This window comes from Lichenifustis flavocetrariae (assembly GCF_026130545.1).
Taxonomy (GTDB): Bacteria; Pseudomonadota; Alphaproteobacteria; order Rhizobiales; family Beijerinckiaceae; genus Lichenihabitans; species Lichenihabitans flavocetrariae.
Genome location: NZ_JAMOIM010000019.1, coordinates 1 through 56,320, shown reverse-complemented (window position 1 = coordinate 56,320; position 56,320 = coordinate 1). Strand labels below are relative to the sequence as shown.

Genomic DNA, 56,320 nt, shown 5'->3' with positions numbered 1-56,320 from the left:
CGGCGTCATCGGCACGAAAGCCGAAATGCTCCGTCCAGTCGCCTCCTCTCAGCGAGGGCACGCGCGTGGTCAGGTCGGTGAACTCCGGCCGCAGCGGCATCTGGCCCAGTCCCGCGACGGCGACGCGGACGATCGAGCGGTTCTGCCCCGGCGCCGCCCGCTTGACGAAGACCGACAGCATCTCGACGACGCCCAGGGCCCTGCCCTCGCGGGACAGGTGATGACGGCTGGCGAACTGCGTGCGGGAGACACGGGCGATGTCGGATGCGATCAGGAGGTCGTCGTGCTCCCGCAGCGCGTCAAAGCGCGCGTCGCGGATCGCGACGCCACAGAAGGCGGCATAAACGGTGTCGCCCGCCCGGTCGCGGAACACCGGCCGCTCCAGGCCCGAAGCCTGGGCGATCAGCTGCCAGTGGCGGTGGCCTAGCTCCTTAAGCAGCCACGTCTCCGACAGCCCGCAGGCCGTCAGGTGCGGCATGCCCAGTCCGATCATGGATTGGCGTGAGGAGGCGAATACCCCGGCTCCCTGGAGCTGGCCAAGCGTGAGCGGGACGGCGACAGTCATGGCGAGACCTCAGATTTCGAAGGCGGCGAGGCTGACGCCGCTTCGCGCATCGGCCCATGTCGCCCGACGCCCTGCGATATGCTCGGCGATGTGCTCCGCGTCGCGCCCGACGTTCAAGAAGCGTCCCGAGCCCCAGGTGTAAAGCCAGGGCATGCCGACGACGTAGAACCCCTCAATGGGCGTGACGCCTCGCGTGTGCCGGGGATAACCGTCCTGGTCACACAGTGGCATGTCGACCAGCGACCAATCCGAACGGAACCCGGTGGCCCAGATCACGGTGGATACGCCGGCGACCTCGATATCAAGCGTGTGGGTCGTCGCGCCTGGCTGCCAGACCGGCCGGTAGGGCTCGCCCGCCGGTGCATCGATGCCGCTGTCGGCGATATGCCTGTCGATCAGCGCGCAGATGCCGTTGTAGACCGTGTCGGCATTGTCGAGATTCTTGACGAGATCGTCACCGAACCGGAGCGTCGTGCCGTCAACGTCCATGAGACGGCCATGCAATTGCATGCCATCCTTGGCGAAGCGACGGAGATCGATGTCGCGGCCGCCATCGCGGCCGGTGAGATAATGGTTCGCCTGCTTGCGGACTGCCTCGCCCTTGGGATGTTTGTCGACCGGCATGTCATATTGTCCCAGGTCGGACAGCCACTCCACGGCATCCCGGCCGCGATAGAAGCGCGGGCAGCGCGGGGCGCTGCCGACCACCAGATGCACTTGACGCCCGGCAAGATGCAGGTCCTCGGCGATCTGGCACCCGGACTGGCCGGAGCCCACCACCACGATCGCCCCGGCCGGGAGCGCAGCGGCGTTCCTGTAGGCGGAAGAATGGAGCTGGGTAATGATGGGCGGCAGGCGTTCGGCGACGCGGAGAACTTGCGGCTTATGATAGGCGCTGATCGCCATCACGACGGCGTCCGCCGTCACCGTGCCGGCCTCTGTCTCGACCACGAAGCCGCCCGCCCCTTCGCGGCCGACCCGCAAGACGCCGACGCCCTCACGCACGGGTGCATCGATGTGCGCGGCGAAGTCTTCGACATAGGCGACGATCTCGTCGCGCGGCATGAAGCCCTTCGGATCGGGTCCGGCATAGTGGAAGTTCGGCAGCTGGCACTGCCAGTTGGGCGTTACGAGACAGAAGGCGTCCCACCGCTGGCTCCGCCAAGCGTGCGCGATCCGGTTCTTCTCGAAGATCACGTGGCCGACACCCTGTTCGCGCAGATGAGCGCTGACCGAGAGGCCAGCTTGCCCGCCGCCGACCACGACCACGTTGTAGTGAGATTTGAGGGTGCGAGCCGTCATGGAACGATGTCCGTCTATTCAAGGAAGGAGAGGACCGTGACCCGCGCGTCGGGCGCGTCCGAAAATCCATTGCCGGCCGCTTCGATCCGCTGAAGTTGGCCGAGGGCGAGCGAGCAAGGCATGCCGTAGCGCGCCTGCACCCTGTCGCTCGCGATCGTGAGGGCCTGCCGGCTGCGCGACAGGAAATCGGCAAGCGGATAGCTCTCGCCAGGGACGAAAAAGTCCTTGATCACGAGCGAAGGCGAATAGCAGGATTCTTCCGCGCCATCCGGCCACCGCACGCAGAACCGCATCTCAGGCATGGTCGAGCGCTCCCACCGTCTGATAGATCGAAAGATGCGCCCGGGCGGCTTGGTGCCAGTCGTGTCGGGCGGAAACGACATGACCCTGCGCGATGACACGGGCTCTGACTGCCGGCTGAAGGACGACCAGCATCGCGTTGGCGATGGACGCGGTGCTGTCAGGCCTGCACCACACGACATCGTCGGCGTCGAGGTAGTCGGTGAAGGGCCGGATCGCCGACGTGACAACCGGGAGGCCGCAAGCCATGGCTTCGAGGACGACGAGGCCGAACCCCTCCTTGACCGAGGGAAAGACCAGCGCGTCGCTGATCCGGTAGAGCGCTGGCATGTCGGCATCGGCCAGGGGACCGATGCAACGCACAGCATCGGCGGGAAGGCCGCTTGCGGCGAGAGCCTCGGCAAAGCGGAATCTGTAGGCCTCATGGTCGAGCAGCGAGCTGCCGCCCGCGATGACGAGTTGCGCCTCCGGGCGCAGAGCGAAGACCTGGGCGAAAGCTTCCAGGATCCGCACGGTGTTCTTGCGCTCCTCGATTCCTCCGACCGACAGGAACACCGGGCCGTCCTGAAGGCGGAGCCTGCGGCGCAACGTGAGATCCTCTGGATGGAGGTGGGGCGAATAGCGCAGTCGGTCGACGCCATTGCCGATCACCGTGGCGGCGAGGCCGAAGTCGTCCCGAAGCACCTCGCTCCATTGGGGACTGACCACGACATGCGTATCTGCTTCGACGATCGAGCGTCGCTGAAGGTCGGCAACCCGCGGATCGGCAAAGCTCTCGATGTGGTGGACCGTGCGGGTGAAGCCCTCGATGAGCCCACGCTGCTTCAGGGTCGCGAGTGCGTTGCCCGAGATACCGTCCTGGGCGTGGAAGACGTCGAAGCGGCGATGCGCCGGGTCGGCGAAATGGCGGAGGTAGTCGTCGATGCGGGCCTCGACCAGCGCGTGGGTGTCGGGCACGTTCAAAAGGGACGCCGGGATCGGCAGGGTCTGGCACGCCGTCGCGCGGAAGAAGCCCCGACCTGATGCATCCGGCGCGTGGACGACCGCCTCATGGCCGAGTTCCGCGAGCGCGTCGCCGATGGCCAGCGCATGGACCACGCCTCCACGCGGATTGGTGGAATGGGTGAGAAGAGCGATGCGGAGGGGGCGACCGGTCACGCGGCACCTCCGACGGACGCCGTGATCAATGGCGCCTCGGCGAAATTCCAGATGGTTGCGCTGGCTTCGCCTTGGAACACGGTCACGGCGCGTCCCGCCGTAATGCGGCCGACAGCCGCCGCCGCGATACCTCGCGCCGCGAACATGGCCGTCACGGCGGCGACGTTGGGGGGATCGATCGCCAGGATGTGGCCGAAGCTCGGGAAGCTAAGCAGCCAGCGATCGAGATCGACACCCTCCGGCTTGGGGCAGGCGGCGACGTCGATGTCGATGCCGACCCCCGAGCACTCGGCGAGCATCGCCGCCGTGCCGACGAGCCCGCCCTGGCTGATGTCCTTGGCGGCCCGCGCGAGGCCCGCCTCCGCGATCTGCGGCAGAAGGTCGAGATCGCCGCGCAGGCGCGCGGCCGGGGCGTCGGTCGCGGCCTCCCAGTTGGAGAAGGGTTCGCGATAGCGGCCGCGCAGGTCGATGGCCGCGACCAGCGTCTGCTCCGGCCGCGCGTCGAAGCTCGTCAGCAGGCATTTGGCACGGCCCAGTACGGCGACCGAGAGCTGGCCCCGGTCGGTCCGCAGATTGGTGTGACCGCCGACGATCGGCACGCCGAAGGCCGCCGAGGCGTCGCGCAATCCGCGCATCACCGGCTCCGCCTCCGCCTCGCCCCTGGCCCAGATAGCGTCGACCACTGCGATGGGACGGCCCCCCATGGCGGCGATGTCCGACAGGTTGACCATGATGCCGCACCAGCCGGCGAACCAGGGATCACCCGCAACGAACTCGTTCATGAACCCCTCGATGGCGAGGAGGAGATAGCCGTCGCCGTCGGCGATGGCGGCGCAGTCGTCACCGACCGGCACCGCCGACGCGCCCGACAGCCCGAGGGAGCGCGCGACCAGGCCGATGTCGGCCTTGGCCGAGATGCCCCGGCTCCCGCGCAACGTTGCGGCCAGGGCGGCGAAAGCGCGGTCGTCCAGCATCAGGCGGCCCGCAGCGCCAACGCCAGGAAGCCTGATTCCGGGGTCGCAAAGGGCGGATAGAAGGCGAGATCCGCCTGCATCTTCTTGTGCGGGCGCCCGTGCAGCTCGATGTCGTCGATGATCGCCCAGTGCAGCCGCTGGAACATCAGCGCGTTCTGGCTCTGAACATGGGCCAGGAAGGTTCTGCACCCCCGCGCGTGGGCAGAGGAGACGGCGAGGCGGATCAACGAAGCGCCCAAAGCGCCAACGCGTCGGTGGTCTGCGGCGACCGCGAGGCGCGAGCCCCACCAGGTGCCCGGCTCCGCCTCGTGGATGCGCACTGTGCCGACGACGGCGTCGGGCGCGACGGTGTAGGACGACAGGGCCACGATGGGGATCGCCACCGCGTCGAGCGCGTCGCGATCGTCTTCGCCAAAAAGGCCCTGCTCGGCGCAGAAGACCTGGCGGCGCAAGGCCGCCGCGCCGCGCCGTTCCCAGGCCTCGGTGGCGAATTTCACGCTGAAGGCGCTCGAGACGAAGGGTCGGACGGGATCGAACATCATGCCGTCAGCCTCCGCTCGTAGGTGGAGAGCGCCGAACAGGCGCCACACTTGCCGCAGCCCGCTTTGACGTCGGTCGCTTTCAGGCCGCTCTCGACCAGCATCGCGGCGAGCGGCTTGAGGATGGCGTGCATGAAGCCGGCATCCGGGCCCGGATGACTTTCGAGCGGGGTGCCGGAGATCGGTATAAAGGGGACGACGAAGGGATAGACCCCAAGCGCGACGAGCTTTTCGCTGATCGCCAGGATGGCCTCGACGGTGTCGCCGAGCCCCGCGAGGATGTAGGTCGACACCTGGCCGCGCCCGAAGACCGGCACGGCGGCCGCGAAGGCGGTGAGGTAGCGTTCGATCGAGACCTGCGCCTTGCCGGGCATGATGCGGGCGCGCACCTCGGGCGTCACGGCTTCGAGATGCATGCCGAGCGCATCGGCGCCGGCATCGCGCATGCGCTCGAACCAGATGTCGTCGTCCGGCGGTTCGCATTGCACCTGGATCGGCAGGGCCACGGCCGCCTTCACGGCGGCAGCGCTCTCGGCGAGGATCGCGGCGCCGCGATCGCTGCCGGGCGGGGTGCCGGTCGTCATCACCATGTGCTTGACACCGTCAAGCTCCACCGCCGCCTTGGCGACCTCGGCGAGCTGGGCCGGCGTCTTGCGCTCGGTGGTGCGGCCGGCCGCCAGCGACTGGCCGATGGCGCAGAACTGGCACGTCTTGGTGCGGCTCTGGTAGCGGATGCAGCTCTGCAGCACCGTGGTGGCCAGCACGTCGCGGCCATGCAGGACGGCGATCTTCGAATAGGGAATGCCGTCGGCGGTCGACAGGTCGTAGAAACGCGGCCGGGCCGGCAGGCCGAAATCCGCCACGGTGACGCCGTCGCGCGTGATGCGGCCGCGCCCGTCCGGCCCGGGTCTTTCGGCCAGATAGGGGCTCTCGAAGGCCGGGGCGGTATGCACCGGCACCATCACGGTCATGCCGTCAATAGTGAGCGCCTTGTGGTCCGAGGGGCCGGCTCCACCGCGGCGGCTGTCGGCCCCCGCCTTGGGATCAACCAGCCGCACTCCGAAGGACTGCAATTCGTTGATCAGGCGCTCCGTCGGCAACTCGGTCGGTGTCATCGCGTTCATCGGCTGGGTTCCCGGAGAGGGAGGTGGACGGGTCGGCGGTCACGTGCATCGGGGTGGCAGACCGCTGATCGAGCAGCAGGCTCATCAGTTCGGGCCGGGCGTAGTGGCCGACCGAGTCCATCATCCGCTTTCGCTTGACGATAAGGCCCATGTCGAGATCGGCGACGAGCAGGCCCTCGCCCTGCGTGAGGGGTGGCACCACATGGGCGCCCTCGGGCGAGACGATCGCGGTCATGCATCCGCCGCGCAGACCCTTGCGCAGCTTCTCCTCGGGAGAGATGCGGGCGATCTGCTCCTCGGTGAGCCAGCCCGTTGCATTGACGACGAAACAGCCGCTTTCCAGCGCGTGGTGGCGGATCGTCACTTCGATCTGGTCGGCGAAGATAGGGCCGACCAGGGAGCCGGGGAACTGGGCGACGTGGATCTCCTCGTGCTGCGCCATCAGGGCGTAACGGGCGAGCGGATTGTAGTGCTCCCAGCAGGCCAGCGCCCCGACACGGCCGGCGGCCGTCTCGACCACCTTGAGGCCGGCGCCATCGCCCTGCCCCCAGATCATCCGCTCATGAAAGGTCGGAGTGAGCTTGCGGCGCTTGAGCTTCAGGGCGCCGTCCGCATCGAAGACGAGCTGGGCATTGTAGAGGGAGCCGTGGTCGCGCTCATTGACCCCGAGCGCCACCACCATGTGGTGCCGGCGAGCCGCGGCCGCCACGGCCTCGGTCACCGGCCCTGGCACCACCACGGCGTTCTCGTAGAGGCGGATATGCTCCGCCCCGGTGAGAACCGGCGGGTGGACGAAGGAGAAATAGGGGTACCAGGGCACGAAGGTTTCGGGGAAGACAACGAGTTCCACGCCTTTGCTGGCGGCCTCGGCAATCGCCGCGAGGACGCGGTCGAGCGTGCCTGCCCAACCGTCGAGGTCCGGGGCGATCTGCGCGGCAGCGACACGCAGTTTCCGCGCTTCAGCCATGTCTGGTCTCCTTCAGGCAGAGGCGAAGCGGGTCAGACGGTCCAGGTGTGGACCATGAAGGCGCCGTCTCGGTTGTGAATCAGGATCAGGTCGAGCACGTCGGTCGGCGCGATCGGTGTGATACCCGGGATCAGCGAGTGCTCGCCGTGACCGTAGAGAGCCTGGAGCGCGAAACGGCAGGCATAGACTTTGCCCCCCTCGGCCATGAATTTCGTAAGCTGGTTGTTCATGTTGAGGTGACCGGGGAATGCTTCGTCGCCGATCTTCGGGAAACCGCGCTGGATTCCAAGGGTGACGCCGGGTCCATACAGCAGCACCGAGGTCTCGAAGCCCTTGCGCAGCAGGCGGGTGGCTTGCAACAGGTTGACGAAGCCGATCGAGCCTTCGAAAGCGACCGTGTGGAAGGTGACAAGCGCCTTCTCGCCGGGCTTGGCTTTGACGTCCTCGAAGACCTTCTCCTCGTAGTCGACGAAATAATCACCCTTCTCGGTGGCTGGCTTGTTTACGGCAGGCATGGGCTGATCCTCTGCTTGTGATCTGTGGATGAGCGCCGGCCGCGCCATCTCGTTGATCCATACAAAATCTCCGTCTTTGTGCATTCAATCACAAGCTCAAAATACAGTCAAAATGAGCAGGTGATTCTCAACAGAGTTTGAGAGGGAAAAGCTCTTCTCCTAGGCGGAATGCCGATATCTCCACCAGCATCAATGCTCAACAAGCAGGCTGCGTGACGGTCCGCAAACATGCCCTCAAGCCTTATCACTGGATCTTTCCTCTAGACAAATATACATTCAATCCGATCAATTTTCTGCGGAGTGGAGACTTGTGACCGACGGAGCGCTGCCGCAAGAGAGCGGCATGGCCGACTGGATCCCCAACCTCGAGGAGAGCGACAAGCCGCGCTACCTGGCGATCGCCGATGCGATCGCTTCGGACATCGCGGCGGGCCGCCTGTCGTTGGCTGACCGTCTTCCGCCCCAGCGCAAACTCGCGGCGCGGCTCGGGATCGACTTCACCACTGTGGCGCGCGGCTATGGCGAGGCGCAGAAACGCGGCCTCGTGGTCTCCAAGGTCGGCCAGGGCACGTCGATCACCGGGCTGGCCTCACCGGCCGCCGTCCAGCGATCGGCCGTGCGGCCAATCCTGGTCGACCTGTCGATGAACCTGCCACCGGAACAGGACGATCCGGCGCTGCTCAAGCGGATGCAAGAAGGCATCGCGGCCGTCTCGCAAAACGTGATGGGGCTCCTGCGGTACCAGGGATTCGGCGGTGCGCCGGCCGACAAGGACGCGGCATCGAGCTGGCTCGGACGGCGGGCACTGGTGCCGACGCAGGATCGCATCTTCGTGACTCCCGGCGCCCATCCCGCCCTGCTCGGCATCTTCGGAATTCTGGCGCAACGAGGTGAGACGATCCTCTGCGAGGCCATCACCTATCCCGGCGCCCGCGCCATCGCGGCCCAGCTGGGCCTGTCACTCGTCGGGCTGCGGATGGACCGGGATGGCATTGACCCCGACGCCTTCGCGGACGCCTGCCGGACGTTGAAGCCGAAGGCGCTCTACCTCAACCCGACGCTGCAAAACCCTACGACGCTGACGATCCCGAAAGACCGGCGTGACGCCATCGCGGCCACCGCGCGGCACTTCCACGTGCCGATCATCGAGGATGACGCCTACGGCTTCATCCCCACAAAGAGCCCGCCTCCTTTCGCCGCGATTGCCCCGGACTTGACATGGCACGTCGCGGGCCTTGCCAAATGCATTGGGGCGGGACTGCGCGCCGCCTATGTCCTGGCTCCCGACACGCGGTCAGGCTGGCCCTTCGCGGCCGCCCTCCGCGCCGCCAATGTCATGGCCTCGCCCTTCACCGCCGCCATCGTGACACGCTGGATCGAAGACGGCACGGCTGACGCGATCCTGCGCTTCATCCGCACGGAAGCCGCCGCGCGGCAAGCGCTGGCGACCTCGATCCTGCCGCCGGGCTCCTTCCAGGCCGACCCGATCAGCTTCAACCTGTGGGTCCACCTGCCCCCACCCTGGACGCGCTCCGCTTTCATCGGTCACATGCGGGAGACCGGCATCGGGATCGTTGCCAGCGACGTCTTCACCGTCACTGGCTCTCCGCCCGAAGCCGTGCGGGTCTGCCTCGGCGGCCCAATCAGCCGCGGCGGCGTCCGCCGCGCGCTGGAGTTCATGGCGCATAGTTTCGAGGACGGTCCGGCATTAGCCTGATCACTGACCGGCAACAGGCGACATCATCCCCAAATCAGGGGACGCCATCATCTCGGAAACAGGGAGCGACTTCGTCGGAATCGACAGTGCACGCCACTGCTAGACCGGTTCAAGCAGAACCTTTTCCACCGACACGCCGCGATCTAGCTGGCGGCGTTTGAAGGCTTACGTCATGAATTATTGATTTTATCACGACAAACCCCGGATCAATAATAGCCAAGGTTGGTCATTTCGATTGATTGGCATGCGAGAAAGCGGACGTTAGCGACGGCAGCAACGGGTCAGATCCTGAAACAGAAGCCACGCGAACCGCTCTCGCGACTTCCGCCAGAGTTCGCGCCATTGCCGGATGAAGTCCGAAAAGGTGGTCACCTCGTCGCAGCACTTGCCCAAACCTTCTCGGCCCGGATTACGTCACAGCCGGCCGCCTTGCGGGTAGCTTCCTACGATCGATGGTCCTCCGCACACCAAGGGTGTCCCTGAGGAGCTCAGTGCCATGCCGTGGTGCCGAGACTGAGTGAGCAACAATCAGAAAAGTGTAACAACGGACTTCAGGAACCTCATCGAACCTGCTGATACGTCTCGTGCCATCAAATTTTGCACGTGACGGGGTTCAGCATGGAGGTGCCGACGAGCGGCGTGCGTCCCGAAAGGGGAGAGGATCCAGCCTTCTCGCCCGTCGTCGAGCACGATGGCGGACCCCGATCGAGCCGTTATGTCGTGATCGACGAAACGCCTCAGACGTGCATGGCCTTGCTGGCCGGGACGGTCTTCTCGGCGGCGTTGAGGAAGCGGATGAACTCCTGATGGCGATGGCGCTGCATGCATCGGCCGACCACCTTGCCGTCCAACACGTCAAGGGCCGCGAACAGGGTGGTCGTGCCATGGCGCTTGTCATCGTGCGTCATGGTCCCGGCGCGGCCAGGCTTCATGGGCAGGCCAGGCTGGGTACGGTCCAGGGCTTGGATCTGCGCTTCTCATCGAGGGAGAGGACCACGGCATGGGCGGGCGGATCGACATGGAGCCCGACAATGTCGCGGACCTTGGCCGCGAAGGCCGGATCGTTCGAGAGCTTGAAGGTCCGGATGCGGTGCGGCTGCAGCCTGTGGGACGGCCAGACCCGATGCACGTAGGACAGGCTGACGCCCACGGCCTTCGCCATGGCCCGTCCGGTCCGCTGCATGGACGGCGTTCGTGCCGTACCCGTCTGCCGTTGCCAGCACGCTCGCGGCGCGCCAGACATGCTTCTGTGGGCTGTTGCGGTCCGCGACCACAGCCTCAAGTCGGGCGCGGTGTGCGGCAGTCACATCAACGATAATTCCTGGGCCCATCGCCCAGACGCGCACGCCACGACAAAGAACGGAATCCCAGACGGGACTCGTGCGTCGACGTCAATCCACTAGCGATGTTCTTGTGGATGCGGGGATCACCTCCGAGGCGAAGGACGGAGTTTCAGCCTGAAGGTTCTCCAGTCAGACGCGTGAATTGACCTGATGATCGCAACGTTGGTCTTCCGAACAAGATGAACGGATGCCAGGTTGCCGACGTTGCGCGGAACATTCGACCAGGCCTCAAGGTGCCCTTCTCATCATTGGCGCCCGCGGAAAACACCATGCTCGATCGCGGCCATCTCAAACCCGGCATGCGGGTTGGAACAAAACCCATTACAACCTACGCCCTGGCTCGGCAGATCAAGGAGTTGATCGCCGAGCTTTGACTCGTAGGGTGATTGGCCAAAGCAGGCTCGACCCTACTCCGCCCGAACTTCCATGCACCCCAGCTCAGCACCCTCAACGGCACTGCGCCTGTGTGTGCAAAGCGCTCTTACTTATCGAGCGTAAACGGCGCGTTCATCTTGTCGACATTGGCTTTCGTAATCAGGATGCAGTCGAAGAGCTGCTTCTCGCTCGACGCTCCCGTCTTGCCGGTCTTCAGGAAGGAATCGGCTTCCTGTACGGCCTTCGCGGCAAAGGTGGCGACAGGTTGGAGCACCGTATATTGCAGCTCGCCCGCCTTGATCGCCGCGACGGCGTCCGGCGAACCATCGAAGCCGCCGACCTTGATGCTCGACAATTTGCCCGCCTCCTTCAGCGCCGCGATGGCCCCGAGGGCCATCTCGTCATTGCCGCTGATCACGCCGATGATGTCGGGATGGGCCTGCATCAGGTTCTGCATCTTGTCGTGGCCCTGGGTACGATCCCAATTGGCGACCTGCGAGCCAACCTTGTGGAGATCGTCATACTGGCTGAGCACGGTATCGTAGCCGTTGGACCGCGTGGCGGCATTGTTGTCGGACGGTGCGCCCAGGAGTTCAACATAATTGCCCTTCTGACCGACGTCCTTCACCCACTGCTGACCTCCGGCGGCGGCACCCTGAGCGTTGTTGGAGACGAGTTGGGCCTTGGCCAAGCCTTCCTGGTTGATTTCGGCATTGACGAGGAAGACCGGAATGTTGGCCGCCATGGCCTTCTTCACCGCGCCGATCGAACCGCTCGCATTCGCGGGATCGAGAATGATCGCCACCGATTTGTTGGTGATCGCGGTGTCGATCAGCGTGCTCTCGGTGTTCGTGTCGCCCTTCGAGGCGCCAACACTGGACGTATAACCCAGCTTCTCAGCCTCGCCCGCGGCGACTTTGCCTTCCGTCAGCCAGTAAGGGTTCGACGGGTCGTTGACGATGATCGAGACGAGACCGGCGGCCGAAGCCGACATCGCGGTGCCGGCTAAGAGTGGCGCTGCAAGCGTCAGCGCAGCGATCAAGCCTTTTGCCATTCCAGACATGTTTCTCTCCTTGGTATGACTGTTCGTGCCGGTGAACCGGCCGTTTTCCTCGGCGGGCTCAGCCGCCAAGGCCCCTACCCCGCTTTTTGCGGAGAAGTCGCTGATCCGCCGCTGGAGGCCGGAGCCTTCGGCTGGCGGCGATATTGGATGGCGTTGAGCAGCACCGCGAGCACGATGACCGCGCCTGTGAACACCGTCTGCCAGTAGGACGAGATGCCGATGATCACGAGGCCGTCGGACAGGAAGCCGATCACGAAGGCCCCGAGCATCGTGCCGCGGATGTTGCCACGCCCGCCCGTGAGGGCCGCCCCGCCGATCACCACGGCCGCGATGGCGGTCAACTCATAGCTGGTGCCCGCCGTCGGTCCCGCTGACGTCAGTTGCGACGAGAGGATGAGGCCGGCGATCGCGGCGCAGATCCCGGACAGCATGTAGACCGATAGCTGGACGGTCTTGACCGGAACGCCCGACAATTCCGCCGCCCGTTCGTTGCCTCCGGAGGCATAGAGCCACCGACCGAATGGCGTCCGACTCAGCACGAGGCTGCCGATGATCGCGATGACGATCATCACCAGAACGCCGATCGGCACGCCGAAGAGACGATTGAACCCGAGCCAGTCGAACCCCGTGTTGCCAAGCTCCGGTCGACCTCCGAGATTGTTGTAGGTGAGCCCGTTGGTGATCAGCAGGGCCACGCCGCGCACCATGTACATGACGCCGAGCGTCGCCACGAAGGCCGGCACCTTGAAGCGTGCGATCAGGACACCGTTGATCAGGCCGATCAAGGCGCCGAGCGCACAGGACAGCAGGGCCACGACCCAGACGGCGGGATAGAGCACGACACCGAACAGGCTCAGTTTGACGCCCTGCATCAGGAAGCCCGCGATCACACCGGACAGCCCCAGGGTCGAGCCGACGGACAGGTCGATGCCTCCGTTGAGGATCACCAGGAGCATGCCGACCGCGAGGATCCCGAAGAGGGCCACATGCGACGCCATCGTCAGGAAATTATTGACCGTGAAATAATATGGCGACAGGGCCGAGAAGACGACGATGATGGCAATCAACGCAAAATAGGCGCGGCCTTCGAGCAGGAGGCGCCCCACGTCGAACCCGTTGGCGAACAGGCCGGCTCGGGAGGACTTCACGGATGGGGCGGCGTCGGTCATCGGGAGGGTTCCGCTTGTCTCGGGATCAGGCGATCACGGCTTCGCCAGAAGCGGCCATGATCTGCTCTTTGGTCACACCGGACCCGAATTGCGCCGAGATCCGGCCGCGATGCATCACCACGATCCGGTGGGCGATGCTCAGACATTCGGCGACCTCGGAGGTTGAGAAGACGACCGCGAGCCCCTTGGCGGCCCGCTCGGCCAGCAACCGGAACACTTCGGCCTTGGCCCCGATATCGATTCCGCGGCTGGGCTCGTCGAGGAGGATGACCGTGGGTTCGGTCGTCAGCATCTTGCCGATGACGACCTTCTGCTGGTTGCCGCCCGACAGCGATCCAATCGCGGCGCCACCGCCCGCGGTCTTGATGTGAACACTGCGGATCGACCGGTCGATCATCAATCGTTCTCGACCACGTGACAGAAACATGCGCCTGGCGAAGGAGCCAATGCTGGCGAGCGACAGGTTTTCGCCCACCGACATCGTCTGCACGAGGCCGTCGCGCTGGCGATCCTCGGGCACGAGCGCCAAGCCCCGCTTGATGCGGTCCGCGATACTCAGACGAGAGATCTCCTCGCCCTTGAGGAAGACACGTCCTCCCGTCTTCGGCACACGTCCGGCGATGCATTCCAGGAGCTCGGTCCGGCCGGCCCCCATCAGTCCGTAGATGCAGACGATCTCGCCTTCACGCACATCGAGCGAGAGGTGGTCGACGACGGATGCGCCGGAGCCCGAGACGTCGGCGACACTGACGTCCTCGATCGACAGGGCCACCTCGCCGAACTCATGACCGGTCGGCGGAGTGCCCAGATTGTAATTCTCGCCCACCATGTTGCGGACAATCCATTCGAGGTCGATATCCTTGCGGTCGGCCTTCGCGGTCATGGCCCCATCGCGCAGCACCACGGCGTAGTCGGTGATCTGCAGCGCCTCTTCGAGATGATGTGAGATGTAGACGATCGAGACACCCCGGCCGGTCAGATCCCGGATGACCTTGAACAGGACCTCGACCTCAGTCGCACTCAGGGCCGAGGTGGGCTCATCCATGATCAGTATGCGCGCATCGACCGACAGCGCCCGCGCGATTTCGACGATCTGCTGTTGCCCCAGGCGAAGGTCCTCCACGAGGGTCATCGGGTCGATGTCCTCTTCGAGTTCGGTCATCAGCGCGCGCGCCTGACTGGCCTCTTCGGCGAAATCGATACCACTCGCGGTCCGCAATTCCCGTCCCATGAAGATGTTGTCGCGCACGCTCAGATTTGGCGCGAGGCTCAGCTCCTGATGGATGATGGAGATGCCGCAGTCCCGTGCGTCCGAGGCGGAAGAGAACGTCACCGGATCGCCGTCCAGCTCGATGACGCCGGAGGTGGGTTGCACCACTCCCGACAGGATCTTCATGAGCGTCGATTTACCTGCGCCGTTTTCACCGAACAACGTGGTGACCTTGCCCCGATGGACATCGAAGTTCACACCCTTGAGGGCATGGATGTTGCCATAGGCCTTGGCGATATTGCGCGCCGATAGAACGGCGTCCCCGGGCACAGCCCCCCTCGTGTCTGTCGTGCTCATTGGACGCTCAGCCGAACGGGCGTGACGAGCCAGGTGTCCGGGCTGGTCAACAGGAAGGCTCCGACGACGGAGATGGTCTTGCCCGTCAGATGGCCGGCATCGACCTTGGACAGCACCTGCTTCTTCATCTCCTTGTTCAGCGCGGAGCCGGCATTCTGATATTCGATCTGGTTGGTGAATTGCCCAAAGCTGATCGTGCCGGTGGCATCGCGCAGGTCTGTGCCATTGATCGCCGGTCCGGTCTGAACGTGGATCAACACAGTGTTTGGGACGCCTTCGACGGCGACATCGTAGATGCCGGAATCCTGCTTGCCGGCCACGCCCGTGAACTTGACGGCGATTTCGGATCCGCTGCCCACCGCAATCCCATATTGCTTGACCGCTGCCGCCGAGTCCTTCGTAAGCGCGGCCGCCAGGGTCGCGGCTTCCACGGCCCGCCCCTCGATGGCGGCCTGGACCTTCGGAAATTCGCTTTTGCCGTAGTCTGCTGCGGAGAAAGCGCCCTTCGGTGCGTCCGCGCCGGATCCGATCCGCACCACCTTCGTGTCGACCGCCATCGCGCCGATCAGCAGGATGGCTGCGGCCGACCATAGAACGACTCGAACAGCGGATTTCGGCCGCGATCTAATCCCGATGCTGGCGTGCGAACTCATGCCGGGAGCCCTTCTGCCTGGATGATGCGAAGGCCTGGGAAAACGCAATGTCGGATCGGCCAAACCATGTCAGGCGGCCTCCATCGAGCGTTCGAAGTCCTGCTTCTCGTCGGCGCTCATATGAAGCCCGTGTTTCGTGCGACGGGTCAGGATGTCGGCCGGCGTGAGCGCCCACTCGGTTTCGCGCAGGAAGTCAACTTCCCGCTGGTAGAGCAGGCTTCCATGGTGATGCCCGAGCGCGTCCAAGCCTGTCGCTGAACCCAGGAGATGCCGGGCCCGCGTGCCGTAGAGGTGGGCGTAGTGCTCGGACAGGTCGGCGGACAGCCATGGATAGTCCGCCCGAAGCGCTGCCAGGAAGGCCGCGAAGTCGGCATTCGGCAGATCTCCCCCCGGCAAGGTGGCCTCGGCGGTCCAGGCCTTGTCCATGGTGGGGAATGTCTTGGTCAGTCTGTCGAGCGCATGTTCGGCGAGCTTGCGGAACGTGGTGATCTTGCCGCCGAAGACGCTGAGCAACGGCGGCTGGCCCTCCGGCGCGTCGACCTCGAACACATAGTCGCGTGTGACAGCCGAGGCATTGGCGTCGGCGTTGTTGTCATAGAGCGGCCGGACGCCCGAGAAGGAAGAGACGATATCCTTCTGCTCCAACGGCTTGGCCGCATAGCGATTGACCACCCTGAGGAGATACTCGATCTCGCTCTGGTCGATCGTCGCCTCCTCGGGCCGGCCCGTGAAGGGAATGTCGGTGGTGCCGATGAGGCATAAGTTCCCTTCGTAGGGATTGACGAAGATCACGCGCTTGTCGTCGTTCTGAAACAGATAGGCTTGCGGGCCGTCCCAGAATTTTGGCACCACGATGTGGCTCCCTTTGACGAGGCGGACGCGGTACGAGCTGTTGCGGCCTGCGACGCGCCCGATGACGTCCTCGACCCATGGTCCGGCCGAGTTGATCAGCGCGCGCGCCTTGACAGAGCGGGAAGAGCCGTCGGCCCCCTTCATGGTGACGGTCCACAGCCCATCGTCGCCGCGCCGCGCCGAGGTCGCGGCCGTGCGGGTCAGCACGATCGCGCCCCGCTGTTTCGCATCGAGCGCGTTCAGCACCACGAGCCGCGCGTCGTCGACCCAGCAGTCCGAATATTCGAAGGCGGTGACGAACTCCTTCTTGATCGCACGACCCTCGGGCGCGCGGCGCAGGTCGAGCTTGCGCGACCCCGGAAGCATTTTGCGGCCCCCGAGGTGGTCGTAGAGAAACAGGCCCGTGCGCACCATCCAGGCCGGCCGCTGTTCGGGTGAGTGCGGTAGGACGAAACGCATCGGCCAAATGATATGGGGCGCAGAGCGCAACAACACTTCGCGCTCGATCAAGGCCTCGCGCACAAGGCGGAACTCGTAATATTCGAGGTAACGAAGGCCGCCATGAACAAGCTTCCCTGACCGCGAGCTCGTGCCCTCGGCAAGGTCGCCCTTCTCACACAGCAGGACTTTGAGGCCCCGACCCGACGCATCGCGCGCGACGCCAGCGCCGTTGATGCCGCCGCCGATGACCGCAAGGTCGACAATCCCATGATCCGTCATCGCCTGTCGTCCTTCATGCTGGGTTCAAGGCGCGGCGGGTCCGCCGGCACATGATCACCGTTGGCGGTCCGCATGGCCTGCCAGGTCGGTGCGGACGCTTTGCGGGCTGCGACATAGGTGGGAAACAGCCGGTCGTAGCGGCGCTGCAGATCGGGGTCGGGCTCGATCGCGCTGGCGAGCGTCGGAGTCACCCACCGCTCGATGCAGCCTTCCATGTCGGGACAGACCCCAATCGCGACGGCGGCCACCATGGCGGCGCCGGCGGCGCCGGCCTCTTCCCGCGTCGAGGTGCGGATGCGAGTCCCCAGCGCGGCCCCCAGGACGGTGCGAAGGGCCTTCGACCGGGCGGCACCACCTGTGACACGCACCTCAGGTGGCATCGGCCCCATGGCGGCGTAACAATCGCGGGCCGCAAAGGCCAGACCTTCGTAGACGGCTCGCATCAGATCATTGAACCCATGGCGCACCGAGAGGCCGTGGAACTGCGCCCGGGCGGCGGCATCCACGAAAGGGCCGCGCTCGCCCGCCTCGGAGATGTAGGGGTGAAACAGCACGACGCAGGGCTCGGCCGCCAAAACGTGGTCATCGAGATTGAGGAAGATATCGGAGCGGCTCTTCTCGACGCCATGCTGCTTCAGCACGCCGCGCGCAAGATCCACCAGCCAATCGATGTTCAGCGTCGAGGCCATGTTGGACTGGAGCTGCGCGAAGGTGCCTGGCACCGGGAAAGCCAGCGTGTAGCCGGTGCTGTCCCGATTGAGGCGCACGTCACCGGCGGAGCGCGCGATGCGCATGTGCATGCCGGTAGAGCCCACGATGGTGCAACCGGTGTCACTGTGGGGGTCGTAGAGACCGGCGCCAAGCGCGGTGGCAACGATGTCGATTGGCCCGAGGATCACCGGAAGGCCCTCGCCTAAGCCAATTTCATCCGCCGCGGCCCGGCTCAGCCTTCCCGACTGCGCCTTGGTGTCGATGATCGGCGGCAGCAGACCAGACCGACGCGAGAGACCGAACCCGTCGAGCAAGGCAGGCGCATAGTCCATGGTGCGGAAGTCGCCAAAGGAGTGGACCCCCTCGGAGGCTTCGGTCGCCCGTATCCCCGTAAGCTTGAAATAGAGCCAATCCTTCAAGTGGAGAGCCGTCGTGGCCCGGGCCATGACATCGGGTCGATAGCGATCGAGCCACATGAGTTGCGGGCCCATCTGGCACGCCGCGAGGCCCGAACCGGTACTCTCGAAGTGACGACGGCCGGTCGGGGAGGCCCGCAGCTCCGCCGTGAGGTCGGCGGCGCGGGCATCGAGCCAGATGAGCGCCGGCCCGGCAGGTTCGCCGTCAGCATCGATCAGCCAGGTGCCGTCGCCCTGCGCCGTGACCGCAATGGCGGCGACGCGTTCGGCCAAATTCGGGACCGTTCCGGCGAGGCCGCGCAGGGTCGCCGCGGCATCGGCCCAAGTGGCCGCCATATCTTGCTCAGCCCCGACACCGTCCACGGTTCGATAGACATTGGGGCGCGCGAAGGCGCCGACTTGCGTGCCGTCCAGCGTGAACGCGATCGATTTGATCACCGACGTCCCCGCGTCGATGCCGATGAGCAGGTCGCGGGACATCAGCCGACGAGCCCTTCAAGGAGGGTTGCCCCATCGGGGTGCTGTGGCGCAAAGACGCCGAAATGAGAGCGGTGCCTCTCGTCCATCTAGTTTCCTCCGAACTCTCCTGCGCGACGTCTTCCGCGTCCTGCGCCGGTCGATGCCTATTCGCCGGATCTGGGTCCCATAAGGGCATCCGCCGTCCGCTCATCGGTCAGCAAGCCATTCACCAACCCGCTCAAGAGCGCGGCACGGATTGCCTCGGGCTTTTCACGGCCTCCCGCGACGGCGACGAGTTGCCCGCCCCGAAGGTCTTCATAGGACAGAGATGCGAGACGTCCCGACAATTCAGTCTCGACCCGCTGCCCGCGTCGATCGAAGAAATGGCCCAGGATTTCGCCCCGGCCGCCCGCGCGAGCCACGTCGTCGAATTCCTGCGCTTCGATCATGCCCGACGTCGCCAGCGAAGCTGCGCTCCCATCGACGGTGCCGATGCCGACGAAGCGAAGCGTGGCGCTGCGGGCAAGATCGAACACCTCGTCGATGCCCCGCTGTGCCATGAGCACGGCACGGTCCTCGGCGGAATTGAGGCAGAACGGGACGGGCAGCACGTAGGCCTCGGCGCCCGTCCTCTCAGCAATGCGGTTGATGACATCGAACGGATTGGCCGCGAAGCGACGTGTGAAGCCACCGAGGAGCGACACGAAGCGCACCTTCTTGACGTCGATCTGCGGCAGGTGGGCGACGCAGGCCGCAAGCGTGCGCCCGTGCCCCAGCCCGATGACGGGATGATCCCCCTTCTCGCAGACGAGCCTGAGATAGCGGGCGCCCAGAACCCCGAGGGCGCGCAGCGGGAGCGCGGCTTCTTCGATGTTCGGGGCGACTTCACAGAAGCTCAGCCCAAAGGCTTGACACAACTTCTGCTCCAGCTTGACGCAGCGCGCGATGTCGCCATCGACGAAAACCCGGACCATTCCTTCGCGGCCCGCCCGCGCGATCAGGCGATGCGCCTTGACGTTCGGCACACTGAGCCGCGTGGCGACCTCGGCCTGCGTCAGACCACCGACATGATGAAGCCAGGCCGCACGAGCGACGAGGCAGGACTCATCTTCGGTGACGGCCTTACGCTCGACTTCCTGGGACATCACACCGCGCTCTGAAATTTCATTCTTCCTATGTAAAAAGTTTCACGGCTGCGTGACGGCGTCAAGCGTATTTCTGAAAAGACCAGCAGAATGCTAGTAAGCCCACGTGATCGCTTGCGAATGCGGGACTGCGGGAAGCTGGCCTCTCACGGGCCACGCTGGTTTGCCGGCCACGGGAAGGGTTCTTCCGCTCCACATTTTGAAGCCTCGGTTGTTATAAATTTCAGCGGTTGCAAAAAAATTGCAAGCCTGCTTCCCTTTGTTTCAACGGTTGACGCGCTAGCGAATGGAAGTCGAGGAGGAAGGAACAGCATGGGCTTCACCCTGTCATTGAGCACGAATCCCTTCGTCAACCGCTTTGCTGAGCCCGAGGATCTCGTCGATGTGCTGGCCAACGAGGTCGACATCGGCCGGATCCAGTTGACGCACGAATTCATCGACCCGGCGTGGCCGCTCCCCCTCGTCAGGCGCATGACGGACCGGATGGCCAAGAGCTGCGCGGTTTCGGGCGTGAAGGTGACGTCGATGATGACGGGTCCTTACGGTCGGCTGAACCATTTCGGCCATCCCGACCCGGAGGCGCGCCGCCATTCCGTCGCCTGGTTCAAGACCCTCGCCGACATCTCCGCCGACCTCGGCTGCCCGGCGATCGGGACGCAATTTGCCATCCTCACGTTCCGGGACTTCGATGATCCCGAACGTCGCGCATCGATCATGGCCGAGGCTTTGGCATGCTGGCGCGAGGTGGCGGAACACGCCCTAGGCCGAGGGCTGACCTATCTGTTCTGGGAACCCATGTCGGTGGGACGCGAGCTCGGCCATACCCAGGCCGCCACGCGGCAGCTTCAGGCCGAGATCGATGCGGCGTCGCTGCCGCTGCCTCTCCTGCCGATGGTCGATATCGACCACGGCGACGTGTCGTCGTCCAACCCCGTCGACACGGATCCCTACGCGTGGGCGAGCAATTTTGCGGCGCGTTCCCCAATCATCCACATCAAGCAGAGCTCGATGAACAAGGGAGGCCATTGGCCATTCACGGCCGAACGCAACCAAGACGGACGTATCCAGCCGTTACAGATGCTCACGGCGATCCGGGAGGGCGGAGGCCACGACAACGAACTTTGCCTCGAGCTCGCCTTCCGCGAGCGCGAGCCGAGCGATCGCGCCGTCGTGACACAGATGCGGAAGTCGGTGGCTTTCTGGGCGTCGCATGTCGACGCCAGCAGATCGCAGCCGGATGTCTGATCCGCGTAAATCACTGATGCCACGGATCAACGGACACCTTTGAGGCGGCTTTTTGGGAGATGTTTTTAAACAATAGAGTGGCGAGAGAGACGGGGCTCGAACCCGCGACCTCCGGCGTGACAGGCCGGCGCTCTAACCAACTGAGCTACTCCCCCGCAGTCAGGAGCCTGCGGGGCAGGACGACTGGAGTGACTGCGGGATATGTCACGCGCTTGATCAAGTCAAGCGCGTGACAGGCGATCTGTGGAAAACCTTCGCGCCTAAAGTCGGGGTGCCCCGAGCCGCCAGCGTGCGATCTCCTTTGGCGTCACGATGTGAATCGTGTCAGGCGCCACGCGCTCGGCAAATTCGATGACGTTTGGATCGATCCCCATCATCTTAGTGTAGGCCGAGAGGGTCGAGACGATGTCGTCGGTCCCGAACGTCTGCTGACGCACCGTGCCGCCAGCGGGATCCCGCATGCTCTCATTGATCACCATCCGATGGATCCCGAGTTTGCTGACCGGCGGAACAACCCGCTTCTTCCCCCCGAAAAAAGCATAGACGCAGGCCGACATGCAGAGGCCTGGTGCGACCCTTACCCGGTCCGTACCGGGCTCCTCGACCGCTTCAGCCACGATCACGGCAGCGCCGATCTTCCGGAACATCATGCCAAGCTGCATGGCGCCGACCACGGTGCCGCCTGGCGATTCGAGCAGAACCACGGGTCGCAACCCCTGCTCCTGCAGGTGGCTCGACAGAAAGGCCAGGAACTCGTCGGCTGTATCGTTGTTGATCTCGCCCTTCGCGCTGATCACCTCGGCGCAGTTGCGCCCGCAGGGGTCGCTCTCCCCCCCTAGCGTGGCAACCGAGAATGTCATCGCTCCTGCGGCTTGCCCGGCCGTAGGCGCCAAGCCGACGGGAAGCACCAGTGCGAATCCGAGGCATCGCATGAGCGCACGACGGCTTTGGAAAGCGTCGAACAGAAAGGTCTTGAGCCGCGACAATGTGGAAAACTGTTCGATAGCCGTGTTGTTAAATCCGGCAGACCCGCTCGAAACAATGTCAGATCCGTGGTTTAGCTCATTCATCGGAGATTGACCCTCGGTCCGATATGCACAACTTGATGCCCATACGAAACGCGTGCCAGTCGCAATTCGCGGGCAAGCGACAATACACCGGTTCCTGGACAAAACGTAAACAGATCTGCGCGATGTCATGATGGCGGCGTTAGTGGATCGACGCTCACCGCGGTGAAACAAGTGTCACAAGACGCATCGACCATACCGATGGCACGTCCGTTTGTGGAAAATACGCCTGCATCGTGCCGCGAGATGCGCCTTCGGGCCGTTCGACCCGTAGACCGGCGAGAGAGCGCAATTACCTCTCAGCCGAAGATTTCGCCGATGTCGTTGCCGGCTGTTTCAGGAGTCTGGTGCCCGGCGGCGAGATCGCCCTGCGCCATTGGCGTGCGGAGACGAATGATCCCCTCACCGGACTGAAGGTCACCGACCTGTGCATCTAAGTCAGGCGCAAACGTGGATCTACTCACATGATTGCGCTGAGGGACATCTATCGTCTCCCGTGCCTTCGGTGGCTCGAAGTTGGCCTTTAGAGCCCGAAGAACCTGTTCGGCGCGTCTGATTTCGTTCGGAAGGCCCGATGGGCGCAGTTCGTGTCGCCGCTGGAGCACTGGACTCAAAGCTTCGACCGCCTCCCAGAAATCATCGAATCCGGAAGCTCGATGGCTGACCGCCATAGTGTTCAAAATGCCGTCCGTGAGGGCGAGCATTTGGCCCACTTGGGAGAACGATGGCTGCAGGCCCCACCGACGACGTAACCTTCCTTTGATTAGAGCGCGTCGTGTCGCCGCGAGCGCGGGCTCGAAGCTCGCATCGCAGGGCGCGTCCTGGTTCTCGTGGCGAAACCTCATCGTATCGGCAGCGCCACCGGCGGCACGTCCGTCGAAACGACAGGAGGTCGTCACGTGGACCTCCATCGTGTGTCTGACCAGGAAACCGCTCGCCTCGAGGCGCCGCGTCAGAGCGGCATCTTCACCCAGGGCGAGAGGCGGTAGTCCGCCGATTGCTCGGTAGGCAGCAAGCGAAACGGCAAGGCTCGCGCCAGAAGACACGCGATGGTTGGGCCAGGGATCATGAGGTCGGGGATCGCCGCGGGCTTCGATCTCGGCGATGAGACGAAGATAGCGGTCTTCGAGCCGCCCCCGCTTCAGGAAATCCGAGCCGAGCCGGATGATCTCGGCTGGATCGGCGTCGATATAGCCGGCCACGCAGTCCACACCCTTGGCAAGCGCCTCGCGGGTTGCACTGACCCATGTCGGGCCGACGCGACTGTCCGCATCCGTTGTCAGAATGGCGCCGTAAGGGACCTCAGCCCGTTCGAGATGCTCGGCTGCAAGATCCATGGCGCGTTTGCGGGCGCGGCCGGCGTTGGACATCTCCGGAGAAAGCGTCTCTTCGATGACATGCAGCCGATACGGCACGGCGGCCGCGATGGCATTCGCAAGCTCGACGGTCGTATCGCTGCAATTGTTCGCGAAAAGCAGAACCTCGAAGGAACCCTCGGCCAGGGGAGCTCCATAGTGGTCGCGCTGCATCGCAAGGGCCGCGAGGCACGCCTCGATTCGATCGGCCTCATTGTTGGCCGGAATCGCGACGATGAGCGCAGCTGACGCCGATCTCTTGACGGTTTGCCTGAACCACGTTTCTACGCTCGAAGTCACGCGACCGAATCCTTGTCCTCAGCGCCGGCCAGCCGGCGTCGACCTAGCCCGGACGCACCAGGTGCGGGGCGCAGACCCATACGCCTCTTGAAGTCGGTGCTATCCTTGAAGTTCTGGACGACTTAAGAAGTTGCGTAAGCTTTCACAGAGTGTAGCGATCGCATGCGGCAGTGTGTCCGATCCTCGATTGATCCGGCCGCGTCTAATCCGATCGCAGCGATCAAAAGCCCGCTGCGGAGCCGGGCAGCCACTTCGATGCCAAAGAGCCGTGTTGTGTGACGGTGTCCTCGACGCTCACGGCGAAGCGTAGCGCTCCAGTACCTCGTCGATCGTTCCCTGCGCCACGATCCGGCCGCTTTGCAGCATAATGGCCGTGTCACAATACCGCTTGAGCGTTTTAATGTCGTGAGAGGCCAGGACGAGGATGCCGGCCTTGTCGATCAGCTTTTGGATTCGCATCTGCGCCTTCAACGCAAAGGCCGCGTCGCCAACGCTGATCAGTTCATCCAACAAGAGAATGTCTGGAGCCCGTGTGGTGGAAATCGCAAAGGCGAGCCGTAGCGTCATGCCACTCGAATAGGTGCGCAGGGGCAGGTGCAGGTAGGGCCCGAGTTCGGAGAAGTCGGCTATCTCATCGACGCGGTTCTGTGCCTCTTTCAGACTCATGCCCACGAAGGCGCCACGCAGGATGATATTCTCCGCGCCGGTCAATTCGGCATCCATCCCCATCGTCATGTCCAACAGGGACGAGATCGAACCGTGAATTTCGGCGTGGCCGCTCGTCGGCTCATAGGCACCGGCGAAGACGCGCAGCAGGGTGGATTTGCCTGCTCCATTATGCCCGATCAACGCGAGCCGCGCCCCGGGCTCCAGGCGCAAACTGATATCCTGCAGTGCCTTGACGGTGACGACGTCACGGCTGTTCGCCTCGACAGCCCCACCGACCTGCCGCAACAGAGCCGCCTTCAGCGAACGTCCGCGGGAATTGTAGATGGGGATCTCGACCGAAGCATGATCGAGGTGGATGTACGTCATGACTGCTACAGCCAGTAAACGAGGCGAGCACGGAAACGTGCAAACAGCGGCAGGGCAAGAACCAACAAAAACGCGATGAAGGTGAAACTTGCGATGTAGGTGTGTGGCTGCGGCTCGATGCCGAGAAGTGGATCTGCAACGAGCTGGAGCAACGAGGCGAACGGATTGAGTACCACGATAATCTGGCGCCCAGCCGACAGCTGATCGCTCCGCCACATGATCGGAGTGATAAAGAAGAGAAGTTGCAGGGCGTTCTGGGTGATCTGCGCCAGATCGCGGAATCGCGTGGACAGCACGCCGAGGATGAGCGTGATCAGGAACAGGGCCAGAATAACGATGATCAGGCCGGGAATCGCCGCAAAGACCAGGGGTGTAGGGATGATTCCAAAAATGATGAAGGCCAGCGGTACGATAACGACATTATGCGCAAACACGACGATGTTGCGGATAATCAGTCGCATGATGAAGATCGTCTTCGGCAGGGCATCCTGCCGCATATACATGGCCGACTGCGTGAAAACGTTCGCGGCATCACCTACGACCCCAGAAATCAGGGTCCATACGGTCATGTTGACGGCGACATGGGGAATATACTGCGCCACCGGTTGGTTGAAGAGTGCGCTGTAGACCACACCGATGCCGCCGATGAAGATCCCCATACTGAGGGTGATCCAAAATTGGCCAAAGCGGGATCGCTTATATCGTTGCCGTATGTCGCTGACCCCAAGGAGGAACCAGATATTCCATGCCGCGAAACCCCTCGTCAGGTCACGCCCGGCGAGTGTCCAGTCTCGCCTCGTGGGTAAAAGTGACATCGGGTCGCCGCTCGGTCCTTTCGAAGCATCGTCGCATCGCGCGCGGCCTCTCACACAAATTCTCGGGATCCCTGCCGCGCGATCCTGATCGTGGGCGGCTTGTAAGAGGCCGCTGTTGCCTCGTCAAGAAACCGGCCTACGGAGGAGCGATTCCCTTTCCAAGCCTTGCTTTCGGGCATCGTTTCGATTGGCAAAGGGGGACACGAAGCCGCGGCCATTGCGCACGCGGCTCTCGACCCCGCATGTTGTGCCCCGATCTTCAATGCGAGCCCGTTGCCGAGGCCGATGGAAGGAAGAGCATGACGAGCCTTGACGCCGCCGGCCCGAGCCGCTTCGCGGTAACTCCGGAACCAGGCCTGAGCCCGCATCATTTCGAGGCGCCGGGCCCTCCCCCGGTCGACAGGCCACTCGGCACGCTGGCCTTACTCAAGGAACTCCGCCGAAACCCGGTCGCGACCTGGACCCGCCTGCATTACGACCGGTTGCTGCTGAGCGGCGAAAGTATCCTAGGCAAGATCGTTGTGGTGAGCGACCCCGCGCTCATCAGGCACATTCTGGTCGACAATGTCGCCAACTACCCGAAGGACCGCCTGCAGCAGAGGGTTCTGTCATCCGGCCTCGGGCGAGGGCTTTTGCTTGCCGAAGGCGATAACTGGCGCATGCAGCGACGCGCCCTGGCGCCCCTTTTCACGCCCCGTACCGTGATGAGCTTTCAAGTCGCCATGGCCGACGTCGCGAGCGAATTGGTCGAGCGATGGGACCGACAGCGCGACGGCAGACGTCTCGATGCATCGCGGGAGATGGCGCGCGCGACATTGCACGTGTTGGCCCGCACCATCTTCTCGGATGGCCTGGGACGTCGCACCGAGGATTTCATTGCGGCCGTTACCCGCTACCTCGAAGCCATGGGCAAGCTCGATCCGCTGGATATCCTCGACATGCCGGCCTGGATCCCGCGCGTCGGCAGGTTGAAGGCACGCTCCACCCTCCAGTTTTTCGACGGCGTCGTGACGACGATGATCGAAGAACGTCGTTCTCTCATCCAGAAGAGCCCCGAAGCTGCGCCACGTGACCTGTTGACCCTTCTGCTGGAGGCGGCCGATCCGGAAAGCGGCGAGGGCCTCAGCGAAGACGACATCAAGGCCAACATCGTCACCTTCATCGCGGCCGGCCATGAGACGACCTCGAACACGCTGACCTGGGCGCTCTATCTCGTGTCGCAAGATCCACATGCGCGAGCACGCCTCGAAGCCGAAGTGGACCGGGAGCTTCCCGATGGGCGGTTTGTGCCGGGCTCGATCGACGCCCTGCCCTACACCCGGGCCGTGATTGACGAAGCGCTCCGGCTCTATCCCCCGGCCGCGACGCTCACGCGCGATGCCATCGGCCCCGACATGCTCGGCACGTTGCGCGTCAAGGCCGGCGGACGGATCGTGATCTCGCCCTGGGTTCTGCATCGGCACAACAAGCTCTGGCCTTCCCCCGGCGTGTTCGATCCGAACCGCTTTCTCGAGCCGAACAAGCAGTCAATCGACCGTTTCGCCTATCTCCCCTTCGGGGCCGGCCCGCGCGTCTGTATCGGAGCCTCTTTCGCGATCCAAGAGGCTGTCATCATCCTCGCGACGGTCGTTCGACGCTATCGCCTCGACCTCTGCGCCGGACATGTCGTCATGCCGTTGCAGCGGGTGTCCCTTCGGCCCCAAGGAGGAATGCCGATGCTGGCCTCACAGCGCAACCGGGATCAGCGTACCTTGTAGGCGCGCAGGAAGACGTCGACGGCCTCGCTGACATGATCGAGGATATCTTCTCGCGAGAGTTGCTGGCCGACACATAGAATCGCTTGAAGCAAATGTCTGGACTTACAGAGCTCGGCCAGATGGTACGCAGCTTTTTGGTAGTCCACGATTTGAAGATCATCGGCACGGGAGCGGAGAAATTCGGCGAGACGCTCCATGCCATACTTGGGCCCGGCCTCGTAATAGGCCTGGCCAATCCGCGGAAACTTCGCGCTGACGGCAATGATGGTCCGTAGCTGCGCGACCCGGGCCGGTTCCAGGATCAGGGAGATGAGCCGGGTTCCCACCATGATCAGGGCCGAACGAAGGTCTGCCTCGGCCTCGGCCTCGTCGAAGCGGCAGGTCTGTTCAGCCTGCTCGCGCTTGTCTTGCCGGATCAGCGCCTCGAACAGCGCCTCTTTGCTGTCGAAGTAGACATAAAGCGTTCCCTTCGACACCGCCGCCGTGCGGGCGATCTCGTTCATGCTGGCCGCATCAAATCCGCTGTGGTGAAACACGCGACGCGCGCCCTCAATGATTTGGCGTCGCTTCCCGCCGTCATCCCGTTCAGCGGCTTCTGCCGGGCTCAGCAGTGTTGCGTCCACCATCACAGCGCCTCCATTGACCGAACGGTTCGGTCAACTCTTGTTTTGAAGTGCGTTTCCACGTATGTCAACGAATGACCGAACGGTTCGGTCATTCGTCGCAAGGTTGGAGCCCCCATGTCCGAGTCCGCCATCAGCGAAGCTCCGACCCAGATCACAACGCGGTCCGAAGCTGCGAACGCAGGCGCCGTGATCAGCCAGCCGCCCGCCGCGGTCGCCCGGCATGGTGACATCCTGCCGCCCAAGAAAAAGAAGAGGCGCGTTTTGCCGCTGGTCGTGCTGGCGGCGTTGGGGGCCGGCGGATACGAAGGCTACCGTTGGTTTGTCGAAGGGCGTTTCCTTGTTGCGACCGATGATGCCTATGTGAAGGCCGACATGTCGACGATCGCGGCCAAGGTCGCCGGCTATGTGGCGACCGTCCCGATCGTTCAGAACACCAGGGTGTCCAAGGGCGACGTCCTCGCCACGATCGATGACGGCGACTATCGCAATGCGGTCGACAGCGCCCAGGCGAAGATCGAGACGCAGCGGGCTACGATCGACCGCATCGGCCGGCAGGTGGCCGCCCAGGGCGCGATGATCGATCAGGCCAAAGCCTCGCTTGCCTCCGCCAAAGCAGACGCGCAGCGAACCGCGACGGAATACGATCGTGCCCGGACCTTGATGCAGAGCACCTACGGCACGCAGCAGCGCCTCGATCAGGCGCTGGCCGACCGTGATCGTGCCGCAGCCGCCGTCGCGAGCGCCACCGCGTCCGTGACGTCGGCGGAAGCCAACCTGGACGTTCTCAAGGCTCAGCAGGTCGAGGCCCGCCAGGTCGAGGCGGAACTCGGAACCAGTCTCGCGATGGCGGAGCGGAATCTGAGCTTTACGACAATCCGAGCGCCCTTCGATGGTGTGGTGGGCAACAAGGCGGTTCAGGCGGGACAATATGTGCAGACTGGCACACGCCTCCTCGCGCTCGTGCCGCTGAAGAGCGCCTATGTGGAGGCCAATTTCAAGGAAACCCAGATCGACCGGCTGCAACCGGGACAGAAGGTGACCATCAAGCCGGATGCCTTTTCGAGCCGCGCCATCGAGGGGAGCGTGGAGAGCATCGCGCCGGCCTCAGGCGCTGAATTTTCGCTGCTGCCGCCCGAGAATGCCACGGGCAACTTCACGAAGATCGTACAACGCGTTCCCGTCCGCATCCGGATTCCGAGCGAGGTGGCCGACGAGGGCTTTCTTCGGCCGGGCCTGTCGGTGGAGGTCGAGGTTCACACCCGCGACGAAAGCCTGCCGAAGCCGTCGCTCGTGAGTGCCTTGGGGCTCGACGCTTTTGCGTCGAACCTGACCAAGCTCGCGGGGCGCTAAGGCGTTGGCGCAGGCTATTCCCATGGGACGTCCCGTCGCGGCCGCGCCCGCTGTGCCGGGCAATCTCGACAAGCGGCGTCTGATTGCCTTCATCGCCATGGTGTTCGGCATGTTCATGGCGATCCTGGATATCCAGATCGTCTCGGCCTCGTTGTCCGAGATCCAGGCCGGGCTGTCGGCGAGTTCCGAAGAAGTCGCCTGGGTGCAGACCGCCTATCTCATCGCCGAAGTGGTGATGATCCCGTTGTCCGGCATCCTCTCTCGCGCCTTCTCGACCCGCTATTTCTTTGCGGCCTCCTGCGCCGGCTTCACGGTCATGAGCTTTCTGTGCTCGACCGCGACCGACATCAACCAGATGATCGTCTTTCGAGCTTTGCAGGGCTTTATCGGCGGCGGCATGATCCCAACCGTCTTCGCCGCGGCATTCACGATCTTCCCGCGCGACAAACAACCGATCATCGCGCCGGTGATCGGTCTCGTGGCCACGCTCGCACCGACGGTCGGACCGACGATCGGTGGCTATCTCACCGACCTCTTCTCCTGGCATTGGCTGTTCCTGATCAACATCGTACCAGGCATCGTGGTGACGCTCCTCACCTGGTCACTGATCGACTTCGACAAGCCCGATCTCTCGCTGATCGACCGCTTCGACTGGCTTGGTCTCATCGGCATGGCGATGTTCCTTGGGGCCGCCGAATATGTGCTGGAAGAAGGCCCTCAAAAGAACTGGTTCGACGAGACGATCATCCAAGTCGGCGCCATCGTCTCGGTCACAGGCGCGTTTCTGTTCTTCTGGCGTGCCGCCACGGCCAAGCAGCCGATCGTCGATTTGAGTGCCTTCAAGGATCGCAATTTCGCATTCGGATCCCTGTTCTCGTTCGTCATGGGCATCGGGCTCTATGGCCTGACCTATATCTACCCGATCTACCTCGCACGGGTCCGTGGCTATTCCTCGCTGCAGATCGGCGAGACCATGTTCGTGTCGGGCCTCTGCATGTTCGCGGCGGCGCCGATCGTCGGACGCCTGATGACCAAGATCGATCCGCGACTGATGATCGCGGCCGGTTTTGCGGGATTCGCGATCGGCACCTGGCAGGCCTCTGCCGTGACCAAGGATTGGGACTTCTGGGAACTGCTGGTGCCGCAGATGCTGCGCGGGTTCTCGCTGATGACCGCGATGGTTCCGATCAACAATGTCGCGCTCGGCACCCTGCCGCCGCAACGAATCAAGAACGCCTCCGGTCTCTACAATCTGACCCGCAACCTCGGCGGCGCCATTGGGCTCGCGCTGATCAACACCATCCTGAACAATCGGTGGGACCTGCACATGGCCCGCCTGCACGAGCATGTCGCATGGGGTCGGGAGCAGGCGGAGACGACCTTGTCGAATTTGACCGACGCCTTTGCCCGACTCGGGTCGGACGCCTCGCTCGCGGCGACGAAGCAGCTTGCCCTTATGGCGCGCCGCGAGGCGCTCGTCATGGCACTCGGTGACGTGTTCGTATGCCTCACGGTTGTGTTTCTTACTCTCGTCGCGGTAACGCCCCTCATGCGTCGGCCGGCAGCGCGCGGCGGGGGCGGCGGCGCTCACTGAGCGGGGGTCCAGAAGCTCTCGGTCACTCGCCAGATCGGATGGCTTGCGGTAGGACGGAGCGCGCGTTTAAGCGCGTCAGAGAGAACGTCCAGCCTCATGCCGGGTTCGCTGTTGGGTGAGGAGCCCGATTTGCCGCAGGGCCTCCGGGCCGCGATGCGCCAGTTGGCGGGCGGCGTCTGTATCGTCACCGTCGGCGAAGGTGAGGAACGCCGCGGTTTCACGGCGACGTCGGTGACGTCGCTGACGCTCGATCCCCCCTGCATACTCGTCTGCGTCAATCGCAAGGTGTCGGCCCTGCCGACAATCCTGCGCCACAAGCGCTTCGGCGTGAACATCCTTGCAGAACACCATGCCGGCCTTGCGTCACGCTTCGCCGGAGTTGGGGACATCAAGGGCGCGGCGCGGTTCGGCGAGGGGCACTGGCTTCAATCACCGGCCGGCCTGCCGCAACTCGCGGATGCACTCGCGGCAGTCGGTTGCGATCTGGAGGAGAGCGTCGAGCGGCACTCCCATCTCATCCTCATTGGAGCTGTCCATGCCATCCTGCACGGCGCCCAGGCGGCGCCGCTACTCTATGCGGATGGCAGGTTCGGCCGTTTCGAAGCCTTGCCCTCCTCTTTGTGAGCAAGGCTGACGGCCGGCTTCAGCCGTATGGTTTTCCGGCAGGCGTCGGAGCAATAGCGAACCTGGTCCCACGATTTGGCCCAACGCTTGCGCCACGCGAAGGGTCGCCCGCACGTCACGCAGACCTTGCTCGGCAGGTCGCCCTTGCGTCGCATCGGTGGCATCTCAGCCCTTCGTGCGCAGGGCGGATCGTCCACCGTCGACACCGATGACCTGGCCGGTGATCCAGCTAGCATCCGACGAAAGAAGAAAAGCCGCCAATCCGGCCATATCCTCGGGGTCGCCGAGACGTCGGAGGGCATGCATCTCGGCCACCGCCTTTGCCAGGGCCTCGTTGCTGGTGAGGGACGCAGCAAGCGGAGTCCGCGTCAGTGACGGCGCGATGCAATTGACCCTGACCTTGGGCGCCCATTCGGCCGCGAGTGATAGGGTGAGGCCCTCGACCGCAGCCTTCGCCATGGCGATTGACGCGTGACCTGTAAACCCTTGCCTGGCGGCCACCGACGAAAACAGCACCACGGCGGCCTGATCGGACGCCCGCAAGCCTCCCGCGAGCCCTTGGAGCACGAGCGCGGCGCCTCGTGCATTGACGGCAAAATCCCGATCGAAATCGGCTGGCGTCAGGCTCCCGAGCGGCTTTACCGTGATGGTTCCGACGGCATAGACGAGGCCGTCGACAGCTCCCTGCGCCGCGATGGCGGCGAGCGTCGTGCCGAGATTTACAGGATCGGTGACATCGGCCTGGTGGGTTTGGCAGCCGAGGTCGTCTGCTGCCTTCGCAAGCTTTGTGGCATCGCGCGCGACCAGAACGACCTCTTCGTTACGTGCCCGCAATCGCGCCGCCACCGCCCGGCCAATGCCGCCACTGCCGCCGAAGATGATAATCCTGCCCACGTCCGCATGCCCTCATTTACAAATGTGTGTGGAATGTAGGGCTTGGGCTGGTCGATGACGCGAGTTGCGACATTTAACCCTCGCACCCGGAGATCATCATGGCCGATCCGACGCAATCCCTCCTCGTTCTCGGCGCCTCGCGTGGGCTCGGGCTCGGAATGACGAAGGAGTTTTTGGCGCGCGGTTGGGCCGTTGTCGCGACATCAAGGGGATCATCCGAAGGGCTTGCGGAACTCAAAACCCGGCATCCGGACCGGCTGCGTCTCGAGACGCTCGACATTAACGATCCGGCTGCCGCCAGATACCTTGCGTCTGGCCTCGGCGACAAACGCGTGACGATCCTCTTCGTCAATGCCGGCGTGGTCGACGACAAGCGGCCCGCTGACCAGTCCGAGATTGATGAGTTCACACGGCTGATGACCACCAACGCCCTGTCGCCGATCCGCATGATCGAGATCTTCGCGCCCCTGCTGGCAACACCCGGAGTCATCGGTGTGATGTCATCCGGTCTTGGCAGCGTGACCAACAATACCGGCGGCGGATGGGACGTCTACCGGGCCAGCAAGGCCGCCCTGAACACGCTTCTCAGGTCCCGCGCGGCGCGGCATCGGGAGGGGCCCGCCCATCTTGCCATCGCGCCCGGCTGGGTCAGAACCGACATGGGCGGCCCGACTGCCTCTCTCGATGTCGCGACCGCGATGCGCGGCGTTGCCGACGTCCTCATCTCCCGTATCGGCAGTTCCACTTGCGAATACCTGGATTACAAGGGATCCGCCGTTGCGTGGTGAGGCGGCCTGATCCTATTCGGCCGCTTGTGGAACCAAATCGATCGGCCGAAACAACCCATCGCCGGCACGGCTCATGGCGATCTGCCGGGTATGGAACTGATCGAGCGTCGAGCGGTGTCCGATCGAGACGATCGCGGTCTTCGGCAACGTATCGATGAGCGTCCGGTAGATGTCGGCCTCGCTGGCCTCATCGAGCGCCGAAGTAGCCTCGTCGAGAAAGAGGAAGTCGGGCTTCGCCAATAGCACGCGGGCGACGCCGAGTCGCTGCTGTTCGCCGCCAGACAGCCGTTGCGACCAATTGCCGGCCTCGTCAAGCTCGTGCGAGAGGGCGCCGAGACCGACCGCATCCAAGGCATGATGCACCTCCGCCTGTGAATAGGCGTCGAGGGTCTGCGGATAGACGAGTGCCTGGCGCAAAGTGCCGAGCGGCAGATAGGTTCGCTGCGGCAGCACAAACAAGGTCGCGCCTTTCGGCACCTCGATCCGACCCTGTCCAAACGGCCAGATGCCTGAGAAGGCGCGCAGCAGCGTGGTTTTGCCGGAGCCCGAACGGCCTGTGAGGAGCACCCGCTCGCCGGGACTCACCCGCAGGGTGGCGGCAGCCGTCAGTGGCTTGTGGGTCGGTAGGGTGACGGTCAGATCTTCGGCCGCAAGGTCGGAGCCGGGCGCCATCACGGTCTCGATGTGCGGCTTTGCGGTCGAGGCTTCGGTCGTCAGTTGCATCGCGGTCTCGAAGCCGATCAGTCGTTGAACAACGGCACGATAGTCGGCCAGCGTCGCATATTGATCGACGAACCAGGTGAGCCCGTCCTGCACGCTCGAGAAGGCTTGGTTGGTCTGCATGAAGGTGCCGTAGGTGGCCTTCCCGAAAAAATAGGCGGGAGCCAGCAACAAATACGGGAAGACGACGGAGAACTGCCCGAAGAAGCTTGTGAACCAGTTTAGACGCTTCTGGCGGTTGATGACGCCATAGACGTTGGCCAGCACCGAGGCGTAGCGCTGCCCGAGTTCGGCTTGCTCGGCCTTCTCGCCGCCCAGTAGCGCAATCTGCTCGCTATTCTCGCGGATGCGAGCCATGCCGAAGCGGAAATTCGCCTCATACCGCTCCTGGTCGTATTTGAGCCGGATGAGTGGCTTGCCGATCCAATGCGTGAAGAACGTCCCGATGGCCGCATAGACCACGGCGAGGTAGATCAGATAGCCCGGGATATTGAACGACAAGCCGAAGCTCGTCATGGGAAACGTCTGCGACAACTCCCACAGCACATAAAGGAAAATTCCCAAGCGCATGATATTGCCGAAGAAACCGATCCCAAGCACCATTGTCTGCCCGACGAAGGAGTGCACGTCTTCGGCGATACGCTGATCGGGATTGTCCGCCGGCCCAGTCACCATGCGGAGGCGGTAATGCTGTCCTGGCTGGAGCCAGCGCGCCACGAAGTAATCCGTCATCGACTTGCGCCAGCGGATCTGCAGTACTTGGTTCAGGTAATTCTTGTAGACCGCGATAACGATATAGATGAAGGCCAGGATGCCGAAGATCTTGAAGGAATGCAGAAACGCCGGGAAATCCTTCTCCTGAATGGAATTGCCGAACCCGGCGTACCAAGTGTTGAATCGCTTGGCCAAGACCGAAAAGGCGATCTCCAGTCCCACCACAGCGGCCAGTAAGGTGAACGCGATGGCGCGCTCCTGTACGCGGACCGGGCCGACAAACCAGAGCCGGACCTCACCGGACGTCTTGCGCAAGAAATACGGATAGGTGAGGCGCCAGATGTCCTTCAAGGCGGCCCAGAAATTCGACATGCATGTCTCCGGCGTAGCAGCGCAACGGCTCTCGCCTCAGCGATTCACGGGGCAAGTAAGCAGAATTGAGGCCAAGCCGCACGTGATGTTTCGGTTAGCGCAAACCACTGAGCGTCGACATGCGAGGGATCGCTCGGGTAGGAAGCACAGGGCGACAGGGGGAGCAGACAGCGTTGCGGGCACATGCGAAACTGACACGACCACGCATTGTCGCACCGACTCTGGCGATCTTCCTTTATGTCGCAGGCACGATCCTCTCGCATGCGGAGCCGGTCGCACCTGCGAAGAGCACAGGTGAATCGGTCGAACAGGCTCTCTGCCGCCTCATCGACAGCGCCGCGGCCAAGCAAAGCGTGCCGGCCGAATTTTTGACCCGGCTCCTCTGGCAGGAGAGCAGCTTCCGTCCCGGCGTGGTGAGCCCGGCCGGCGCACAAGGCGTGGCCCAGTTCATGCCCGGAACGGCGCACGAGCGCGGTCTCGACGATCCGTTCGACCCGGAGCAGGCCATTCCCGCCTCGGCGGCTTTTCTGGCGGAATTGTCGTCGCGCTTCGGCAATTTCGGCCTTGCAGCCGCAGCCTATAATGGCGGTCCGAACCGCGTTGCGAACTGGCTCGCGGGAAAGGGCGGGCTCCCTTTCGAAACCGAAGACTATGTGCTGAGGATCACGGGTCGATCGGCCGAGGACTGGGCCGAGGATGCCCGGAAGAAGATCGCTTTCAAGTCTCAGTCACCCGAACGGTCGTGCGTCGATGTCGCGCATGAGATCCGCATCTCGACACCGCTCGCGAGCACGATCGCGACGGCCGCGCTGGCCCCCTGGGGCGTCCAGCTTTCGGGCAATTTCTCGAAGACCGTTGCGCTGGCAAGCTTCGAGCGGGTACGTGGCCGCTACAGCGCCATTCTGGGTGACGTCCGACCGATGATCATCGGCACGCGCATGCGGACGCGCGGTTTTCACGCCTTCTATCGCGTCCGAGTGCCGGCTCAGACACGCGCCGCCGCCGCTGCGCTATGCTCCCAGATCCATGCGGCGCGCGGGAGTTGCGTGGTTCTCCGAAGCTGAAGGAAAGGGTCGTCGGTGAAGACGATCCTGCGGCAACCTGATTGGCCATCCAGGCTGCCCGCTTTGATCGGGCGGCGATCAGCTTTTTCCTTGCGACTGGGACGGCGAAGGAATGTTTCCATTGGGGCAGTCTCGCTGCGCCATCTTGGGAGGCGAGCTGATCGGGTCGAGCCCCCGAGCCGTCGCAGGCTGAAAGGTCTTCGAGTCGGGTGCCGCGCCGGCCGGAACCGTCCCGACATAGGAGCCGCCCGTTCCCCCGCTCCACCCCGTCGAGCCCGCATTCCCCGGTGCGGTACCATCGGCAGCCGCCGGCGCTGGCCGCGTCGCAGCCTCTGTCCGCGTGCAATCGCCAGGGGCCTTCAGGCTCTGAGTCGACGGTGGATCCTCAGCCAAGGCGGGAATGGTTGCACTCAACACGAGTGCCGCGACGAGCTGTGGCAGCTGTTTCATGGACCGACCCTCCCGCGGCGCCAACCGAAACCCAACGTCCCGAGTTCCCCGGTGAGCGCACTGTTCCCTCAGCCCTGCACGATCACGCGCGCCTCTCCGGTCACGGCACGACCGATGATCCGGGCCGCTGGATATCCGGCGTCCACGATCTCGGTGAGGATCGCTGTCGCCCTGTCTGGCGCGCAAGCGACCAGCAGACCGCCCGACGTCTGCGGGTCGGTCAGGAGTTTGCGATGCCAATCGGGAAAGTCGCCCGGCAGATCTATGGCGTCGCCGTAGCTTGCCCAGTTGCGCTCGGACGCGCCGGTGACGAACCCCTGCTCGGCCAGCGTCGCGGCGTGCTTGAGCAACGGGACGGTGGTGGCGTCGATCTGAAGCCCCAAACCCGATCCACGCGCCATTTCAAGCCCATGTCCCAGCAAACCGAAGCCGGTCACATCGGTGATCGCATGCACGGCCTCGTCGGAAGAGAGGTGCTGCCCGATTCGGTTCAAGAGGGTAGTCGAGGCGATCATTTCCCCATAAGCCCCGTCGGGCAAGCCGCCGCGCTTGATGGCCGCGGAATATATGCCAACGCCGATGCCCTTGGTGAGGATCAAAGCGTCGCCTGCGCGCGCGCCGGCATTCCGCCTAACCTGATCCGGGCGGCAAAGGCCGATCACCGCAAGCCCATAGATCGGCTCCGGCGCATCGATCGAATGCCCCCCCGCGACCGGGATCCCGGCCTCAGCGCAAATGGAGGCGCCGCCCTTCAGAATCTCGCGGATCGTCTCTGGCGCCAATGTGGCGATCGGCATGCCGAGGATCGCAAGCGCCATGATGGGCTTGCCACCCATGGCGTAGATGTCCGAGATCGCATTGGCGGCGGCAATGCGGCCGAAATCGCGCGGATCATCCACCATCGGCATGAAGAAATCCGTGGTGGCGATCACGCACGTCGTGTCGTCGATCTGCCAGACGGCGGCATCGTCCGCTGTTTCAGTGCCGACGAGCAATTGACCGAACACCCCTGACATGGGCTGGTCGGCCAGCAAGCTCTGCAGGACGGACGGCGCAAGCTTACATCCGCATCCGCCCCCATGTGCCAGTTCGGTCAGTCGTTTGGCGGAGGCAATCATGCGGGCACCCCTGTCTCATTGTTGCTGTCCTTGATGGCGTCCAGGCCATTCGGGATCATTTCAGTCGTCAACATCGATTGGTGATCAAGGCGTTCAGCCGATCGCATGCGTGTCATCGCGACGCCCACTTGCCTCAGCGACTCCAAAGATCTGGCCTGCCGGAGCGGCATCGTATGTCGATCGCGCTCGCTCGATCGCTTTCAAATTGCCCATCGCCCATTGTCCGAGAGCTTGCACGGGTTGTCTCAGAGAGCGCCCGAGATCCGTTAGTCGATAGTCGACGCGCGGCGGGATGGTCGGATAGATTGTCCGCGTGACGAGACCGTCGCGTTCGAGACCGCGCAGCGTCAAGGTGAGCATTCTCTGCGAGATGCCGCCGATCGTCCGCTTCAGATCGTTGAACCGCCTTGGCTCGTCGCCCAACTGCATGATGACGAGAACACTCCATTTGTCACCGATCCGGGCGAGAACACCGCTCACCGTCTTGCAGGCACCCGGGCAGTGAAGCGGCATGGGCTCGGTTACATCGATGTGCTCGGGTTCCAAAAATGTGCCTCCTTGCGCGCGGCAATCACGGTCATCTATTTAGCGTCGGTCACAAATAGATACCAGACTGAGGTGAGCAATGAACATACTGCATATCGATTCCAGCATCTTGGGCGGCAATTCGGTGAGCCGCGCCCTCTCGGCAGCCGTCCTGGCGCAGTTGAAGGTGCCGGCCGCGAACGTCACCTATCGGGATGTTGTGGCCGCCCCAATCGCGCACCTGACTGGCGCCTATCTGGCCGGACAGAGCTCGGACGTGCAGCACGATCAGGCCCTGCAAGAGGATCTGGCCTTGGGCGGCAAGGTTCTCGAAGAGTTTCTGGCCGCCGACACCGTTGTGCTCGGTGTAGCGCTTTATAACTTCACGATCTCCAGCCAGTTGAAAGCCTGGGTGGATCGCATTCTCGTTGCGGGAAAGACCTTCCGGTACACCGACAAGGGCGCTGAAGGCCTGGCGGGTGGAAAACGCGTGATCCTGGCTATCGCACGCGGCGGTATCTATGCACCCGGCTCGCCACATCAGGCCTTCGAGCACGCGGAAACCTACCTGCGGACCGTCCTTGGGTTCATCGGGATCACGAACCCCGAGGTCATTGTGGCCGAAGGGATCGCGCTCGGCCCGGATCAACGTGAGGCTTCTGTCGCGAAAGCCATGGCCGAGATCGCGACCTTGAAGGCGCTCTGATCGATCTTCCGCGCCCGGCATCAACCGGGCGCGGAACGTTATAGGGATCGTGCGTAGGGCTGAACTCCCTGACGCGAACCTCGGCAGCATTTCAGCCAGACGAGCCGCAGCATTCACGCGTTCTGATGTCGATCCGCGAGCGGAACTCCGTTCAGCAAGCCCTCCGCTTGTGACAATCCAGCCCGATGCCGAGCCATTGAAGCCTTCGCGGTTCTGTCGCAAATTGGAGCAAGACTTCACGAGGACGCCACCTCATGACGGATGTCGTGATCACGTCACGGCCGCAGGTCAAGCCCAAGCTTGAGCGGCCTCGGCTCTACAAAGTCATTCTGCTCAACGACGACTACACGCCACGCGATTTCGTGGTCATGGTGCTGAAGGCCGAGTTCCGCATGGGGAAGGAGCGCGCCTATGCGGTGATGATCACCGCGCACAAGCTCGGCTCCTGCGTGATCGCCGTATACCCGCAGGATGTCGCCGAAACCAAAGCGGCACGCGCGACCGATCTGGGGCAACAGAAAGGCTACCCGCTTCAGTTCATCACCGAGCCCGAGGAGTAACGGCCAGCTCACATGTCTGGCCGCCGTATGATCATTCCAGGACGGGCGCGAGTTTCTTCACGCCTTCGACATCCTCGCCCAGCCAGTCATTGTTCTTGGCTGTGCCGTCGAAGGTCGAACTCGTCTTGAACAGCTCGTATTTGCCGGCGGTCGCATAGCTGGCGCTGCGGGACAGGAGTTCGGCGATCGTCGCCCTGTCCATCGGCTTGAATGTCCTGACCGCCTCGAAGGCTTGGTCGAGGTTCGCCTGGTTCTCGATGCCGGTGATCACGACCGAGGTCGGCAGGTTGAGCGAATAGTGTAGATACTCGATCGGCTTGATGGGTGCGTCGCTTTTCAGGATCACGCCGTCCCCGAATGTCTTCATGGCCAGCACGCCGATGCCGTGCTCGACGAGGTAGGGCAGCACAAGATGGGCGAATGAGCGGAAATGCGCGTCCATGACGTTGAGCGGCATCTGCACCGTGTCGAAGTGAAAGCCATGCTCGGCCGCGACATCGAGCATCTGCAGGTGAATGCGCGGATCCTTGTGACCCGTAAAACCGATGTAGCGGAGCTTCCCGGCTTGTTTCGCCTCGACGAAGGCCTCCATGGCCCCGCCTTCGGCGAAGATACGGTCGGGATCGTCGTAGCGCAGGATTTCATGGTGCTGGACGATGTCGATGCAATCGACGCGGAGGCGCTTGAGCGACGTGTCGATCTGGTCCATCGCCTCCTGCTTCGTACGCCCGTCCATCTTGGACATGAGCATCACCTTGTCCCGGTAGTTGCCCTGATTGAGGGCAACTCCCATCCGGAGTTCGCTGCGGCCCTCGTTATAATCCCAGCAATTGTCCATGAAGGTGATGCCCCGATCGATCGCGGCATGGATGAGCTTGACCGATTCCTCATCGGTGAGGCGGCTTTTTCCAATATGGAATCCGCCGAGCCCGATGGCTGAAACCATCTCTCCGGTGCGGCCCAGCGGGCGGTAAAGCATTTCGCCGCGCATTTCGCCCGCCTGGCTGATGAGTGGCAGATTGGCAGGGTCGGCGGGACGGTTGAGGCCCGTCGGCAGGGCTGGCGGCAGAGCGCCATTCGAAACGGGTGAGGCTGCCATGATGGGCTCCCTTGGTTTGCAATCGCAGTCCCGGAACATAGCGCGCGAAACGCAGTCATGCTCGCGGCATCGCACCGCGCCTGTCCAAGACGCCGCAGACCACTATAAGTAGGCTTGAGGTCTGTCTGGAGCCGGGCGTTGCAGTTACACGTTGATCCGCTTGGGGGATGGTCGGGCGACATGTTCGTCGCCGCCTGCCTTGATGCTTTTCCTGATCTTTGGCCTGAGGTGGAAGCCGCCGTCGCAGCCCTGCAGCTTGGCTCTGAAGCGGCGTGCAGGCTTGTGCCTCACCAGGACGGCGTCCTCACTGGTCATCGGTTCAATGTTGCGGCCGAAGCTGCTCATGCGCTGCCGGACCATGCTCACGATCATCCTCATGGGCACCACCACCGGCACGAGCACGACGACCATGGGCCGCATCATCATCACGGTGCGCATCGCGCCTGGGGCGAAATCCGCTCGCAGATCGAATCCGCCGCACTCGATCGAACCGTGACCGGGCATGCGGTGGGGATCTTCGCACTTCTGGCACAGGCCGAAGCGGAGGTTCATGGCGTGGCGGAAGATGCGGTGACGTTCCACGAGGTCGGCGCGGTCGATTCCATTATTGATATCGTGGCAGCGGCACTTCTCATCACGCGTCTCGACGCGACGCGATGGACCAGCGCACCCCTGCCGCTCGGCGGCGGCCGAGTTCGAACGGCGCATGGCCTGCTGCCCGTCCCGGCCCCAGCCACGGCGCTGCTGCTGCGCGGGCTTGAGACGATCGACGATGGGATCGCGGGAGAACGAGTGACCCCCACCGGCGCCGCCATCGCGCGATATCTGCTGGCCTCGCATGCGCCCGCGGTGAACGGTGCCCGAAGGTTGCGGGCAACCGGAACGGGTTTCGGAACGCGGGTTCTACGGGGGCTGAGCAACTGCCTCCGGGTTCTGGCGTTCGACGAGGCCGAGGCGGTTGCCGGGGCTTTCGACTACGCGCACCGGCAACTCTGCGTCATCACCTTCGAGGTCGACGACCAGTCGGCCGAGGATCTGACCCATGGCCTCGACCATTTGCGGGCGCTTGATGGTGTCCACGACGTTCTGCAGAGCGTCGCGTTTGGCAAGAAGGGGCGCCTCGCCACGCATGTGCAGGTCTTGGTGGCACCCGAACGGCTCGACGACGCGATCGCGGCTTGCTTCACGGAGACCACCACGATCGGGCTTCGGCATAATATTGTCCAAGGCGTGGCCTTGGTGCGTCGCTTCGAGGAGGTCGACGTCGGGGGACGGGCGATGCATGTCAAGGCCGTGACGCGCCCGGACGGGAGCGTCACGGGCAAGACCGAGGCGGGTGATGTCGCGGCCGAGCCGGGCCATGTGGCGCGTACGGCGTTGCGGCGTGCGGGCGAGGCCGCCGCGTTGACCCGTCTGGCCCAGACGTCAAAGCGAGGTTAGGGACATGGCCATGGATACGGACACCGAAGCGGACCGGCTGCGCGCCACCCTCGACGATATCGATCGGGAGATCGCGGTCGCGGTGAGTGGCGGCATCGATAGTCTGACCTTAGCCACGCTCGCCCATGCACACGCTCCTGAACGCGTGATCATGTTCCATGCCGTCTCGCCGGCGGTTCCGGGTGACGCGACGGCCCGGGTAGAGCGGATAGCCTCCGAGCAGGGTTGGCGGCTCGATGTGATCGACGCCGGGGAGTTCGACGACGCGGATTATCGCGCCAACCCGGTCAATCGCTGCTTTTTCTGCAAGACCAATCTCTACGGCAGCATCGCGCGTCACACGACGGCGCAGATCGTCTCCGGCGCCAATGTCAACGACCTTGGGGAATATCGGCCCGGACTCGACGCCGCTCGGAACAACGATGTCCGCCATCCCTATCTTGAAGCGCAGGTCGACAAGGCGGGGGTGCGACGCCTCGCCCGAGCGGCCGGTCTCGGAGACCTTGCTGAGTTGCCGGCCGCGCCCTGTTTGTCGAGCCGTGTCGAGACCGGCATTCCCATTCGTGCCGACATCCTGAAGGCGATCCACGCGGTAGAACGCCGGCTCGCCGAGGATTTTCCCAGAGGCACGATCCGCTGCCGCGTGCGGCGCACCGGTGTCGTCATCGAACTCGACCCCGAAACCCTGAAGGCTGTCACGGGCAGCCGGGAGGCCGCGGTCCGGGCGCAGGTGGCGGATCTCTTCGCCGGAGAGGCCGCAACCGCCGATCTCGTATTCGCGGTCTACCGGAACGGCAGCGCCTTCCTGCATGGCATTGCCTGATGGCGGACTACAACTTCGACTTCGAGCGCCGGTCGCGCATCGGGCTGGACGAGGCCGTGTTCTGCGCCGGAAAAAGCGCTGAACAGGTTGCCGCCATCGTGGCGGGTGTGCGCCAAGGGGTAACCGGCCTGCTGCTGACCCGGCTCGACCCCGATAAGTTCGCGGCCCTCCCGCCCGAGCAGCGAAACGCGCTCGATTATGATCCCATGTCGCGTACTGCCATCCTCGGGCGGCCACGGTCACAGGAGCCTGGGCCCGCCGTAGCGATCGTCATGGCCGGGACCTCCGATGTCCCGATGGGCCGTGAGGCGGCGCGGACGCTCGGCTTCAACGGCCAGGCGCACCAAACCTTCACGGATGTTGGGGTGGCCGGCCTTTGGCGCCTGCTCGACCGCATCGAGGAGATCCGGCAGGCACCGGTGGTCATCGTCGCGGCTGGCATGGACGCGGCGCTGATCAGCGTCGTGGGCGGTCTCGTGTCGAGTGCCGTGATCGGCCTGCCGACGTCCGTGGGCTACGGCGTCGCGGCCGGCGGCACCACGGCCCTTCATGCGGGGTTGGCAAGTTGCGCGCCCGGTGTTCCGATCATGAACATCGACAACGGCTACGGCGCGGCCTGCGCGGCTTTGCGGATCATGAACATGCTTCGTGCATCTGAGCGCCCGGCGGCCAAGACCGGTGGTGATCATCATCAGTCTGAACGAACGGATCTTGCTTCATGAGATTTTGGCGGGTGTTCGACGATGAGGCGGTCGGGGTGCCCGGCAAGGTGGCCGCGATGTATGCGATCCTGATCACGGCGAATCTCGGCGCGTGGGTCTGGGCCCTGGTGGCCTTTCATCGTTTCCCGGTCCTGATCGGCACCGCCTTTGTGGCCTACAGTTTCGGGCTCCGGCATGCCTTTGACGCGGATCACATCGCCGCGATCGACAATGTCACCCGGAAGCTGATGCAGAACGGCAAGAAGCCGATCTCGGTCGGGTTCTTCTTTTCCCTTGGCCATTCCTCGATCGTTGTCGCGCTCACGGTCACCATCGCCGCGCTGACGGTGACGCTTCAGGAGCGATTTGATGCGTTCAGGGTGGTGGGCGGCGTCATCGGCACGTCGATCTCCGCATTCTTTCTGTTGATCGTCGCGGTGGCCAACATCCTCATCCTCATGTCGGTCTATCGCACGTTCCGAAAGGTGAAAAACGGCGGCCGACTTGTCGAACAGGATCTCGACAGCATGCTGGCGGGAGGCGGTCTCCTCGCCCGGATCTTCAGGCCGCTGTTTGGCGTGGTTCGCCGCTCCTGGCACATGTATCCGCTTGGGCTCCTGTTCGGGCTCGGATTCGACACGGCGACCGAAGTGGGCCTGCTCGGCATTTCGGCGAGCCAAGCCGCGCAGGGCCTGTCGATCTGGACGATCCTGGTGTTCCCTGCCCTGTTTACCGCGGGCATGTCGCTTCTCGACGCCACCGACAGCGTATTGATGCTCGGCGCCTATAACTGGGCCTTCGTCAAGCCGGTCCGCAAGCTCTACTATAACATGACGATCACGGCCGTCTCGGTTGTTGTGGCGCTCCTTGTTGGTGGCATCGAAGCTCTTGGCATGATGGTCGACAGGCTTCAGCTTCAAGGTGGTGTGTGGGACATCATCGGAGCCCTGAACGATAATTTCGGCATGATCGGCTACGTGATCGTCGCCGTGTTCATCGTGAGCTGGATCGTCTCGATGCTGGTCTATCGGCTCAAGGGCTATGACGATGTCGAGATCGCATCCGTGTAGGCTTCGACTTCCATCTCCGACGTATGTCTTCCTGACGTAGAGCCACTCGTGAACAAAGTCGGGCGGAAGACGCTCTTGCTCAGCGGCTGAAGCCGTTACCGGCCCGCAGCTGAACGGCTGCGTGGATCAGGGCGAGGTGGCTCAGGCCTTGCGGGAAGTTGCCGAGAAGGTCACCGCTCTTCACGTCCAACTGTCCGTCGTCAGGCTTTTTGGGACAGCTTGCGGCGTGAACGAAGGGTGGGTCTGGCGCAGCTGTGTTGATGTTACGCGGCGTGTTGGATGTGCTGCAAGCGGCGATGGAGAAGGGTTTGCCGCTTGATGCGTTGGCGCTCGAGCCGGATGGCGTCGCCGCGTCCCGTGTAGACGTCGGTGGGCGTGAGATTGTCCAGGCTCGTGATAGCGTCGGGTGTTGTAGTGGTCGACGAAGGTCGCGATCTCGGCCTCCAGATCGCCCGGCAGATAGTCGTTTTCGAGCAGGATGCGGTTCTTGAGCGTTTGATGCCAACGCTCGATCTTGCCTTGTGTCCTGGGGTGGAACGGGGCGCCCCGGATGTGCCGCATGCGTTCCCGTTCGAGCCATTGCGCCAGCTCGCCCGATACGTAACACGGCCCGTTGTCGGACAGGAGCCTGGGCCGATGCACGACGGCGACCTGCTCGAGCCCTGACGCCTGCAGAGCCAGGTTCAGGGTATCGGTGACGTCGCTGGCCGCCATGGTGGTGCAGAGCTTCCAGGCCACGATGTGAGCCGCGAGAAGTCGTCCAGGACAGTCGATAGGTAGAACCACCCTCCGCGTGCCACCCCAACCTGCTACGCAGGTCGTGGCCCCTGGCGCGCTTCGCCCCACCCAGCCACCTTGAGGTAAGTGAAGTCGGTCTGCCAGATCGGGTTCGGTGCCGTGGTCTTGTTCTTGAACTCATCGGCGGCCTTCATGACGATGAAGGCCGGACTGGTGATGAGGTCATGGGCTTTGAGCAGGCGGTACACCGAAGCTTCTGACACGAAGTAGCTTGTCCCGTGTCAGTGAAGCGCACCGCCAGCTCGCGCGGCGACAGTTCCGGCTGTTCCAGGGCGAGGCGGACGAGCTTGTCGCGGATCGGGTCCGGGATGCGGTTCCACACCCGGCTCGGCCGAGGCGAGCGGTCTTCCAGCGCCTCGGGCCCGCCCGTCTGGTAGAGATCATACCAACGGTAGACACGTGGCCCGCGGGACGCCGATCATCTCCAAGGTGCGCCGGACCGGCAGGTGCGATTGCTCAACCAAGCGGATGATCTCGACCTTTTCGGACGCCGGGTACCTCATGCGTCGTCGTCCCCACTGCCGGTCACGCTTTTTTTGAGCAGCCGGTTTTCCAGCGTGAGATCGGCAACGGCCTCCTTGAGGGCCAGTGACTCGCGGCGCAGCCCCTTCACCTCGTCCAAGGTCGCCTCGCGCACGGCATCGCCAGCAAGGCGCTTCTTGCCGGCTTCCAGGAAGTCTTTCGACCATCGATAGGAGATGTTCGATCCAAGGCCTTCGCGCCGGCACAGCTCCGCTATGCTGTCCTCGCCCCGCAAGCCTTCCAGCACGATGCGGATCTTCTCCTCGGCCGAATAGTGCTTCCGTGTCGCGCGGCGGATCTCCTTGACCACCGTCTCGGCTGGTGGCTTTGCCTGACCGGTTTTCTGGCTCATCTTCGCTCCTTAAGGGCTACGATGCGCCAGAAACCCTCCCTCGTCGAAACCCCTCAGTCTGTCTCATGAGCCCTGACGGCGGACATCTGACACAACGCTTTCAAGGCAAGCTAGTCCCAGGAATAAAGCCGTGAGGTCCTGGTCGACCTGATCGTGCAGGTTCCTCGCGATCCGGAGCCGCTCCTGCTCCTGAGCGCTCATAAAACGCTTCGCGATCGCCCGCCGCTCTTCCGCGAGAAGTCGCTGTTCGGTGACATCGCGCGCAATATCCACGACCCCGAGCGCCGAACTGGCTGCGCCTTTCCATCGGGCCTTGCTGATCGCGAAGTAGCGATGTTCGCCTTCGATTGTGAGCCTCCCTTGATCTCGGACAGGTCGTAGCCGAGGACAGCGCAGAAATTCGCATTGGCTGAGAGGACCGTGCTGCTCAGGTCGAATTCGATGATCGCGAGCGAATGGTTGAGAGCGTAGACAACAGCCTGTGAGCCCCGGCCAGAAAATGTGAACCGAAACATGACCGGAATTTACTCTGCGAAGGCGTTTATTTGTTCTTCTGAATTTTAAACGTATGAACCTGCCAATAGACATCTTCTATATTAAGAGGATATTGGTTCTGGTGATGTAGATGCAAATAGGAATGCAGATGCATTTTCGGTCATTAATCATTCGAGTGACCAGAGTAGTAGCATAAGGATGTCAAAATTCTTGTCAAAACCAGAATTTAGACGCCGATAATTCCACAATATCGACGTCGCCTGACTATGAGAAGGGAAAACCTGACACGATGTCATCTTTTCCCTTTCGGAATACAAATTTCCATTAATCTATTCACCTTCCGCAAGACGGAAGTGGCGGTTCTGTTCCGATAATATCGATCTTATTATTCCTTGATACTTTGCCACGTGGCTCCAATGGCCCGAATGGAAGCCCTTCGATCGATCCAGCTAAGACTCGCTTAGCATTTCCATGCCCAGTCTCACGGCGCCGTGATCAGTGGAGACATCGGTCTCTCAGAAATTTCTATGCACCGGCTAAATTGCGGTGGAGCGACGCGATGTTCAATTCGTTTAATGGTTCAGCCGTCAGCACAACAGTCGCGCCGTTTCTCAACGCGCTTCGAACCAATGTGATGGTCGCCGATAAAGACCTGAAGATCACCTTCATGAATGACTCGCTCACAGCCCTGATGCGCGAGGCTGAAGCCGAGCTCAGGAAGGAGCTTCCTCATTTCAGCGTGGCGGCGCTGGTGGGCAGCAACATCGACATTTTCCACAAAAATCCGGCGCATCAGCGCAACATGCTTGCGACGCTCGAAAAGCCCCACCTGGCGACCATCCGGCTCGGCAAGAGAACCTTCGACCTGTTGGTCACCCCCCTCTTCAAGGGTGGCAAGAGGAGGGGTTTCGTCGTGGAATGGGCGGACGCCAAGGAGCGCCTGCTGAACCTCGACTTTACCGCCCAGATCGCCGCCATTGGCCGATCTCAGGCCGTGATCGAATTCACGGTCGACGGTACCGTCCTCAACGCCAACGCGAATTTTCTGAACCTACTGGGCTACACGCTGGATGAAGTCCGGGGCAAGTCGCACAGCATCTTCGTCGAACCCGCGTTTCGCGACAGTCAAGACTACCGAGACTTCTGGGAGCGCCTTCGCAATGGCGAATACCAGGCCGCCGAGTACAAACGGCTTGGCAAGAGCGGAAATGAAGTCTGGATTCAGGGATCTTACAATCCGATCTTAGATGAAAAGGGCAAGGTCACAAAGGTCGTAAAGTTCGCGACCGATGTGACCGCGAGAATAGAGAGCGTGGCGCAGCTCGGCGCCGCTTTGACGGCTCTTGCGGAAGGCGACCTCGAACGGAGGATCGACCACGCGCTGATCCCCGAACTCGACATGCTGCGGACAGACTTCAATCGCGCTCTCGACACGCTGCAGGGGACGATGCGGCAGGTCCGGCAGGGTTCTAGTGCGATCCTCAACGGGACGGAGGAGATTCGCACGTCGTCCGACGATCTGTCACGGCGCACCGAGCAGCAGGCGGCGAGCCTCGAAGAGACTGCTGCGGCACTCGACGAGATCACGGCGACGGTCAAGAAGACCTCCGAGGGCGCCGCGCACGCCCGACAGGTCGTCGGAACCGCCAAGGAGAGCGCCGAGACCTCGTCGGTTGTGGTGCGCCAAGCGGTGGGCGCCATGCACAATATCGAACGATCGTCGCAACAGATCGGCCAGATCATCGGCGTCATCGACGAGATCGCATTCCAGACCAACCTTCTTGCGTTGAATGCGGGCGTGGAGGCGGCGCGGGCCGGCGAGGCGGGCCGAGGCTTCGCGGTCGTGGCCTCCGAAGTCCGCGCCCTGGCCCAGCGCTCGGCCGAAGCCGCCAAGGAAATCAAAGCGCTGATCTCGACGTCGGCCGGCCAGGTGGACGAAGGCGTCAAGCTCGTGGGTCAGACTGGGGTCGTTCTCGAACAGATCGTCGTCCAGGTGGCGGAGGTCAGCACGATCGTGTCGAGCATCGCGACTTCGGCCCAGGAGCAGGCGACGGCTCTGCAGGAGGTCAATACGGCCGTGAACCAGATGGACCAGGTGACCCAACAGAACGCCGCCATGGTGGAGCAGACCACGGCCGCGAGCCATACGCTCGCACAGGAGACGTCGGAGTTGGCCCGGCTGGTCGATCAATTCCGTCTCGGTGGCGATTTGATCACGAACGTCCGCAGCCTGGCCTCAGGCGGATCAGGTAAGCGGCCCGGAAGGGCGACAGGCCAGGCGCCTCGACGCAAGGCGTCCTGACGCCTCCACCATCGGACACACGCCCGCCTTGGGCATCCATGCCCAACCCAGGCCGGCGGGCTCGGGTCATCCCAGTTACGACGAGTCTCGAGCTGAAGCTCGTGTCGAGACCGGATCGGAGAATGTGGATCGGCGTTACACTGATATCCGACCCAGGTCAGGCGGATCCATTGATTCTGCCGCTGGCGACATCGGGCCGCGGCCCCACCATCGGCGCGGAGGCCAGCACCCCGAAATCTGGCGGCGCCGAGGCACTGAAATGCAGGGAGCGGCCGGCATCCGGTTGTCGAAGCGGCTGACGCGATACCCCCTCGCGGCGAACCCTTCACGAAAGAGCCTCGCCCACCGGATCATCTGCGGTCCAGCCCCGAGATCGGCAGGACGGCTTCATCAGTGGGGTCGCCGCAATCATCCCAAGCCAGTTCGATGTCGTTGACCTTCGCGAACGTCATGAACTTGTTCCATTCGGGTCGAGAGGCAGGGGCATTTCTGACAGGGGCAGAAGGCGCGAATCCTCGACGGCCGCCGTGCGATGACCGAGACCCGCGAGATATCCCTCGTTGCCGGCAAAGGACAGGAAGGCCGCGACGCTCGCCTGCCGCACCAGCATCGCCATGTCCCACCGCTCGTCGGTGGGACCGATCAGGAACGACCCAGCCGCGCCGAAAAACAGAACATCGCCCCCACTTTCGCGCAGATGGGGCAGCGTATGCCGGACGTAACGATCGAAGGCCTCGGCGCCGCTGATCGGCACGGCGGGCGCCAGTTCGGGATGAGCGGAATAGTCGGCGGCATCCCTGAACTTCAGCAGATTGAGCATGACGACGGGACCCGTAAGGCCGTGCTGAACGAACAGCCGGCCAGCTTCCGGCGTCGGCTCGATATATGAAGTGAATTGGGACTTGCTCATTGGCGTTCTAGCCCCGCTGTTTGGTCTTGATCCGGGTGAGCGGAAGAGTCGAAGGCGAGGCGCAGGGCATAGGTCCGGATGTCCTCCGGCCAAGCGGCGATCCGTTCCTCCAACGCGAACTGGTCGTCCGCGAAAAGGGCGCGCGTCGCTTCCTCGTAGCCGGGCAGGTCACCGGCGATCGCCTGCATGAACCGATACGCGGCCTCCTGCGCCACCCGTCTGTGTTGGCGCGGATCCGTCGCCTTGCGGGCATGCTCGACAAGACGCCTCAGCGTTGCGGACGCGCCACCCGTCTGAGCCGCCAGCCACTCCCATTGGCGCGGCAGCAGGGTCACCTCGCGCGCGACGACTCCCAATTTCGGCCGCCCGCGGCCTCTCTGTCCGTCCTTCGGCGCCGCTGAGTCGGAGGTCTCGCCGGCTTTGGGGCGATAGCGACCCACATGCGGTATCGTAAGCTCGGACAGCCGCTCAATGATCTCCGTATCGCTGCCGCGTAGATCGAGATCGACGATGCAGCCTGTCGCATCGTCAAACACGAGACCAGCATCGCCCATGCCAGCTGATCGCGCGACCGCAATAGCCACCTCAGCCAGCGGCCCGGAAAACAGCAATTGCTGGGCAACGAAAGCCGTGCAGGGTTTGGTCAGGAAATCGGACATATCGCGCTCTCCGGAATGCATGTGCGATTAATATCCGGGTATAATTTACCTGTCAATTGTATCCGGGTGATATGTGGTCATTCCGTTGAACGGGATGTTCGTTTACCGCGTGCTTTGCGGGGCCTGAGAGAAAGGTGGAAATCGACGGGAAGTCGTTCGGGCACCGGCAGCGGCGCCGGTCTCGTGCTCTCCGGACTATGCGGGCGGCAAAGCAAGGCCATTCGGTAGTGAGACCCAGATGACGGTTTGCGCTTCCGGCGAGTGGCGTGACAGGCATCGCTTAATCGCCAGCGGCGGGGTGGTAGGCTCTTCCTCATGCGAGTCGGTGCCTTTCAGCGGTTCCCAACCTTCGACGATCCAGCCCACGTGATCCGAAGGATCGCGCGCGATTGTTCGCTGGCTGACGGCAGGGGGATCGATGTGATCCCGCGCGCATCTTGCTTGGCGCGACGCCGGCAGTCACGATGAAGGTAGATCGGCCCCGGCACACGGCATATCCGAATCGGCTTGCGGGCGCCCGAAGATGGGGGTGCCCAGGTGCGGAGCGCTGTCATAGAAGGCACTTCTTCGACCGCCGTGCGGCGAGCGACGATCGAGGGCTCCATTGCGATCGGCCTTCCGGCTCGCTTCCATCCAAATCCGCTTGAAGACCGATGGCTATCGCGGAATTGCCTGTTCTCCAGTACGCCTTGTCCAGGACCGCACGCCATGCCGACGCCGTGAGTACGCTCAAGGTCCTCCGCCTCGCTAAAATGATCGGCGGCGTTGTTCCTCTATTTGGTCTGCTCGGCTTCTTTTTTCTGCAACTGCCTCATTGAGTGAACTGGCTCACTCGCCAATCGCAGGAAGTCGACCTTGCCCACCCGACTACGCTCGGCGACCGGCAGTCATCATCGGGCAACTGTAAGTCGGGCAGATTGGTCGATCTTGACGTCGAGGGATCCATGCTGTTCCTTGACGATGGACGGAGGCGCGATGAAGCCCGACGACGTCGCAAGGGCATGGGAGGCGAACGCCGAGACATGGACTCGTCATGCCAGGCGTGGGCTCGACGTCTATCGCGACGCGCTGAACACGCCCACCTTCTTGGCCATGCTGCCGCCCGTCGACGGTCTTGTCGGCCTCGACATCGGCTGTGGCGAGGGTTCCAACACCCGGCAGCTCGTCCGGCGCGGCGCCTGCATGCGTGCCGTCGACATCGCACCGACTTTCATCCGCCACGCGCAAGAGGCTGAAGCCGCCGATCCGCTCGGCATCACGTTCACGCTCGGCGATGGTCTATCGCTGCCGTTCAAGGACGGCGGCTTCGACTTCGCCACGGCCTTCATGTCGCTGATGGACATGCCGGACCCTGGTCAAGCTCTGCGGGAAGCGGCACGTGTCCTGCGCCCCGGCGGCTTCCTCCAGTTCTCCATTCTGCACCCCTGCTTCATGCCGCCCCACCGCAAGGTGCTGCGGGACGACGAGGGAAGGGTGCGCGGCGTCGAACTCGGGGGATATTTCCACCGCATCGACGGCCGGGAGGATACCTGGTGGTTCTCCACCTTGCCCAAGGCTGAACGGGATGAGGTCGAACCCTTTCGGACGCCGCGCTTCCACCGCACCTTGTCCGAGTGGATCGCCATGATCCTCGGGACCGGCTTGGTGATCGAAGCGATGGGCGAACCCCGGGCCGACCCCAAGCTGGCCCGGACCGTGCCGATCGTGGCCGACACGGCGGTCGTGCCCCTGTTCCTGCACATGCGGGCGCGCAAGCCACCGGCACCGCTATTGACGAGCCTCGACCACGTCCAACTCGCCATGCCGCCGGGACGGGAGGCCGAGGCCCGCACCTTCTACGCTGGCCTGCTCGGCTTGGCCGAAGTCGCCAAGCCTTTCAACCTCGCGGCCCGGGGAGGCTGCTGGTTCGTCGGCGGCGCCACGAAGCTTCACCTCGGCGTCGACTGCGACTTCGTCCCGGCGCGGAAGGCTCATCCCGCCCTGCTGATCCCGAACCTTGCGGAACTGGTGAGCCGGCTCGAAGCGGCCGGGTACCTTTGCCGGGCGGACGAGCCGCTCGATGGCTATGACCGGCGCTACGTGGACGACCCGTTCGGGAACCGGATCGAGTTGATGCAGGTCGCGGCGCGCGCCTCGGGCGCGGCGGCAGATTCGACCGACGACGTGGTGACGATCAAGGCAGGTGAGTTGCGCCTCCTGGATGCAGGCACACGGGCTTCGGCCCAGGAGGTGGCAACCCTGCTGCACGACGACTTCGTCGAGTTCGGCAGCTCCGGCCGGGTCTTCGATAAGTCGGCAACGGTATCGAGCCTTGCGGCCGAAGGGAACAGCGTCGGGACGATCGTGCGAGAGGCCGGGGATTTCACGTTCCGACGCCTCGGCCCCGATGCGGTGCTGGTGACCTATCGGGTTTCTCGACATACGCCGGACGCGGCCGACAAGAAAAGTCTTCGCAGTTCGGTCTGGATCCGGGCGGAAGCCGGGTGGCGCCTGCTGTTCCATCAAGGAACAACCAGCGCCGAGCGGTCCATTGAGGAATCATGATGGCCAGGATCGTGATCATCGGCAACGCGGGTGGCACGGCCGATCTCGGGATCCACATCCTCGATCCCCGCTTTCAGCTGATGTGGCACCGCACGGCGGTTCCGGTCGATCCCGCGCAACTGCGCCGACTGACCGCGCGCCATCGACTGACGCCGCCACAGATCTTCGACGTGACCGCCGACGATCGAGGGCTTCTGGTCAAGCTGGGCGAGCAGAAGGCCTATCGCGTGTTCCCGACACCCGACTGGACCTTCTTCTACAAATGCGTGGGCGCGCAACTGACGTTCGAGCCTGGCGACGACGGCCGCGCCGGCCGTCTGATCCTGGATCAGATCGCCGAGCGGATCGAACCATGAGGCGCGCGACCTGTTCGACGATGTTGCGCGGGTTCTTCGCTCGGTACGTCACCGCGCGCGGGGGCGCCACCGATCCCCGTATCGAGCCGGCGTTCACCGACGTCCCCCCGGGAGGCCTTCGCCGATCCGGGGCCTTTGGCCGCTTGCGAGATCGAATTCGCACCGTGAGCGTATTCGCTCGGTCTGTGTCAGGGTCGACCAATTTCAAATAGTCTGCGACGATCGCCCCCATGACGATCGATGAGCAACATCTGGTTCTGTCGGGCTATGACAAGATAGCAGATGCTTACCTTGAACGGTTCGGCGTCTCGACGGTGCGGCAGAAGTGGTTTGATCGCCTTCTCGGCAGATTGCCGGCCTCTGGCGGTTGCGTGCTCGACCTGGGATGTGGTGCCGGGCTCCCGGTTGCCCGTGATCTGGCGGCTGCGGGACATACGGTGGTCGGCGTTGACGGGTCGCGACAGCAAATCGTCAGAGCCCGCCAAAACGTACCCTCGGCTTCATTCCTGGTCGCAGAGATGTCGAAGGTAGCCTTCAGGCTCGGCTCCTTCGACGCCGTAGGTGCCTTCTACTCGATCACGCATGTTCCGCCGGCTCGACAAGGGGCGATGATCGCCAGCATCGCCGATTGGCTCCGGCCAGGCGGAACATTCATTGCAAGCTTCGGAACCGGCCCAGCAGGAGAGTGGACGGGTGACTGGCTTGGAACGACGATGTTCTTTGGCCACGCTGGCGAGACTGAAACCTATCAGTCGCTGGCAGATGCCGGGCTGCGTGTTCGCCATTCAGTGATCGAAAAGCAAGACAACGAGGAGGCCGCATTCATGTGGGTGGAGGCGGTGAAGGTTAGCAGGCCACCCCCGGCTATGTCGGCGAAATACTCAAGAGTGATGCAGCAAATGGCTGGCTCCGCCCGCGAGTTGTCCGACATAGCATGGGTAGGCCAGCCGCTGACGCCTGGATCGCTCAGGGTCTACTTCGACGACCAGCAGTGGCCGCTGCGCATCCGTCGTTGCCAGTAAGGAGCCGTCTGGACCAAAGGCGAAGCCGGCGCCCCCAAAGATCGTTCCCTGGTCAGATGTTCCAACCCGGTTGGAACTGACGATATAGCTGCCCGAGACAATCGCAGCCATTTTCCCGGCTGTAAGCCAATTCTCCGTGGCCATTCCGGCTGCACGAGGGATGGCGATGAGGCTCGTACCTTGCCGCCCGTAGTGTCGTGCGTGTTCGTTGAACATGGCATCAGTGCAAAGCATCACGCCAAGGCACAAGCCTTGCACTTCGGCAGCCCTGAAGCCGTGCTGGACGGTATGGAACCAAGATGCCTCCCACCAACCCTCTTCTTCAGGAAAATAGTTCTTCTGGTGGACGGGCCGGACTTGCCCATCAGAAAGGATAAACGCCTCATTGAGCAGATGCTCCTCGAACCAAATAGGCCGAGAAGACAAGACTGCAGGCAGGTTGAGCTTGGCTAATGCTGCTATTCCGGCTTCATGGGATTCAACGCTCCGCCGAGCCATGGTTTTGTCGAACGTCGCGCCAGCTGCGATCCATGGCCCAAACGGGAGTTCATTCGTGACCAAAAGTTCCGCGCCCGAGGCGGCGACCTGGCGTGCGATGACAGTCCAAGCTGGCGTGTCAGGCAGCAGCGCTTCTGGCCATTCGACGAAAGCTACTTTCATTGTACCTCCGAGAGGTACTTTGCCGCCCCTCTCAGAGGTCCGCAATCCCAATGCAATCGATGATTTGCAATTCTCAAGCTTTTTAGACGCTTCCGCAGCCTTTGCTAAAGTACAGAATTGGGATCGGCATCGGTCCGGTTCGAATGTCCGCTGCCTATTGCGAAGCAGGTGCTGTGATTTCCAGTCGAGGAGCATGAGCGCGAGGCTTGGGAGACGGCGAAGCTGTCTTCGAGCAGCCGGAAGCGGGTGATCCGGCCGCATGTCACGGTGAGCACGATGGCGAATTCGGTCTCGACCGACCTGCCGGTTTGGCGCAGGCAGCAACAGCGCTCGCCGAGGATCACGGCGCGTTCGCCCTGGACCAGGATGTCGGTCACCACGAACGCGCCGGGCTCGACCAGCGCTCGGCTCTGACGGATGTAGTCGGCGACAGTTCGCCGACCTACGCTGCGCCGTCCTATCCAGGGCAGCGCGCTGGCGTCGCCCGGCACCGCCCAGTCGACCTTGCGGCAGAACAGGGCGGCAATGTCCTCGGGATCGGCACCCAACCCGAGCTTGGCGAGAAGCCGGTTCGTGGCGTGCCGGGTCCGCTCCTCGCACATGGGTCTGCCTCCGCGACCGCTCAGACCTGAGCCTGACCGCCGTCCGCGAAGAGTTCGGCGCCGTTGACGAAGCTCGCGTCGTCCGAGGCGAGGAACACGGCCGCCTTTGCGATCTCATCTGGCTCACCTACCCGACCAAGCGGGATTCGTGAGGCGAGGTAGTCGACGAGGCCCTGCTGCTGCGCCCTGTCGGGGCCAGCAAGTTCGACCAGGCCCGGCGTCCGGGTGGCGCCAGGGCTCAGCACGTTGACGCGGATGTTGCGGCCCTTGAGGTCGAGGATCCAGCTGCGGGCCAGATTGCGCACGGCCGCCTTGGAGGCCGAGTAGATGCTGAAAGCGGCCGTCCCCTCGATGCTGGTGGTCGACGCGGTCAGGATCACCGAGGCGCCCTCGGCGAGCAGCGGCAGCGCGCCCTGGACCGTGAAGACCACGCCTTTCACGTTGCGGTCGAAGGTGTCGTCGAAATGCTCCTCCGTGATCTGCCCGAGCGGCACCATGGCGCCCCCGCCGGCATTGGCCACCACCACGTCGAGGCGGCCCTTGTCGGCCTTGATGCGCGCGAACAGCGCGTTAAGTGCGAATTCCGATGCAAGCCGGCCGGGTATTCCGATCTGAAGCCGGCCAGCGTTCCGATTTGATGTCGGCCACCATT

At 63.4% G+C, this 56,320-nt stretch carries 52 protein-coding genes, 1 tRNA gene and 5 pseudogenes (1 of these 58 cut by a window edge); 21 read left to right on the top strand and 37 right to left on the bottom strand.

Annotated features, from left to right (window positions below; all coding sequences use genetic code 11):
• The 9 genes in view from M8523_RS23255 to M8523_RS23215 are tightly spaced (at most 32 nt apart) and all read right to left on the bottom strand, a layout consistent with a single transcriptional unit that may run on beyond the window.
• Positions 1-565, bottom strand: partial view of a Pnap_2097 family protein gene (locus M8523_RS23255; RefSeq protein WP_282587291.1) — the 5' portion only. It extends 326 nt beyond the left edge of the window; the window shows 565 of its 891 coding nt (coding positions 1-565); it begins with the start codon at positions 563-565; its stop codon lies beyond the left edge, outside the window.
• A 9-nt stretch (positions 566-574) separates the two neighbouring features.
• The gene (locus M8523_RS23250) at positions 575-1,867 is read right to left on the bottom strand and encodes an MSMEG_0569 family flavin-dependent oxidoreductase (protein WP_282587290.1); all 1,293 of its coding nucleotides are present in this window, start codon (positions 1,865-1,867) and stop codon (positions 575-577) included.
• Positions 1,868-1,881: 14 nt separating this feature from the next.
• Positions 1,882-2,169: an MSMEG_0570 family nitrogen starvation response protein gene (locus M8523_RS23245; protein WP_282587289.1), complete on the bottom strand. Its 288-nt coding sequence runs from the start codon at positions 2,167-2,169 to the stop codon at positions 1,882-1,884.
• Positions 2,162-3,325: an MSMEG_0565 family glycosyltransferase gene (locus M8523_RS23240; RefSeq protein WP_282587288.1), complete on the bottom strand. Its 1,164-nt coding sequence runs from the start codon at positions 3,323-3,325 to the stop codon at positions 2,162-2,164. Before M8523_RS23240 ends, M8523_RS23245 begins: the two co-directional genes overlap by 8 nt.
• The gene (locus tag M8523_RS23235) at positions 3,322-4,299 is read right to left on the bottom strand and encodes a sll0787 family AIR synthase-like protein (protein WP_282587287.1); all 978 of its coding nucleotides are present in this window, start codon (positions 4,297-4,299) and stop codon (positions 3,322-3,324) included. Before M8523_RS23235 ends, M8523_RS23240 begins: the two co-directional genes overlap by 4 nt.
• Positions 4,299-4,841: an MSMEG_0567/Sll0786 family nitrogen starvation N-acetyltransferase gene (locus M8523_RS23230; protein WP_282587286.1), complete on the bottom strand. Its 543-nt coding sequence runs from the start codon at positions 4,839-4,841 to the stop codon at positions 4,299-4,301. The genes M8523_RS23235 and M8523_RS23230 overlap by 1 nt, the downstream gene beginning before the upstream one ends.
• On the bottom strand, positions 4,838-5,953 hold the full coding sequence (locus M8523_RS23225) for an MSMEG_0568 family radical SAM protein (protein ID WP_282587346.1): 1,116 nt from the start codon (positions 5,951-5,953) through the stop codon (positions 4,838-4,840). Before M8523_RS23225 ends, M8523_RS23230 begins: the two co-directional genes overlap by 4 nt.
• Positions 5,883-6,929, bottom strand: a complete 1,047-nt coding sequence (locus tag M8523_RS23220; RefSeq protein WP_282587285.1) for a Nit6803 family nitrilase — start codon at positions 6,927-6,929, stop codon at positions 5,883-5,885. Before M8523_RS23220 ends, M8523_RS23225 begins: the two co-directional genes overlap by 71 nt.
• Positions 6,930-6,961: 32 nt before the next feature.
• Positions 6,962-7,444 (bottom strand): MSMEG_0572/Sll0783 family nitrogen starvation response protein, encoded by a 483-nt coding sequence (locus tag M8523_RS23215; protein ID WP_282587284.1) that lies wholly within the window; start codon positions 7,442-7,444, stop codon positions 6,962-6,964.
• A 343-nt stretch (positions 7,445-7,787) separates the two neighbouring features.
• Between M8523_RS23215 and M8523_RS23210 the strand changes: the two genes are divergently transcribed.
• Positions 7,788-9,161: an aminotransferase-like domain-containing protein gene (locus tag M8523_RS23210; protein WP_282587283.1), complete on the top strand. Its 1,374-nt coding sequence runs from the start codon at positions 7,788-7,790 to the stop codon at positions 9,159-9,161.
• 740 nt (positions 9,162-9,901) lie between these two features.
• Here M8523_RS23210 and M8523_RS23205 read toward each other — a convergent pair.
• From M8523_RS23205 to M8523_RS23170, 8 genes and pseudogenes are all read right to left on the bottom strand, one after another.
• Positions 9,902-10,492: pseudogene (locus tag M8523_RS23205) on the bottom strand (IS630 family transposase); the annotation flags it as partial.
• A 493-nt stretch (positions 10,493-10,985) separates the two neighbouring features.
• Positions 10,986-11,942: a D-ribose ABC transporter substrate-binding protein gene (locus tag M8523_RS23200; protein WP_282587282.1), complete on the bottom strand. Its 957-nt coding sequence runs from the start codon at positions 11,940-11,942 to the stop codon at positions 10,986-10,988.
• Between the two features lie 74 nt (positions 11,943-12,016).
• Positions 12,017-13,111 (bottom strand): ABC transporter permease, encoded by a 1,095-nt coding sequence (locus tag M8523_RS23195; protein WP_282587281.1) that lies wholly within the window; start codon positions 13,109-13,111, stop codon positions 12,017-12,019.
• Positions 13,112-13,136: 25 nt separating this feature from the next.
• The gene (locus M8523_RS23190) at positions 13,137-14,678 is read right to left on the bottom strand and encodes a sugar ABC transporter ATP-binding protein (RefSeq protein WP_282587280.1); all 1,542 of its coding nucleotides are present in this window, start codon (positions 14,676-14,678) and stop codon (positions 13,137-13,139) included.
• Positions 14,675-15,331, bottom strand: coding sequence for a DUF2291 family protein (locus M8523_RS23185; protein ID WP_282587279.1), 657 nt, complete (start codon positions 15,329-15,331; stop codon positions 14,675-14,677). The genes M8523_RS23190 and M8523_RS23185 overlap by 4 nt, the downstream gene beginning before the upstream one ends.
• A 69-nt stretch (positions 15,332-15,400) precedes the next feature.
• Positions 15,401-16,903, bottom strand: coding sequence for a glycerol-3-phosphate dehydrogenase (locus M8523_RS23180; protein ID WP_282587278.1), 1,503 nt, complete (start codon positions 16,901-16,903; stop codon positions 15,401-15,403).
• Positions 16,900-18,510, bottom strand: a complete 1,611-nt coding sequence (locus M8523_RS23175; RefSeq protein WP_282587277.1) for an FGGY family carbohydrate kinase — start codon at positions 18,508-18,510, stop codon at positions 16,900-16,902. The genes M8523_RS23180 and M8523_RS23175 overlap by 4 nt, the downstream gene beginning before the upstream one ends.
• 143 nt (positions 18,511-18,653) lie before the next feature.
• The gene (locus M8523_RS23170; protein ID WP_282587276.1) at positions 18,654-19,634 is read right to left on the bottom strand and encodes a sugar-binding transcriptional regulator; all 981 of its coding nucleotides are present in this window, start codon (positions 19,632-19,634) and stop codon (positions 18,654-18,656) included.
• Between the two features lie 312 nt (positions 19,635-19,946).
• Between M8523_RS23170 and M8523_RS23165 the strand changes: the two genes are divergently transcribed.
• Complete coding sequence (locus tag M8523_RS23165) at positions 19,947-20,879, top strand: sugar phosphate isomerase/epimerase family protein (RefSeq protein WP_282587275.1); 933 nt, start codon at positions 19,947-19,949, stop codon at positions 20,877-20,879.
• A gap of 78 nt (positions 20,880-20,957) precedes the next feature.
• On the opposite strand, the gene M8523_RS23160 is transcribed toward M8523_RS23165, so the two are convergent.
• The 5 genes from M8523_RS23160 to M8523_RS23140 form a co-directional block, all read right to left on the bottom strand.
• Positions 20,958-21,034, bottom strand: a tRNA-Asp gene (locus M8523_RS23160).
• 105 nt (positions 21,035-21,139) lie between these two features.
• Complete coding sequence (locus M8523_RS23155; RefSeq protein ID WP_282587274.1) at positions 21,140-21,739, bottom strand: COG3904 family protein; 600 nt, start codon at positions 21,737-21,739, stop codon at positions 21,140-21,142.
• A gap of 506 nt (positions 21,740-22,245) precedes the next feature.
• Entirely contained in the window at positions 22,246-23,601 is a 1,356-nt protein-coding gene (locus M8523_RS23150) for a glycosyltransferase family 2 protein (RefSeq protein WP_282587273.1), read from the bottom strand.
• 294 nt (positions 23,602-23,895) lie between these two features.
• Positions 23,896-24,636: an ABC transporter ATP-binding protein gene (locus tag M8523_RS23145; protein ID WP_282587272.1), complete on the bottom strand. Its 741-nt coding sequence runs from the start codon at positions 24,634-24,636 to the stop codon at positions 23,896-23,898.
• A gap of 5 nt (positions 24,637-24,641) precedes the next feature.
• Positions 24,642-25,451, bottom strand: a complete 810-nt coding sequence (locus tag M8523_RS23140) for an ABC transporter permease (RefSeq protein WP_282587271.1) — start codon at positions 25,449-25,451, stop codon at positions 24,642-24,644.
• Between the two features lie 299 nt (positions 25,452-25,750).
• Between M8523_RS23140 and M8523_RS23135 the strand changes: the two genes are divergently transcribed.
• On the top strand, positions 25,751-27,208 hold the full coding sequence (locus M8523_RS23135; RefSeq protein ID WP_282587270.1) for a cytochrome P450: 1,458 nt from the start codon (positions 25,751-25,753) through the stop codon (positions 27,206-27,208).
• Here M8523_RS23135 and M8523_RS23130 read toward each other — a convergent pair.
• A complete protein-coding gene (locus M8523_RS23130) occupies positions 27,193-27,834 on the bottom strand; it encodes a TetR/AcrR family transcriptional regulator (RefSeq protein ID WP_282587345.1) in 642 nt (213 codons plus the stop codon). The two genes, M8523_RS23135 and M8523_RS23130, sit on opposite strands and share 16 nt — an antisense overlap.
• A gap of 114 nt (positions 27,835-27,948) precedes the next feature.
• Here M8523_RS23130 and M8523_RS23125 point away from each other — a divergent pair, with 114 nt between their 5' ends.
• From M8523_RS23125 to M8523_RS23115, 3 genes are all read left to right on the top strand, one after another.
• Positions 27,949-29,184, top strand: a complete 1,236-nt coding sequence (locus M8523_RS23125) for an HlyD family secretion protein (RefSeq protein ID WP_282587269.1) — start codon at positions 27,949-27,951, stop codon at positions 29,182-29,184.
• Between the two features lie 22 nt (positions 29,185-29,206).
• Positions 29,207-30,778, top strand: a complete 1,572-nt coding sequence (locus M8523_RS23120; RefSeq protein WP_282587268.1) for a DHA2 family efflux MFS transporter permease subunit — start codon at positions 29,207-29,209, stop codon at positions 30,776-30,778.
• A 129-nt stretch (positions 30,779-30,907) separates the two neighbouring features.
• Entirely contained in the window at positions 30,908-31,402 is a 495-nt protein-coding gene (locus M8523_RS23115) for a flavin reductase family protein (protein WP_282587267.1), read from the top strand.
• On the opposite strand, the gene M8523_RS23110 is transcribed toward M8523_RS23115, so the two are convergent.
• Together M8523_RS23110 and M8523_RS23105 are read right to left on the bottom strand one after the other, a co-directional pair.
• The gene (locus M8523_RS23110; RefSeq protein WP_282587266.1) at positions 31,351-31,566 is read right to left on the bottom strand and encodes a DUF2256 domain-containing protein; all 216 of its coding nucleotides are present in this window, start codon (positions 31,564-31,566) and stop codon (positions 31,351-31,353) included. The genes M8523_RS23115 and M8523_RS23110 overlap by 52 nt on opposite strands.
• 1 nt (position 31,567) lies before the next feature.
• Positions 31,568-32,296 (bottom strand): SDR family NAD(P)-dependent oxidoreductase, encoded by a 729-nt coding sequence (locus M8523_RS23105; protein WP_282587265.1) that lies wholly within the window; start codon positions 32,294-32,296, stop codon positions 31,568-31,570.
• Positions 32,297-32,394: 98 nt separating this feature from the next.
• Between M8523_RS23105 and M8523_RS23100 the strand changes: the two genes are divergently transcribed.
• Complete coding sequence (locus tag M8523_RS23100; RefSeq protein ID WP_282587264.1) at positions 32,395-33,084, top strand: SDR family NAD(P)-dependent oxidoreductase; 690 nt, start codon at positions 32,395-32,397, stop codon at positions 33,082-33,084.
• A gap of 12 nt (positions 33,085-33,096) precedes the next feature.
• Here M8523_RS23100 and M8523_RS23095 read toward each other — a convergent pair whose 3' ends face one another.
• Positions 33,097-34,890 (bottom strand): ABC transporter ATP-binding protein/permease, encoded by a 1,794-nt coding sequence (locus M8523_RS23095; RefSeq protein WP_282587263.1) that lies wholly within the window; start codon positions 34,888-34,890, stop codon positions 33,097-33,099.
• Positions 34,891-35,141: 251 nt separating this feature from the next.
• Between M8523_RS23095 and M8523_RS23090 the strand changes: the two genes are divergently transcribed.
• Positions 35,142-35,954: a lytic transglycosylase domain-containing protein gene (locus M8523_RS23090; RefSeq protein ID WP_282587344.1), complete on the top strand. Its 813-nt coding sequence runs from the start codon at positions 35,142-35,144 to the stop codon at positions 35,952-35,954.
• A 78-nt stretch (positions 35,955-36,032) separates the two neighbouring features.
• On the opposite strand, the gene M8523_RS23085 is transcribed toward M8523_RS23090, so the two are convergent.
• From M8523_RS23085 to M8523_RS23075, 3 genes are all read right to left on the bottom strand, one after another.
• Complete coding sequence (locus tag M8523_RS23085) at positions 36,033-36,404, bottom strand: hypothetical protein (protein ID WP_282587262.1); 372 nt, start codon at positions 36,402-36,404, stop codon at positions 36,033-36,035.
• Between the two features lie 68 nt (positions 36,405-36,472).
• Entirely contained in the window at positions 36,473-37,522 is a 1,050-nt protein-coding gene (gene selD / locus M8523_RS23080) for a selenide, water dikinase SelD (RefSeq protein WP_282587261.1), read from the bottom strand.
• A 93-nt stretch (positions 37,523-37,615) separates the two neighbouring features.
• Positions 37,616-38,068: a winged helix-turn-helix transcriptional regulator gene (locus M8523_RS23075; protein WP_282587260.1), complete on the bottom strand. Its 453-nt coding sequence runs from the start codon at positions 38,066-38,068 to the stop codon at positions 37,616-37,618.
• A gap of 79 nt (positions 38,069-38,147) precedes the next feature.
• Between M8523_RS23075 and M8523_RS23070 the strand changes: the two genes are divergently transcribed.
• Positions 38,148-38,753, top strand: coding sequence for an FMN-dependent NADH-azoreductase (locus M8523_RS23070; protein WP_282587259.1), 606 nt, complete (start codon positions 38,148-38,150; stop codon positions 38,751-38,753).
• Between the two features lie 254 nt (positions 38,754-39,007).
• On the top strand, positions 39,008-39,313 hold the full coding sequence (gene clpS, locus M8523_RS23065; protein WP_282587258.1) for an ATP-dependent Clp protease adapter ClpS: 306 nt from the start codon (positions 39,008-39,010) through the stop codon (positions 39,311-39,313).
• Positions 39,314-39,344: 31 nt separating this feature from the next.
• Here the strand turns inward: clpS and M8523_RS23060 are convergent, their stop codons facing one another.
• A complete protein-coding gene (locus M8523_RS23060) occupies positions 39,345-40,412 on the bottom strand; it encodes an aldo/keto reductase (protein ID WP_282587257.1) in 1,068 nt (355 codons plus the stop codon).
• 180 nt (positions 40,413-40,592) lie between these two features.
• Between M8523_RS23060 and larC the strand changes: the two genes are divergently transcribed.
• The 4 genes from larC to M8523_RS23040 are packed head-to-tail and all read left to right on the top strand — an operon-like array spanning position 40,593 to position 44,446.
• A complete protein-coding gene (gene larC, locus M8523_RS23055) occupies positions 40,593-41,852 on the top strand; it encodes a nickel pincer cofactor biosynthesis protein LarC (protein WP_282587343.1) in 1,260 nt (419 codons plus the stop codon).
• Between the two features lie 10 nt (positions 41,853-41,862).
• Positions 41,863-42,675 (top strand): ATP-dependent sacrificial sulfur transferase LarE, encoded by an 813-nt coding sequence (gene larE, locus M8523_RS23050; protein WP_282587256.1) that lies wholly within the window; start codon positions 41,863-41,865, stop codon positions 42,673-42,675.
• Complete coding sequence (gene larB, locus M8523_RS23045) at positions 42,675-43,397, top strand: nickel pincer cofactor biosynthesis protein LarB (protein ID WP_282587255.1); 723 nt, start codon at positions 42,675-42,677, stop codon at positions 43,395-43,397. Before larE ends, larB begins: the two co-directional genes overlap by 1 nt.
• Positions 43,394-44,446, top strand: coding sequence for a HoxN/HupN/NixA family nickel/cobalt transporter (locus M8523_RS23040; protein ID WP_282587254.1), 1,053 nt, complete (start codon positions 43,394-43,396; stop codon positions 44,444-44,446). Before larB ends, M8523_RS23040 begins: the two co-directional genes overlap by 4 nt.
• A gap of 263 nt (positions 44,447-44,709) precedes the next feature.
• On the opposite strand, the pseudogene M8523_RS23035 reads toward M8523_RS23040, so the two are convergent.
• Both M8523_RS23035 and M8523_RS36820 read right to left on the bottom strand, forming a co-directional pair.
• A pseudogene (locus M8523_RS23035) lies at positions 44,710-46,118 on the bottom strand (DDE-type integrase/transposase/recombinase).
• A 63-nt stretch (positions 46,119-46,181) separates the two neighbouring features.
• Positions 46,182-46,319 carry a histidine kinase gene (locus M8523_RS36820; protein ID WP_428351139.1) on the bottom strand — a complete coding sequence of 46 codons (138 nt, stop codon included), beginning with the start codon at positions 46,317-46,319 and terminating at the stop codon, positions 46,182-46,184.
• Between the two features lie 853 nt (positions 46,320-47,172).
• Between M8523_RS36820 and M8523_RS23025 the strand changes: the two genes are divergently transcribed.
• A complete protein-coding gene (locus M8523_RS23025) occupies positions 47,173-48,915 on the top strand; it encodes a methyl-accepting chemotaxis protein (protein WP_282587253.1) in 1,743 nt (580 codons plus the stop codon).
• A 448-nt stretch (positions 48,916-49,363) separates the two neighbouring features.
• Here the strand turns inward: M8523_RS23025 and M8523_RS23020 are convergent, their stop codons facing one another.
• Positions 49,364-49,825, bottom strand: coding sequence for a DUF1330 domain-containing protein (locus tag M8523_RS23020; protein WP_282587252.1), 462 nt, complete (start codon positions 49,823-49,825; stop codon positions 49,364-49,366).
• Positions 49,822-50,484 carry a DUF2239 family protein gene (locus M8523_RS23015; RefSeq protein ID WP_282587251.1) on the bottom strand — a complete coding sequence of 221 codons (663 nt, stop codon included), beginning with the start codon at positions 50,482-50,484 and terminating at the stop codon, positions 49,822-49,824. The genes M8523_RS23020 and M8523_RS23015 overlap by 4 nt, the downstream gene beginning before the upstream one ends.
• Before the next feature lie 653 nt (positions 50,485-51,137).
• On the opposite strand from M8523_RS23015, the gene M8523_RS23010 reads away from it, so the two are divergent.
• The 6 genes and pseudogenes from M8523_RS23010 to M8523_RS22985 form a co-directional block, all read left to right on the top strand.
• The gene (locus tag M8523_RS23010; RefSeq protein ID WP_282587250.1) at positions 51,138-51,302 is read left to right on the top strand and encodes a hypothetical protein; all 165 of its coding nucleotides are present in this window, start codon (positions 51,138-51,140) and stop codon (positions 51,300-51,302) included.
• 157 nt (positions 51,303-51,459) lie between these two features.
• Positions 51,460-52,239: pseudogene (locus M8523_RS23005) on the top strand (class I SAM-dependent methyltransferase); the annotation flags it as partial.
• Positions 52,225-52,602 (top strand): annotated as a pseudogene (locus tag M8523_RS23000) (VOC family protein); the annotation flags it as partial. The pseudogenes M8523_RS23005 and M8523_RS23000, both read left to right, overlap by 15 nt.
• Positions 52,597-53,028: a nuclear transport factor 2 family protein gene (locus tag M8523_RS22995; RefSeq protein WP_282587342.1), complete on the top strand. Its 432-nt coding sequence runs from the start codon at positions 52,597-52,599 to the stop codon at positions 53,026-53,028. The pseudogene M8523_RS23000 and the gene M8523_RS22995, both read left to right, overlap by 6 nt.
• On the top strand, positions 53,025-53,384 hold the full coding sequence (locus M8523_RS22990; RefSeq protein ID WP_282587249.1) for a hypothetical protein: 360 nt from the start codon (positions 53,025-53,027) through the stop codon (positions 53,382-53,384). The genes M8523_RS22995 and M8523_RS22990 overlap by 4 nt, the downstream gene beginning before the upstream one ends.
• 230 nt (positions 53,385-53,614) lie before the next feature.
• Positions 53,615-54,034 (top strand): annotated as a pseudogene (locus tag M8523_RS22985) (class I SAM-dependent methyltransferase); the annotation flags it as partial.
• Positions 54,035-54,265: 231 nt separating this feature from the next.
• Here M8523_RS22985 and M8523_RS22980 read toward each other — a convergent pair.
• From M8523_RS22980 to M8523_RS22970, 3 genes are all read right to left on the bottom strand, one after another.
• Positions 54,266-55,066 carry a carbon-nitrogen hydrolase family protein gene (locus M8523_RS22980; protein WP_282587248.1) on the bottom strand — a complete coding sequence of 267 codons (801 nt, stop codon included), beginning with the start codon at positions 55,064-55,066 and terminating at the stop codon, positions 54,266-54,268.
• A 104-nt stretch (positions 55,067-55,170) separates the two neighbouring features.
• Positions 55,171-55,668 carry a nuclear transport factor 2 family protein gene (locus M8523_RS22975; protein WP_282587247.1) on the bottom strand — a complete coding sequence of 166 codons (498 nt, stop codon included), beginning with the start codon at positions 55,666-55,668 and terminating at the stop codon, positions 55,171-55,173.
• 20 nt (positions 55,669-55,688) lie between these two features.
• Positions 55,689-56,320: SDR family NAD(P)-dependent oxidoreductase (locus tag M8523_RS22970; RefSeq protein ID WP_282587246.1), on the bottom strand; the 632-nt coding region annotated here is incomplete at its 5' end.

Bases quoted from the DNA above. Each gene is read 5' to 3' on its own strand.
- M8523_RS23040 (WP_282587254.1), top strand. From the start codon at position 43,394: ATGAGATTTTGGCGGGTGTTCGACGATGAGGCGGTCGGGGTGCCCGGC.
- clpS (WP_282587258.1), top strand. From the start codon at position 39,008: ATGACGGATGTCGTGATCACGTCACGGCCGCAGGTCAAGCCCAAGCTT.
- M8523_RS23235 (WP_282587287.1), bottom strand. From the start codon at position 4,299: ATGCTGGACGACCGCGCTTTCGCCGCCCTGGCCGCAACGTTGCGCGGG.
- M8523_RS23220 (WP_282587285.1), bottom strand. From the start codon at position 6,929: ATGGCTGAAGCGCGGAAACTGCGTGTCGCTGCCGCGCAGATCGCCCCG.
- M8523_RS23250 (WP_282587290.1), bottom strand. From the start codon at position 1,867: ATGACGGCTCGCACCCTCAAATCTCACTACAACGTGGTCGTGGTCGGC.
- larC (WP_282587343.1), top strand. From the start codon at position 40,593: ATGTTCGTCGCCGCCTGCCTTGATGCTTTTCCTGATCTTTGGCCTGAG.
- M8523_RS23070 (WP_282587259.1), top strand. From the start codon at position 38,148: ATGAACATACTGCATATCGATTCCAGCATCTTGGGCGGCAATTCGGTG.
- M8523_RS23130 (WP_282587345.1), bottom strand. From the start codon at position 27,834: ATGGTGGACGCAACACTGCTGAGCCCGGCAGAAGCCGCTGAACGGGAT.
- M8523_RS23185 (WP_282587279.1), bottom strand. From the start codon at position 15,331: ATGAGTTCGCACGCCAGCATCGGGATTAGATCGCGGCCGAAATCCGCT.
- M8523_RS23215 (WP_282587284.1), bottom strand. From the start codon at position 7,444: ATGCCTGCCGTAAACAAGCCAGCCACCGAGAAGGGTGATTATTTCGTC.
- M8523_RS22975 (WP_282587247.1), bottom strand. From the start codon at position 55,668: ATGTGCGAGGAGCGGACCCGGCACGCCACGAACCGGCTTCTCGCCAAG.
- M8523_RS23195 (WP_282587281.1), bottom strand. From the start codon at position 13,111: ATGACCGACGCCGCCCCATCCGTGAAGTCCTCCCGAGCCGGCCTGTTC.
- M8523_RS23110 (WP_282587266.1), bottom strand. From the start codon at position 31,566: ATGCCACCGATGCGACGCAAGGGCGACCTGCCGAGCAAGGTCTGCGTG.
- selD (WP_282587261.1), bottom strand. From the start codon at position 37,522: ATGATTGCCTCCGCCAAACGACTGACCGAACTGGCACATGGGGGCGGA.
- M8523_RS22990 (WP_282587249.1), top strand. From the start codon at position 53,025: ATGATGGCCAGGATCGTGATCATCGGCAACGCGGGTGGCACGGCCGAT.
- M8523_RS23210 (WP_282587283.1), top strand. From the start codon at position 7,788: ATGGCCGACTGGATCCCCAACCTCGAGGAGAGCGACAAGCCGCGCTAC.
- larE (WP_282587256.1), top strand. From the start codon at position 41,863: ATGGATACGGACACCGAAGCGGACCGGCTGCGCGCCACCCTCGACGAT.
- M8523_RS23230 (WP_282587286.1), bottom strand. From the start codon at position 4,841: ATGATGTTCGATCCCGTCCGACCCTTCGTCTCGAGCGCCTTCAGCGTG.
- M8523_RS23140 (WP_282587271.1), bottom strand. From the start codon at position 25,451: ATGTCACTTTTACCCACGAGGCGAGACTGGACACTCGCCGGGCGTGAC.
- M8523_RS23170 (WP_282587276.1), bottom strand. From the start codon at position 19,634: ATGTCCCAGGAAGTCGAGCGTAAGGCCGTCACCGAAGATGAGTCCTGC.
- M8523_RS23020 (WP_282587252.1), bottom strand. From the start codon at position 49,825: ATGAGCAAGTCCCAATTCACTTCATATATCGAGCCGACGCCGGAAGCT.
- M8523_RS23200 (WP_282587282.1), bottom strand. From the start codon at position 11,942: ATGTCTGGAATGGCAAAAGGCTTGATCGCTGCGCTGACGCTTGCAGCG.
- M8523_RS22980 (WP_282587248.1), bottom strand. From the start codon at position 55,066: ATGAAAGTAGCTTTCGTCGAATGGCCAGAAGCGCTGCTGCCTGACACG.
- M8523_RS23165 (WP_282587275.1), top strand. From the start codon at position 19,947: ATGGGCTTCACCCTGTCATTGAGCACGAATCCCTTCGTCAACCGCTTT.
- M8523_RS36820 (WP_428351139.1), bottom strand. From the start codon at position 46,319: ATGAGCGCTCAGGAGCAGGAGCGGCTCCGGATCGCGAGGAACCTGCAC.
- M8523_RS23120 (WP_282587268.1), top strand. From the start codon at position 29,207: ATGGGACGTCCCGTCGCGGCCGCGCCCGCTGTGCCGGGCAATCTCGAC.
- M8523_RS23135 (WP_282587270.1), top strand. From the start codon at position 25,751: ATGACGAGCCTTGACGCCGCCGGCCCGAGCCGCTTCGCGGTAACTCCG.
- M8523_RS23155 (WP_282587274.1), bottom strand. From the start codon at position 21,739: ATGACATTCTCGGTTGCCACGCTAGGGGGGGAGAGCGACCCCTGCGGG.
- M8523_RS22995 (WP_282587342.1), top strand. From the start codon at position 52,597: ATGCAGGTCGCGGCGCGCGCCTCGGGCGCGGCGGCAGATTCGACCGAC.
- M8523_RS23190 (WP_282587280.1), bottom strand. From the start codon at position 14,678: ATGAGCACGACAGACACGAGGGGGGCTGTGCCCGGGGACGCCGTTCTA.
- M8523_RS23145 (WP_282587272.1), bottom strand. From the start codon at position 24,636: ATGACGTACATCCACCTCGATCATGCTTCGGTCGAGATCCCCATCTAC.
- M8523_RS23085 (WP_282587262.1), bottom strand. From the start codon at position 36,404: ATGAAACAGCTGCCACAGCTCGTCGCGGCACTCGTGTTGAGTGCAACC.
- M8523_RS23060 (WP_282587257.1), bottom strand. From the start codon at position 40,412: ATGGCAGCCTCACCCGTTTCGAATGGCGCTCTGCCGCCAGCCCTGCCG.
- M8523_RS23180 (WP_282587278.1), bottom strand. From the start codon at position 16,903: ATGACGGATCATGGGATTGTCGACCTTGCGGTCATCGGCGGCGGCATC.
- M8523_RS23245 (WP_282587289.1), bottom strand. From the start codon at position 2,169: ATGCCTGAGATGCGGTTCTGCGTGCGGTGGCCGGATGGCGCGGAAGAA.
- M8523_RS23010 (WP_282587250.1), top strand. From the start codon at position 51,138: ATGGCTATCGCGGAATTGCCTGTTCTCCAGTACGCCTTGTCCAGGACC.
- M8523_RS23125 (WP_282587269.1), top strand. From the start codon at position 27,949: ATGTCCGAGTCCGCCATCAGCGAAGCTCCGACCCAGATCACAACGCGG.
- M8523_RS23225 (WP_282587346.1), bottom strand. From the start codon at position 5,953: ATGACACCGACCGAGTTGCCGACGGAGCGCCTGATCAACGAATTGCAG.
- M8523_RS23015 (WP_282587251.1), bottom strand. From the start codon at position 50,484: ATGTCCGATTTCCTGACCAAACCCTGCACGGCTTTCGTTGCCCAGCAA.
- M8523_RS23175 (WP_282587277.1), bottom strand. From the start codon at position 18,510: ATGTCCCGCGACCTGCTCATCGGCATCGACGCGGGGACGTCGGTGATC.
- larB (WP_282587255.1), top strand. From the start codon at position 42,675: ATGGCGGACTACAACTTCGACTTCGAGCGCCGGTCGCGCATCGGGCTG.
- M8523_RS23095 (WP_282587263.1), bottom strand. From the start codon at position 34,890: ATGTCGAATTTCTGGGCCGCCTTGAAGGACATCTGGCGCCTCACCTAT.
- M8523_RS23100 (WP_282587264.1), top strand. From the start codon at position 32,395: ATGGCCGATCCGACGCAATCCCTCCTCGTTCTCGGCGCCTCGCGTGGG.
- M8523_RS23025 (WP_282587253.1), top strand. From the start codon at position 47,173: ATGTTCAATTCGTTTAATGGTTCAGCCGTCAGCACAACAGTCGCGCCG.